Genomic DNA, 57671 nt, shown 5'->3' with positions numbered 1-57671 from the left:
TCTTAGCAGCATTAGTACCAACAATGCCACCGCCGACAATAACGACTTGAGCCGACTCAACACCAGGTACACCGCCTAATAAAATGCCTTTACCGCCAAATGGTTTTTCCAGACAGTGCGCGCCTACCTGCACCGCCATTCTCCCTGCAACCTCGCTCATGGGGGATAATAAAGGCAGTGTGTGATTACGTTCAATTGTTTCGTAAGCAATACCGGTTACCTTTTGCTCAAGCAAAGCCCTGGTTAATTCAGGCTCAGGTGCCAAATGCAGGTATGTAAAAAGAATTTGTCCTTCATGAAACAACTGGTACTCAGGAGGCAAGGGTTCTTTCACTTTAATAATCATTTCAGTCTGGTCAAACAACTCTTTTTTGTCTGCCAAAATCTGCGCCCCGGCTGTTATATAGCTTTCATCCGAAAACCCACTGCCAACACCGGCGCTTTGTTCAACAAGCACCGTATGGCCAGCCTTTTTCAAGGTTTCGGTCCCAGCCGGCGTAAGCCCCACCCTGTTCTCATTGTTTTTGATTTCCTTTACCACACCAATAATCATTCTTTTACCCTCCTTTACTAAACTCTGGACTAACAGCAACACCTTCTTGTCATACTAACCAATTATTATGTAAGGGAAGTTCCGAAGAACCTCCCCATTGTCTAGCCTTTTTTAGTTATATTCCTGGAATATTGCTCAGTGGCTTCACGTTCCAGCCCGCCTTCTTCCCATAAGTATTTTTTGGTATCTGCAACAATTACGCCACTAAGCGCGATAAGTGAAACCAGGTTAGGAATAGCCATTAATGCATTCATAGCATCAGCAAGATCCCATACCAGCGTAAGGGAAGTCACTGAACCCAAAAATACAGCAATAACCCAGACAACACGATAAGGCGTGATTGACTTTTTGCCAAACAAATACTCCATTGCCCGCTCGCCATAGTAGGACCAGCCCAGAATGGTGGAAAATACGAAAGTGAGCAGACCAACACTAAGCACGATAGGCCCAACAACTGGAATCTGGGCAAAGGCAGCTTTTGTCAGAGCTGCACCTGATAATTGGTTGAGAGCTGCCGGATTTTCAATAACGCTGCTCACAAGAACCAGGCCTGTCATAGCACATACCACTACTGTATCCCAAAAAGTACCTGTCATAGATACCAGCCCCTGACGCACCGGGTTCCTGGTCTGAGCTGCAGCGGCCACAATTGGAGCCGAACCTAAGCCTGACTCATTGGAAAATAAACCCCGGGCAATACCATAACGCATCGCCATCATCACACTGGCCCCAACAAAGCCACCGCCCGCAGCCTGGGGCGTAAATGCCGCCTCAACGATTAGCGAAATCGTTGCCGGCAGATAAGAAGCATTCATACCAAGGATGATTGCACAACCAAAGACATAAAAAATTGCCATAAACGGAACCAGCTTTTCACATACGCTGGCAATAGACTTGACGCCACCCAGGATTACCACGGCTGTCAGCACAGCTAAAACACCGCCTGACAAATAAGGACTTACGCCCATAGTCTCTTGCATCATAGCAGAGATTGAATTAGCCTGCACCATGTTGCCAATACCAAATGCAGCAATAGAAGTAAATACACAAAACAGCACAGCCAGCCATTTCATATTTAAGCCATTTTCCAGCGCATACATCGGCCCACCAAGCATAGTGCCGTCCGATGTCTTAACGCGATAACGAACAGAAAGCAAAGCTTCTGCATATTTGGTTGCCATACCGAATACCCCTGTTAACCAACACCACAACACAGCTCCGGGACCGCCAAGACCAACAGCCGTGGCCACACCCACAATATTACCGGTACCAATGGTAGCGGCAAGCGCTGTTGTCAGTGCCCCAAACTGGCTGACATCCCCTTCACCTGACCGGTCTTTACTAACTGACAGCTTAATGGCTTTCCATACGTATTTTTGAATAAATCTAAGCCGGTAAGTTAAGAATAGATGAGTTCCAAATAATAAAATAAGCATCGGTGGTCCCCAAAGATAACCATTAGCCCAGTTAATCAAATCATGAAACCCCTGCATACATAATCCGCCTCCTTTATATTTAACATAATCTGACCCGCAGATACTCTTGCATTTCCCCCCTTTACATTTTATTGCTATAATCCCTTAAAGAATATAATTATTTTCACTGTTAGTCAATCCTTTTTGGCAATCCGGTTTCTATACATTCGTGTATACACGCGGAACCCGCTTACCGACCATACATACCAGCTCGTAATTAATTGTCCCTAAAATACCGGCTACCTCATCTGTCGTTAACGCCGATGTTCCAAACAAAATGGCGGTGTCCCCCGGCTTGACATCAGCAATACCAGTAACATCTGCCATACATTGATCCATACAGATTCTCCCCACTAAGGGCGCACGGTTGCCATTAATTAAGACATCTGTCCGTCCGGATAATAATCTTGTCCAGCCGTCGGCATAACCTATAGGCAAGGTGGCAATTTTACGTTCATCAGCTGCAATATACGCCCGGCCATAGCTAATGCCGGTTCCTGCTGCCACGTTCTTGACATGGGCAATCTTCGCCTTAAGGCACATAGCCATCGCCAAAGCAATATTTTGTTTTACTTCCGGTGAAGGCCACAGTCCATACAAGATAATTCCCGGACGAACCATATCCAGATGCGTCTCCGGCATTTCTAAAGTGGCTGCGCTGTTTGCAATATGCCTGATGGGAATATCAATTCCCTTGGCTTGTATTCGTTCCAGTGCCTGCTGAAATCTGGCATACTGCTCATACGCATACGATTTGTCCTTTGCATCAGCGGTGGCAAAATGCGAAAATACTCCTTCAATCTCGACCCCGCTCATTGCAGCTGCCGCAGCAGCAAAATTGCCGGCCTCCTCAGGCAGGATACCAATCCGCCCCATACCTGTATCAATCTTAATATGCAGTTTTACAGGTTTGCCTGTTTCCATTCCAGCCGCTGCCAGTGCCTGCACGGCATCCATGGAATACACAGTCTGAGCAATACCATAAGCAGCCACTGTCCTGGCCTGATGAGGCGGCGTATAACCGAGCACCTGAATGGGCACCAAAATACCAGCTTCCCTAAGTTCAATAGCCTCACCTAAAATGGCTACTGCCAGCCTGTCAGCACCTGCAGACAACACAGCGTGTGCGACGGCTACTGCCCCGTGACCGTAAGCATCAGCCTTGACCACAGCACAGAATTTCACACCAGATTTTAGGCCTTTTTTTATTTCCCTAACATTGTGTTTAATAGCAGCCAAATCAATTTCTGCCCACACAGGACGTTCCAACATAACCCACTAGCCTCCTAAATGAATCGAATCGCCAATTATCATCACGACTTGCGTGATCGTACAGGGTAGAAGATCATCAAGCCTACTAACCAAACCGGACCAATCCAAAGCGACAGCACCGTATCAGAATCTTGGCTCATAATAAAAACTACCAGTGCCAGCATTACCAAACACAAGATACCTGATAGGGGATATAAAGGCATAGGATAGACCAGTTTGGCTGCCACTGCCGGCGGCAGACTTCGCCGAAACTTTATCTGAACCATAAGAATGATGGCCCACACCCACAAACAGGCAAACGTACCAATACTAGTTACATAGGTAAACACTTTGGCCGGAATAAAATAATTGAGTGCCACACCGACCATTAAAAAAGCAGCTGAAACCAATACCCCCCAGACAGGAACCTGACTGTTATTTAACTTACCCAGAAGCGCAGGCGCTTCCCCTTGCCTTGCCAGAGTATACAGCATCCGGCCTGTGCTAAAAACGCCGCTGTTACAGGAGGACAGAGCTGCTGACAGCACAACAAAATTCATTATGCCGGCGGCGCTGCTTATTCCCAATTTCTCAAATACCGCTACAAACGGACTGCCAACATGACCAAGCTCATTCCAGGGATAAATTGACATAATAACATATAGTGAGCCGATATAAAATAATAGAATTCGCCAAAACACTTTGTTAATAGCGACCGGCAATGTCTTTTCCGGCTCTTTGGCTTCTCCGGCGGTAACGCCAATTACTTCAATACCCACATAAGAAAACAGCACCATCGCAAGGGCCATAATCGTCCCACTTACGCCATGCGGGAAAAAGCCGCCATGCTGCCAGAGGTGCCCTATCCCAACAGGAACACCACCATTGCCAAAGCCAAATAAAATCATCCCCAACCCGCCCATAATTAACGCAATGATGGCAATGATTTTGATTAACGCAAACCAGAATTCAAATTCGCCATAGGCTTCTACCGCAATAAGATTAACCCCTGTCATCAAGATTACCGCCAGCAGCGCAGGAATCCACTGCGGCAATTCAGGCAGCCAGTAATTTACATACACTCCCACGGCTGTAATCTCAGCCATGCCTGTCACAACCCACATAAACCAATACGTCCAGCCTGTCAAATAACCAGTCAGCGGTCCCAAAAACCTGTGGGCATACGCGCTAAATGAACCCGCTATCGGGATAGCAACAGCAACTTCACCCAGCGCCCTCAATAAACAGAAAACCACAATACCACCAATAAAGTACGTAACTAGCAAGGATGGACCTGCTGCCTGAATAGCAGCCGACGATCCTAAAAACAGACCTACACCAATCGAACCGCCAATTGCGATAAGCTGAATATGACGCTCTTTGAGCCCACGACGGAGCTCCTGCTGGTTCTCCTGTCTATGCAAAATTTTCCCTCCGCCGCATTTACTACCAAAGAAAGCGAGTCCCCCTTACTACTATATACTTGCGGTCGTAGGCTTAGAACGTTGTTGTTTCTTTTAAACTGACGCCAGTTTATCTGTTTTTTTCCGGCGGGTATTAGTCATCTCATATTTGACAATAAGCTGATCCAGGTAGCCGCTAAGTTCAGTTACTTCGACGTCAGTAAGATCGCCCAACTTTCGTTCCACCAGTTGATGTAACCGCTCACGTACAACCTCAATTTCCCATTCCATTTCCGCCAGAATTGCCACAATACTCCCCCTAATCACATTTTCTAATTAACTGCACCTGCTGCTTAAGCCATTCTAGCCAGTCGGTTAACCCTGCTCCCGTTCTGCAGGACACCTTCATCAAGACAGCTTGTTGATTTAAACCGGTAATATCTCGTACCGCACAATCAAGAGCAAAATCAGTATAGGGAAGTAAGTCAATTTTATTCAAAATAACAGCTGCAGACTGCCTAAATACAAGGGGATATTTTAGCGGCTTGTCCTCTCCTTCCGTAACGCTGAGGACTACCACTTTGGCATGCTCCCCAACGGCAAACTCGGCTGGACAAACCAGATTGCCAACATTTTCGACGATCAGAATATCAATCTCATTCAAATCCAATTGGTCAAGAGCTGACTTAACCATCGTCGCATCAAGATGACATCCGCCCTGGGTATTGATTTGAACCACCGGCGCTCCATAGGCAGCAATACGATCCGCATCTTTAGATGTATATAAATCACCCTCAATGATGGCTATATTAAATTCACTTTTGAGCAGGCTTACCGTCTGCTCCACAAGAGAGGTTTTGCCACAGCCAGGAGAACCCAACAGATTAACTGTAAAAATCCCCCGTCTAGTCAACATGGCATTTAGCTCGGCAGCCACTTCCTCATTCTTTTCCAGGATATTGCTCATTACAGTAATTTCCAACAATTACTCTACCTCCACACTTTCTACTTTTAGCTCACGCCCGGTTAAAATATCAACTGCATGAGAGCCACAGCTTGCACAAGCAAAACAATATTTATCAATACTGCTTTGAACGCCGCAGTCCCGGCAATGTCCTGTCAGCGGAATTATCTGGATTGATAAACAGGCGTTCTCTGCCATTGTTCCTTTAGCCAACGCCACAAAACCAAATTCCAGCGCCTCCGGTACAGTCCCGGTAAGTTCACCCACAATTACTTTAACGCCCAAAACACTAGTGGCGTTATGATTAACGGCCGTATTTAAAGCAATATCCAGTATCCCTTGCGCAATTGCAAGCTCATGCATGGCAATACCCCTAACACAAAATTGTTGTTTACCATTAGTACATCATTTAAATAAATCATTCTCCACTTATCTGTTAATTCCTTCCAGACAAAATTCGTCATTTCCTGCGGTTTTTCTGTTATTTTTCGTATTAATTCAATAAAAAATTACAGTTTCCTTTATCCTTTGGTATTTTCTTACTTAATTAACATAATATTTATAGAATAACCGGTATTTGCGCCGCAGATACTAGGATTAGAAAAATTTCAGGAGGTGTTTATTCTATGGCTAGAAGTAACAAACCTGTTAACCCAGGTGCAGAAAATGCACTTGACCGCATGAAGCTAGAAATAGCAACCGAACTGGGTATTAGTGATCGCGTACGCAGTCAAGGCTGGTCAACCATGACTTCGGCCGATTGTGGCCGGGTAGGTGGTCACATGGTTCGCCGCATGATCGAACAATATGAATCATCCATGGGGGGACAAACTTCCACTCCAAGTGGAACCACCACAACTTCAGGTACTATGACTTCAGGTACCATGACTTCGGGTACCATGACTTCCCAATACGATATTAACAGCAAATAAGTCATAGTAGTATAAAAGGCGGCCTAGCCGCCTTTTATTGTTGCTATCCAAAATCCCACTTAGGTTGGCAAATTCTTGATTTAGCAATTCTTTGCCGCTGCTTCTATGTATCAGCTTATCCACCCGGCGAATTTGTATTCACTGATTCAAAATATACAATAATCTCCGTGCCCAGCTTGACTGGTGTATTGGGAGCAACACTTTGCTTTGCAACCATTCCGGTACCCACAGGTACAAAGGTGAGCCCAAGTTCATGTAAAGTGTCACCAGCTTCTCTGATGGACTTGCCTGCAAGTGCAGGAACTAATATATGCCCATACGGCACTTCCGGAGGCGGCCCGGGGCTAGTTGGGACATCTGACGGCGCCAGGGACTCTACTGTCTTTACAGGCGGTACTACATAACTGCCCCCATCAGGGTGAATATTTAACACTCGCATAACCTGTGTCATAATATCACTAAATACCGGTGCTGCAATTGTCCCGCCATAATAAATACCACTCGGATCATCAAGCACAATCAATGCCGCTACCTGCGGATCATCAACAGGCCCAAAACCGGCAAAAGAGGCAATATAATGCCCGGCTAAATAGCCGCCGCCGTTGGGATTTAACTTTTCAGCTGTACCTGTTTTCCCAGCAAAACGGTAGCCCTTAACGGTCGCCAGTTTACCGCCGCCTTCATGTACTACCTTCTCTAGTAACGCGGTTAGGGTACGGGCTGTTTCCGGGCTAATAACCTGTCTGACAACAACCGGATCAAAAGTTTCCGCCAGCGTGCCATCCTCGTTACGATATTCTTTAATAATCCGCGGTTTTAGCAGCACCCCATCATTGGCAATAGCGGCAATAGCAGCCGTAAGTTGTAGTGGTGTAACCGCAATACTCTGGCCAATCGACATGGTTGCAGTATCGCTATCGCGCATATCCCGGGGATCAAACAGCAGGCCTTCGGCCTCCCCTGGCAACTCTATACCTGTAATCTTGCCAAACCCAAATGCCCGTGCATAGCTTGTCAGTTTGGCCGCACCAACCCGCAAACCAACTTCAACAAAACCAGTGTTGATAGAATTCTTTATAATTTCAGTAAATGGTATATTGCCATAGCTCTCGCCACTCCAGTTTTTGATCTGCCGCCCGGATACCTCTACATACCCTTTATCGATAAACCGCTCATCCGGTCGTACCTTGCCCTCCTCCAATGCCGCCGCCGCAATAACTGCTTTAAAAGTCGAACCCGGTTCATATACATCAGATACAGCCCGATTTTTCCAGGCTTCTGAGCTATAGCTGCCAAATTGATTAGGGTTATACGTGGGGCGGCTGGCCATAGCGAGAATCTCCCCAGTCTTAGGCTGCACAATGATAACCGTACCCGTCTTTGCACCCGTCTTCGCCATGGCAGCATCAAGTGCCCTTTCGACAATATATTGAATGTTGCTGTCAATCGTCAGGTAAATTGAACGTCCCTTTTTTTCCGGTATAAAAGAAAATATGGATTGGAATATGGGTGTACCATAGCTGTCTGTAGCAATAACCTGTTTACGAATCTGACCCTTAATAACCTTATCCAGTGACATTTCTAGTCCTTCCAGACCAACATCATCTGTACCCACAAAACCCAGCACCTGCGCCGCCAAATTATCATTAGGATAATACCGTTTACTTTCCTCGATAAAACCCAGTCCTGTAAGCTGGTGGTCCTTGATAAGCGCAGAAACTGCCTTAGCTACATCCGGTTCCAGCGTCCGTTTAAGCCAAACAAAACGAGCTCCGTCCGTTAATCGCTCCTTAATATCTGCGGATGTTACACCAAGAACCGGTGCTAATAAAGCCGCTAATCCATCAATATCTTTTACTTCCTGTGGATCAGCATAAAGGGACTTATTTAGACTGCTTACCGCTAATTGCTGCCCGTTCCGGTCATATATCGTGCCCCGAGGCGACTGCATTACCCGGCTTTCGCTAACTTGATCCTTTACCCTGTTACTCAGACGTTGCCCCTCACCGAATTGAATCCAGGCAATTCTCCCTGCTAAACCAAATATCACCAGCATGGTTACCGTCAAAAACCAAGCCAGGCGTTTTTGCATATTTACCGGCGTTGCCATCTATGTCAGCCCTTCCTTGGATAGATATTCTATAGGTTATTCGGCATAGAGCCTTAATACCCTGCAAAAAAGAAGGAAGACATCGCCTCAAAATGCGATGTCCCCCCAACAGTGCCTTTGCACTGCAACATACATTATTGCACCGAATTTCCCTCTTTTGCACAGGCTTCGGTACCCTTTTCTTTATGTGTGCTCTTCCACCAGAGTCCAATCGCTACTACCCCTGCCGTAACTGCCGCCGGCAACAGCCATTCGGGTATCACGGCATGAATAACCGGACCAATTTTTTCATCAGCCACCATCATTTCGCCGGCCGTCCAGGCAATAAGCGCGGCTCCGAGATACACAACTATCGGGAACTTGTCCATAATTTTAATAATAATTTGACTGCCAAAAACAATCAATGGGATACTAAACGCAAGTCCTATGCCAAGCAAAACATAATCGCCTTTGGCTACTGCAGCAATTGCCAGGGTATTATCAAGACTCATAACTAAATCTGCGATAATAATGGTCTTTACAGCCCCTACGAACGAAGTGTTGGCTTCAATATTTTCACCGCCATCATCCTCCATAAGTAATTTAGCCGCAATCCAAATAAGAAGTAAACCGCCAAAAAACTGAACATAAGGAATTTGCAAAAGTACAACAGCTACAATTGTAAGAATAACGCGCAGGACTATCGCCCCGCCACTACCCCATAGGATCGCTTGCTTTTGTTGCTTCGGGGGTAAAGAGCGGCTCGCCAAAGCAATGACCACTGCATTGTCGCCGCTAAGTACGATGTTAACCATCATAATACTAGCTAGTGCTACCAAAAACTCCACTTTTTCGCACCCCTTTTATTATTATCACTTTGTAGCACTGGTGATAAAGGACACTATATCTTATTATCAGATTTTAATATCATCTATCAAGAGGTACTACCACAAATTATTTTACTCCCCCGTATCCGAATGTGCAAGTCTCTAAATGACTTGTTACTTCACTAACCAGATTCAATGTAATGTATCTTTTATCACTCTGAGGGCGTTTTTCCAGCATATCTTATCAATTTTCGCCTGACTAAATCCTGCTTTTTCCAAAGCATCTACCAGTTTACTCATTTCGCCGGCATGAGCCAATTCCAGTTCTGGGCTAATGCCGTCAAAGTCTGACCCAATCGCAATGACCTCTATCCCACCCACGTTATAGATATGTTGGATATGAAGAACCATATCTTCAACCCGGCTGACCGGTGCACTGCCCAAAAAGGATTTTTCAAAATTAATCCCCATGACACCACCCTTTGTGGCTAACAGCTTAATCATCTCATCAGTCAGGTTGCGATGATGAGCGGTTACAGACCAGGCATTAGAATGGGAAGCCACAAACGGTTTTTGTGTCAGTGCAGCCACCTCATAAAAACCCTGATTTGATAAATGGGATACATCAATCATCATCCCCAGCCGGTTCATCTCTGCCACTACTTCCCGGCCAAAGGGCGTAAGACCCTGCTTACGGCATTCGGGCAAGGCGCTCGGATAGCCAATCTCATTAGGATAGTTCCATGTGAGCGTAATCAGCCTAACACCAAGACGGTAGAAATTACGCAAATTAGTCAACTCACCCTTAAACGCCCCGCCTTCCTCAATCGTCAAAAAAGCAGATAATTTGCCATCTGCTTGATTTTGCTGGAATTCACCATAATTTCTTGCCAACGCAATATATTGTTTATTTTCCTCTATTTCCTGGTAAAAGCGATCAATCATTCTAAGTGCTCTCACTAACGGATCACCATCTGTTTGCAGATTAATAAACATAGCAAAAAATTGAGCCTGAGCCTTACCGGCCTGCAGTTTTTCGATATCCACACTAAGCGAGTTACGATAAAGGCCCTCTGACTTATCTCCCTCCATTAAGCACATTATCGTATCACAATGCAAATCAATACTATTCAATTACTGTTCCCCTCTCCTGAGTCCCTTTTACGGAACTTTCTACCAGGGTTCACTATGACTTATACCACTGGCATATATAATACTATGAAACGCATTTGTTTTTATTCGCCTTGCTCTTCCACTACCTCGACACCAGCGGCAAGCTGATGGCTAAACTCATCAAACTCCGCACTGTTCATTATACCAGCCGTACTCAGTTCCTCCCGAAGTTCGTCCTGGCTAAGACCTCGCCATGCTTCATACTGATGACTATCAATCAAAAAGTTATTAATTAGATATCCTAACAAGATGTCTGTCATTAGTTGCTCCTCCTATCAATTATCTTTAGCTACAGCTATACTATAATTAGTATAACCCAAAATAATATCCTTAACTTTAAATAGATGGGGTATCCTGATGAACAATATTCTACTACCTGCGGGTAATACTCAACTACCGGGTGTTTTCCATCCCGCACGCCATCCCTCAGATAAAACGCTAATTATCTCTCATGGCTTCCGGGGCAGTAAGGACGGCGGCGGTCGGGCAATCCGCCTGGCAGAAACCATTGCTGCAACAGATGTTAATGTACTCCGCTATGACTTTACTCCCCTCCAAAACCTATCTTGCCAGATTGCCGAGCTTACAGCCGTTGTTGCCTATTCCCGGCAGACAATCGGCGGACAACTATTTTTGCTGGGGCGCAGCCTGGGCGGCACCACCTCACTGGCAGTAGCCGCCATTGACCCAATGATAAGGGGACTCATCCTCTGGGCTACACCCTGGAACCTTCCCGCTACCTTCCGGTTGGCACTGGGGGCTCATTATGAACAACTGGCGACCGGCACCCCCCTGCAACTAACAGATGAGTATGGTGACCTGTTGCTTACACCAGAATTCATCCAGGATTTTGCCCGCCATAACATCCTAGCCTATGTCCAACAAATAAAACAACGGCCCCTCCTTATTCTCCACGGAACAGCCGATAACATCGTGCCGGCCAGCCAGGCTCAAACTATTTATGAGTTAGCGGCAGAACCAAAAAAGCTAATCCTCTATCCAGACGGCGATCACCACCTGGCCGCACAAAGCAGCCAAGTTAGTGAAGAAATTGCCAGTTGGCTCAGCAATTTCTAGTTCGCTAATGCGACATATAGGGAGAGGGGTTTTACTTTTGGCATTGCCCCTCCTCCGCAATTCCCAAAACTTACAAATTCTGATACACATAAAAAAACGGCTGTTTACCTCTCGGTAAACAGCCGTTTTTTTATGGCGGAGTGGCAGGGATTTGAACCCTGGCAGGCCTCACGACCTCTAACGATTTAGCAAACCGTCCTCTTCAGCCACTTGAGTACCACTCCGTGTCATAAGCTGGTTAGATTATAGCAGATACTCTGCCTCAAGTCAATTGACTTATATGGCGGAGGGGGTGGGATTCGAACCCACGGTCCCTTGCGGGATCACTGGTTTTCAAGACCAGCTCCATAAACCGCTCGGACACCCCTCCGTAGCAAGCACAGTTAGTATTATAACAAATGACAAGATGGCTTGTCAACAAAACAACCCCCGGTAATTTATGTCTGTTTTGCCTTACCTGTTCTTGACCGTGTGCACATTGGCTAGCACAAGTAATACAATAATACACAGAATTGATGATCTAGTAGTAAGAATACTTGCCTCATGCTATAGCCGGGTTAAATCTAGGTTATTTTTTTTATAAAAGGGTTGACTATTAAGGTAAACAGAATTATATTCATTATAGAGATATTTTAAGATAATCATTAATATTTCAAAGGCAGGTGAGATAGATGGATGTAGGCCGACCTAGTTGGCGTCTTTTGTTCAATTTAATAAAAATTAGGGGAATATTCCATTTTTTTCGCCGAATTTATCTGAGTACACCACTTAGCAACACCTTAGCTAAGGGTTATCCGATTGACTAGGTAAAGGTAACTATTTGCATTCCCCTAAAAAGAAAAAAGGGGGGGGAGCATTATGCTTAAAATTTATCGCAGCAATTGCACAGATCTATATGAGCTTACTCTTCAGACGTTGGAACGAGGTGCCTGGTTTAACCTGATTAATCCCACATCCGCGGAACTGGAGCAAGTGGCAGTCACCACTGGCAGCCCACTTGATTTCCTTAAAGCAGCCTTGGACGAAGAAGAACGTTCCCGTATCGAAGTGGAAGAAAATCATATGCTTGTTATCACCAATATTCCTGTTACGCGTGGTCATGATAGTTATGACGCGTTGCCATTAGGCATCGTACTTACTACCGACTACATCATTACGATTTGCCTGGAATCCAACGAAGTCTTAGCTGATTTTAAACCTGAAAATCACCGGTTGTTCAGTACCTTTAAAAAGACCAGATTTCTTTTTCAGATATTATATAAATCGGCTACTTTATATTTGAAATACTTAAAGCAGATTAACCGCCGCACAGACGAGATCGAATGTTATCTGCGCCGATCTATGCAAAATGAGGAAATATTCCAGCTCTTAGAGCTGCAGAAAGGCTTAACCTATTTTGCCGCTTCCCTGCGTTCTAACGGCATCGTCTTGGAAAAGCTCTTGCGACTCCGTTCTACCAGCCAAGTACAACACCTGATTAAAATGTATGAAGAAGATGAAGATCTGTTAGAAGATGTTATTATTGAAAATAAACAGGCTATTGAAATGGTCGAAATGTATAGCCGCATTATGAATGGTATGATGGATACGTTTACTTCCATCATCTCAAACAACCTCAATCGCGTGATGAAATTCCTGGCCTCTATGACCATTATTTTGGCAATACCAACTATGGTTTCAAGCTTTATGGGAATGAATGTTGATGTACCCTTTGGCGGCAACGGTGGCTTTGTTATTACGCTATTATTTGCTGTGGCTGTTACCGCACTTAGTGCCTTTGGTTTATGGCGTAAAGGCATGTTCTAGTAAAAATATGAGCAAGGCAGCTTCCTCCCCTAAGCTATGATTTGTATAAAACAATATTAATAAGCATCCTAAGTGGCTGTACTGGAACTCGATTTCCAGTACAGCCACTTTTTCCTTTACCCTAAACCATCTAATTTAATCTCACGCCCCAACCGGAATGCATAAATATACTGTTCCTTGACCGGTCGACCAAGTATCCGCTCAATTGCCAGCGCATACATACTAAGCTGAACTGCATATTTGCTAACCAATTCATCGACCGCGACGACGCTATCGGTCTTATAATCAATCAAAACTAAACCGTCATCTTCGGCAAACAGGCAGTCAATAATCCCTTGCACGAAAATTTGTTCCCCACAGTTTTGCAGATCTGGATAAAACTTTTCGGCCGGCAGCAGCAGGCTAAATGGCATTTCCCGCCACACCTCGCTCGCCTTCGTCAAACGCTGGCCAAGCTGAGAGGTAAAAAAGGCCTTGATTAAACCAGCATCAACCTCTGCCGCCTGACCAGTCGGCAAAATCTGACAAACTTCCAAGGCACTGGCCTGCTCAGTAATGGCTTGGTTAGAAAACTCGCCAGCTAAATCAATATGTTGCATAACCGTATGCAGCATCATCCCATACTCTACCGGTGTCAGTTGCGAGGTGGCTTGCAGGAAGCGTGGACGGACATGCACGGTCGACGGTTTTGGTGCAAATACAACCTCGGCCTCTTCCCTTTCCACAAATTCAAGACGGCGTTTAATTTCCGACACTGACAGTTTGGCTGGTTTGCTAACTGCGTTCATACATGGATATTGCCAGTTTAAAAGCGTATCCACCCACCGGGTATCAGTATCACAGTCAACCGGTTCCAGCCGCCGGACAGCCGCCAATAATGCGTCATCCGCCTGACCGGCCTGCGTTAACGGTTTATTATCTTCCAGCTTAACTATTTTGATGTTCCAGGCTGAAAGCTGGCCTGCTAACGCTGTCACCGGCTGATCAGGGCACTCACCATACTGGCGAATAGCCTCACCATCGGTATGCCGGGCAACTGCCATACCAACCCAATCCAGATAACTTTTAGCTCTTATGACTTGGCTGACTGGCAGTTTTGCCTGCGGCTCGCCCACTGCCCGGCACCATGTAGCACACTTTTGGGACAACTTTTTGGCCGAACCAACTAAAATGAGTTTTTCCCTGGCCCGGGTCAGGGCCACATACAAAATCCGCTGTTCCTCGGCCTTAGTTTCCAACTCAAGCTTATGGGCAATACCCCATCGAGCCGGTGTCGGATAGCGAAATCTAAGCTCAGGTAACGTAACATACGGCCCAACACCCAGCTCCTTATGACATAATACCAACCCAGTCGTATCCATAAGGTTAAAGTTTTTTCCCATATCAGCCACTATAACTACTGGAAACTCAAGCCCTTTACTTTTATGAATACTCATGACCCTGACAACATCCTCGCTCTCGCCTAACGCCCGGGCTACCGACAAATCAGAATCCTTATTCTTTAGCCGCTCAACAAACCGTAAAAAGCGAAACAGTCCCCTAAAGTTAGTGGTCTCATACTGCCGGGCCCGATCATACAGCGCCCGCAGATTAGCTTGCCGTAAAACTCCACCAGGCATCCCACCCACATAGTCATAGTAACCGGTATCCTGGTAAATACGCCAGATAAGCTCGGCCACACCCTTACGCCGCGCCAAATTACGCCAAGTCGTTAGCTTAGCCAAAAAGCCCTGAACCTTGTGGGAAACAGCCTGAGTATGGCTATAGGCCTGCAATGCGGTCCACAGGCTGCCTTGCGCCAAACACAGTCGAATTTCAGCCAGTTCATCGCCAGTCAGACCAACCAGTGGCGAGCGCAGCACCGCTGCTATTGGAATATCCTGGTGGGGATTATCAATAACTTGCAACAGGGCTAACATAATAGATATCTCGGTTTCTGAAAAATAACCGGAATCCAGTTCTGCATAACAGGGAATCCCGTTTTGCCGCAGCCTATCCTGCAGCGCCTGAGCCTTACCCCGTACCGAACGCAGCAAAATAACAATATCACGGTACAATAAGGGACGATAGCCGCCCGCCTGTTTATCAAACGCCACACAGCAACTGTTGATCAATTCCTGAATACGCTTGGCTATGAGGACAGCCTCCTGCTCAAAAGCAGATAGTTCTTCTTCCGGTATACCATTATCCAGTTGGCTACACTCCTCAATTCCGGACTCTGAACTACTAATCGCCTCGCCCTCGTCAGCGATGCTCTCATCCCCAGCTTTCTCCCTGTCAATCATAATGATTTCTACCGGTCCCTCCAGGCTGTTTCCTACCGTGACCGGATAATCAGGGCCAGGATTAAGCTGCTCTGCCGGTCCGTAATCAAGCTCAGCCGTACGCTCTGTCATAAGCTGGGCAAACAGGAAGTTGACAGCATGAAGAACCCCGGCACGGCTGCGGAAGTTTTTACTCAAATCAATGCGTTTACACCCGACCCGCGTGCCGCTCTGATAACCATGATATTTGTCCATAAACAGAGCCGGCTCAGCCAGGCGGAATCGGTAAATGCTTTGTTTGACATCGCCCACCAGGAAGAGATTGGGCTGCTCAACACTTGCAACAAGCCGGATAATTTCTTCCTGTACTCTGTTGGTATCCTGGTACTCATCGACCATAATTTCGCTAAACCTGGCTTTAAGCTGGAGAGCTACCGGCGAAGGCTTGGTTTCACCTTGCCCTGAATCTGCCGCTCGTAATACCTCCAGGCACAAATGCTCTAAATCATTAAAATCAACAATGCCTTTTTCTTGTTTCGCCAGGGAAAATTTTAATGCAAAGTTCTTAACTAGTTGGACCAAGGCAGCCATGAGCGGCTCAACCTGACGCAAATCAGCCACAAGTTCCGAGCCGCTGCGTTCAAAATAAAATACCCTGGCATCGGTTATCCGCTTTTTGGCTTTATTGCGCTGGTTTTGAAAATAGTCCTTAATTTCCTTAGGCACTTCCTTACCAACTGAGGCAATCCGGGGGAAACTAACCTCTGCCAACGCCTTAGACAACGCTGCCCAGGATGACTGCGCAGCTACCAGCAATTTATCAATAATTTTAATATCTTCGGCATAGGTCTGGGCATAGGCTGTTGGCCTACCCGGTTTGCTAACCTCTGCCATTAGTGCCAGCAGCTGCTGGCGAGCCTCCTCCCAGTCCAGTACTATTTTATCCCGGACCAGGGATGACCAGGGAGTCTCATCAAAAGTTGCTGCTGGCGGCAAAAGAAAAGCGTCAGGTAAACCAGTTAGCCAATTCTCCGGCCAGGGATGACTGCGGGAAAACTCATATAACTTCAGCACCAGTCCAGCAAGAGAATTATCATTGACTTCGTCTCCATAATAGTCAATCAGCATCAAAAAATCTGTATCTGCCTGCAGGTAGCTTTCCTCAAACACAGCCTCAAGCACATCACTCTTGATTAATGTCACCTCGGCATCATTAGCCACCCGGAAATTAGGTTCAATGGCCAGCAGATAAAAATACTGCCGCACAATGCCCTGACAGAAGGCATGTAAGGTAGAAATATTGGCTGCATTTAGCAGCACCAACTGTCGCTCGACATGGCGCCTAAGCTCAACATCAGTGAGCTCAGGCTGCCTAAGTACAGTATTTAAGGCTTCACCAATGCGACCGCGCATCTCGTTAGCCGCCGCATTGGTAAAGGTCACCACCAGCAGACTATCCACACTCAGCCGTTCGTCAGGGTCAATGATCCGGCTAATAATCCGTTCCACCAGCACCCAGGTCTTACCCGACCCGGCAGCTGCCGCCACCAACAGATTATGATTACGGGTTTCAATCGCCGCTTGTTGCTCAGGAGAGCATTGCATTACTCACCGCCTCCTTTCCGTTGACGCAATTCCCTCATAATAGCCTCATCAGCCAGCTTAGGAAGCGCCAAATAGTCATTTTCCGGCAAATTACCGTCAAACTGGCATACTGGCAGGAAGGCACAATAGCCACAGGGTGTACTTTTCTCCAAGCGATACGGCCTAATGGCTGTTTCGCCATCAAGAATGGCGGCCGCTACAGCCAGCAGCTCCTGTTCAACATGGGTTAATAATATCTTGAATTCTTCCTCTGTTTTGAGCTTATCCCTACAACTTTCGTAAAAACCGTTTTTACCCAACGCAATCTTAAAAAACTCAGACCAACCGTTAATCGCTGCATCCAATAAGCCGACAATATCTGTATCAGCCAGTAACCAGCCTGGCATTTTGAGCCGGCTGTTAATATCTTTTTCAATTTGCTCTGGTGTTTTCAGAGTTGTCCCCGAAATAACAGGATTTTTTAAAAAATAATATAATACCCCTGCCGGCAGACAAGCATTAGGACCGTTCCGGGCGCTCACCGCCACTAATAAATAAGTTAGCAATTGCAGCTTAAGACCATAGTAAACCTCAGTCAAACTGAGCCAAGCCCCGCCTGATTTATAGTCAATAACCAGCACATAGTTTTGGTTGTCATACTCACCCATGTCCAGGCGGTCAATCTGCCCGGCTACTTCCACAATAGCATCCGGCAGAGTAAGCTTAAGCGGCGGCAGCGCGTCTAACCCCCGGCCAAAAGCCTGCTCAAATGCCACCGGCCGAAACTGAGTGACCTCGCCCCAGGCTGCCAGACGGCTGACAGCCCGGATAGCCCGCCGCGTCAGCCTGGTGACCAAATGCTCATGCTGCTTGCTGCTTAGCAGTATTTCATTCTGCAGCTTAGGGGCTAACTGGGTGACAATATCCCCACATAATTCACTAATTTGATTGCCGGTAAGCTCTCCCCAGCTTTGATTGCGTGCAGCCAGCCTGTCACCAAATGATTTCAGCACAGCATGCAAAAACTGTCCCAAATCAGGTGCCGCAAGTTGATAGACAGCCCGCTCCTTAAGGTTCAGTCCATACTGGGCAAAATGCTTAAACGGACAGGCGCGAAACGCTTCAAACCGGGTCACACTACCTCGCAGTACACCATTTTTCATATATAGGCGGCCAGGAAGTCCAGGCTGTAACGGCTCTAGCTGGTTATGATGAAATAACCCGGCTAAACTTACCCTAAGCGGTTCACGCCACTGAGGCTGCATCAGCGCCCAGTTATAAACATCCCACCAGGCCGGGCTGATATTTCCAGTCTCCCGATATAGCCTAAGCACCCCGGCCAATGCTGCCAGCGCCCGCTCAGGCCTGGCAAGATACTCGGCTTCCCGCCCCGCCGGCGGTTCAATTGGCAGCGCCACAGGCAAAACACCAGTAATTTCTTTTAAGCGTCTGATAATGGCTGAAGGTGCCAGCGCTTTTCCTTCCGCATCGGCCAGCGGATAGCTAACCCATAGGTGCTGGCTAGCCCGCGTCAAAGCTGTGTATACCAAAAACTGCTCCGCAAAGACATCGGCCACTGCCCCGCTGCCAAGTTCCAGCCCCAGCGTTCGCAGCAACGCTCGTTCACCATCATTCAACAGCCCCTCGTCCCTGCGCCGGCGCGGCAATATGCCATCACTCACCCCCGGGACAAAGGCGGCCTTTATTCGCAATCGCCGCGTCCGTTCGAGGGCGGCAATTGTAACATAATCAAGCCCAGGCGGAATTAAACTAAGATTGGTACCCTCCAGCCCTTCACTGACAATAGCAGCAAACTCCGCTAGGCTCAACGGCTGCTCTGCAAACGTATCCACAATCTGATCTAACAGTTCCACCAGTTTAGGCCACATCTGCTGATGTTCCCTCGCCTGTTCAAGATCCCCGGCAGCTTCAGCAGAAACCGCCCAGGCCGCCAGCGTATCAGCCACATGTAAGCTTTGTAAAAATTCATAGACAGCTTGTACCAATTCTACCGGTGTCAAACCCTTCTTTATCGCCGGTGTTATTTTCCCGGCTAAGAGTACCAGCGCGGCTGTACTATCATGGCGGATAGTATTAATCTGGCACAAATATTCCTGCTCAGCAGCATCAGGCTCATCACCAGCCCACTCGTCCTCAGCCAATGAGTACCGACGCCGGAACGCCCACTCGTCCGGTTTTGTCCACCTTGATCCGCGAATACCAAATTCCAGACAGTAGTTTTCCAATAGGTCCACCTGGTCACGGGTCACTGGCAGTAAATCTGTTTTTAAACAACGAAAAACCGGCTCATAAGTCCATCTTTCCAGCACAACATCAAGTGCAGAACGCAGCAATTCGGCCAGCGGATGATGTACCGCCGGACGGCTATTATCACTGAAAAAAGGAATATTATAAGCAGTCAGCACAGTTGTCATTAACTCGGCATAGCTATCCATGTCCCGAATAAGGATAGCCATATCCCGCCATCGTAAGCCTTCTTCCCGGCTCAGCCTAATTATTTCACGAGCTATGGCCTCAGCCTCTGTCCGGCGATTAGCCGCTTCTGCCAACATAAAGCTGTTATCCGGCGTAACCGTTTTAGCCGGATTCCAGCCGCTATAAAACTGCTGTTCAATAGCTGCCAGTGCTGGTCTGACAAAACGATGCGGCAGTATGAGTTCCTGCTGCTCAGTTTTAATCTGCAGCTCGGCCGCCAGTTTTTTTAATTTCTGATACGTTTCCCATTGACGGTGAAACAACGCTTCTTCGCGGGAATGCAACTCACTTTCCGGCTGGTTCAGACATAGAGTTACCGTCACAGACTGTGTCGCTTCTAACATAGCTGTTATTACGGCATATTCCTGTGGGGTAAAAAAGGTAAAGCCATCCACCCACACTTCAGCCTGCCTCAGCAGAGAAGACCCGGGAATTTTCTCTGCCAACAAGGTAAGATAATCCTCCGGGTCAATATACCGTCCGGCTAAAAAGTCCTCAAATCCCTGGTACAATAACGCCAGATCCTGCATTTTAGCCGTTAACGCCTGATTACATTCTTGCTCGTTGGCTATCGCGGTAAGTACGTCCGGCCCTACGCCATAGGTTTTAAACTCCTTCACTAAGCCCGCAACCGTAGCGGCAAAACTTTTTTCTGCAGCCGCCCGTGAGAGTAGTTTGAAATTACTTTTATTCTCCATTAATAACCGGCTAAAGACCATGCGTTTTCCCAATTCCGATATATGCGGTCTGGCTGCACCGCCGGTTTCATTGAGTACCCGGTGCGCCAGCCGGCGAAAGCCCAGCACATGAGCCCGCATAAAGCCCTGAGACGGACAGGCGGCAGCCAGCGCCTGCTCAATTTCATAAGTAGCCTGTTCAGGCACAATAAAAAGAAGCGGCCGGCCATCAGGCGATTCGGCCAGCCGGGCGACTATCTCATGAAAACACTGCCAGGTCTTGCCGTAACCAGCCTGGCCTAGGATAAATTTAAGTTTCAAACGCCGTCCCCTCCTAAAATTTAGCCTTGAAAAAATTTCGTGAGAACAAATATGTGTTATCTATATTTAATCATAGTAAAGAATGGCGTAAACTGCAATACATATTCCGCACATCAATATGCGTCTTTGTGAATATCTGTAATTTTTTCGGTTCACCAAAATAAAAGACCCATCCAAAGATGAGTCTTTTATTTTGGCACCTGATCACTTATTGCGGCTTTTTTCCAAACCACTGTTCATATATTCTGGCATATTCGCCATTTTGTTTGATTTCATCCAACGCCTTATTGATTTTACCTGCTAGTTCAGTGTTTTTCTTAGCGACTGCAATGCCATACTCCTCAGCATTAAGAACCTCACCAACCAACTTGGCATCTTTGCTGCCACCTTTGGCCAGGTAGTATTCGTTTACCGGCAAGTCATTGACAACTGCATCCGCCCCGTCAGCCTTGAGCTCAAGATAGGCTTCGGACGCACTGTTATACTCGCGGACTTTGGCATCTTTAATCTTCTTAACGGCTTCCGCACCGGTAGTGCCTATTTGTACAGCAATCCGCTTGCCCTCTAATTCTTTGAAATTATTAATTGTTACATTGTCTGACTTAACAACAATTGATAAACCAGATTTATAATACGGCTTGGAAAAGTTAACCTTTTTAGCGCGTTCATCAGTAATAGTCATAGCTGATGCAATGGCGTCTATCTGACTGCCTTCCAGCGCCGGAATCAAGCCATCAAAACCTGTATTGACAATTTGAACTTCCATCCCCATCTGTTTGCCAATAGCCTTCATAATATCCACATCAAAACCAACATATTCCTTGCTTTTTTCGTCTTGGAACTCAAATGGCGGAAATGTAGCTTCAGCACCCACCTTGAGAACTTTGGCAGTTGGTGACTGATTACCACCGCAGCCAGCAAGACCTAAAGTCAAAACCAACAAGATTAGACCAGCAAAGGCCATCCCTCTTTTGAACATACTATATGCACCTCTTTTAATGAATAATCTTCTATAATTATACACCGTTTTGTATTGGCCGCAACCTAAGCTACCAAGCAAATTAGAAAGAAAAACAGGTGCTTGCTTACGCAAGCGCCTGTCTTATCCGCTTTTCTAACCTTTGCAACAAAACCCTGACACCTTACCTGTACCACATTGGTATCAGACTACATACTCTTTTAGTTCCTGATAATACGTCAATTGCTCGGCAAACAATATCCGCGTCAAACCACTAGGTGACGGCACAACAAAATCAGCCACCCCTGATACCACACTGGCAGCTTGCCAGCCACAGGTAACACGCGCCTGCTGCGTAAACTCCCGATACACCCCCACACCGGCAAAGCAGGCAACCTGCGGTTTATATAGCAGTAGCTTCTCCTGTAAAATTATTCGCCCGGCCTGATACTCCGCTTTTGTTATTTCTGAGGCTGTCCGACTGGGACGAGCCACGATGTTGGTAATACCCAGACCAAAAGCCAATAACTTGCCATCTTCCTCTGATTTAAACTGATAGGGCGTAAGAACGGCTGCCGCTAGCAACTTCCAAAATTTATTCGAATAACCGGCAAAATGATGCCCTGTTTCCGCCGATCTGGTTCCTGGATTAAAGCCGATAAACAAAATTTTTAGATTAGCAGCAATGATATCAGGTACTTGCTTCATGATATCCCCCGCGTTAGCTTAAAAAAGCTAACTTCTGCCGGACAGCCAATACGCAGCGGCAGCCAGTGCCCTGCTCCGGCGCTGACATACCCATAAGAACCGTTTTGCCGGAACATACCCTTCATATACTTATATTGTATCGGCAGCACTGATGTGCCAAAAATCGCCACCTGTCCACCATGCGTATGTCCGGCTAGTGACAAGGGCACTCCCGCCATAAAGGCATTGTCCAAAAAGTCAGGGTGATGGGTTAAAAGAACAGTAAAACCGTTGGCCGGTATTTTGCTGACTGATTGAGCAAAATACTCCTGTCGCTTTGTTTCCTGTTCAGTCTTGTTTTTTCCCCATGGATAATCGACTCCGGCTAAATACAGGCCATCTTTCACTGCCTGATGGCTATTTTCCAACACTGCTATCGGACTGCTATAAAGCGCCCTGCGAATGCGTCTAATATCCCGAAAATATTCATGATTACCCCAACAATAAAAAATACCGTACGGCAACTCAGCCTGAAAGGCTGTCAACCGCTCGATCGTTGGCACCAATAAGTCTAAATCATCCACCAAATCACCTGTAACGGCAAGCAGGTGCGGCTCCTTCTGTCTAACCATGTCAAGCACCCGTTCCAGCTTATCCATCCCGAAAAAGGGCCCGATATGAGTATCACTTATTTGTGCAATGGTAAAACCATCCAAAGCAACTGGCAACTGCGCAAAAGACAGTGTATACCGATTAGCAACAATCTTGGTATCCCCGCCAATTACGCCATAAGCACTCATAGCAAATGGCACTGCCGGAACTACCGTTATCGCCCGCTGTAAAAATTCGCGGCGTGTAAAGCCCCCTGGCATCATCCTTTCAGCTTGCACAGGTTTGGATTGTGATTGTTCTTTTTCTGTCCGACCGATGAACTGTTGACCAAACTTCCTCACCAAAAGTCTTACACCATGACCTGCCAATAACACTACCAGCATGAATACCAATCCAACCATCCATACATAGGCAGCATAAATAAAATACCTGAACCATTCCCCTGGGAACCCACTTAGCGGCCGCAGCCAGCGGCTAAAAATAAGAATAACCACTGCCAAAGCCGTAACTAACCAATAACCAGCGCGAGCCCTTTTTCCGGTATAGACCGGATGCCATTTGGCTAAAATCCGCCCACCCAGCCACATTATTCCCGATAAAATCAAAAAAACAATTAGCATTGCAACAATTGACGGACTGTGCTGCATGTGTACCTCCCGCTTTCAACCTATACTATTTGTCATTATACCCCAAAGTATTTTTAGTATAGTTGATAGAGAAAAAAAGAATAGTCTAGTAAAATTAAATTGCCTCACTGCCTTTTTTATCATATAGACGTGTTACAGTTTTTTGCGGTTATATTTAGCCACCAGCATACATACGGCATATAGTATAAGTATCTATAATTGGAGGTTTCTGTATGGCCGACAGTACACAAACTATTATTGATACGATATTAGGTGATATTACCGGCGTTATTCCTAATTTCTCTTCATTAGTTAGCTCCTACCGGCTGCTGGTTGGCTCAGCTGAAGAAATACGTCGCACGCCCGGCATACCTTTTGAGATCTTTGAACGGGCTGTTATCCGCTTTGACCGGGCGGGGACACTGATTGATATTTTGCTTGAGCTGTTATGTTGTAAAATAGCGTTTAGCAGCCAGTTTTTGGCCGTAACCTGTGCTCCTGTTGATATCATCCGTCTCCTAGCTAACTGCGGCACACTGGAGGATGACTCGTGCCGTACGGCAGAACAAATTGTTATCCTTGAATTACTACGCCAGGTACTGGACCACCATTGCCATGACTATTCCTGCTTTGGTCCGCCGCCAGAAGGAATAACACCATCAACACCGCCCCCAGCACCAGTACAGAAAAAGACTGAGCCATCCATTGATAGTGATCTTGAGTCAACAAACGAGTTAGAAACAGAAGTTACTCCCGTTGCCAACTCGTTTTATAAATATACTAGCCCGTTAAGTCGCAGGCATATATAATACATCCTGCCGGCTGACTATTGATCAAACAGTCCCGCTTTTTTATATAAAGTATAAAAATGGTGGGTTGGCCCTACCCCTTTACCAATAGTCAACGAGTGTTCAATAGCAATGGTTATGTACTCCTTAGCCCTTGCTACCGCGTCTGTTACCGGTAATCCCCGGCTCAGATTGGACGCAATAGCCGAAGACAAGGTACAGCCTGTGCCATGCGTATTTTTAGTCTCAATCCGGCGGGATTTAAAGTGAACAAACTCTTGGCCGTCAAAGAGAATATCTGTTGAATCACCATCCAAATGGCCGCCCTTTATTAACACATTTTTCGGGCCCAGCGCAAAAATAGTGCGGGCTGCTGCCTCCATATCTGCTAACGTAGCAATGGTTTGTCCAGTAATAACCTCAGCCTCTGGGATATTCGGTGTCACGATAGTTGCCTGCGGCAACAGCTCTGACACCAGTGTGGCCTCAGCAGCGGGATTTAAAAGATGATAACCACTTTTTGACACCATAACCGGGTCAATCACGATATTTATCGCACCATACTCCTTTAATTTGGCAGCAATGGTTTTAATAGTTTCAATTTGCGATACCATGCCAATTTTAACAGCGGCAACCGCAATGTCGCAAAAAATAGCATCCATCTGCTTTGCAATTACCTCAGGCGTAATATCCTGGACAGCAAACACACCTTGCGTATTTTGCGCCGTAACGGCGGTGATAACACTCATCCCAAACACGCCATGTGCCGCAAATGTTTTCAGATCTGCCTGGATGCCGGCACCACCGCTTGAATCAGAGCCAGCAATTGTTAACACACTTTTCATTATTCTCACCCCTGAAGTTTTGCAATGAATTCTTCCGGTGGCAACGGTTGGCTAATAAGGTATCCCTGAATAGTATCGCAGCCTTTTTGCTTAAGATAAGCAAATTGCTCCTCGGTTTCAACGCCTTCCGCAACCACAACCAAACCCATTTCATGCGCTAATTCAATAATACTGCCAGTAATAGCAATATTATGATCCCCAACTGCAATATCGTCAATAAAGGCTTTATCTATTTTCAGAGCCGTAATCGGTAGTTTTTTCAGATAGGTCAGCGATGAATAACCACTGCCAAAATCATCAAGCGCAATCCGCACTCCCATGCTCCTGAGCTCTCCCAACTTGCGAACATTGTCCTCAAACCGCTCCATTAATACACTCTCAGTAATCTCTAACTCCAGCAGCTCTGGTGGTAACCCGATTTCAGACAGTGCCGCAGCAACTACTTGAACAAAATCTGCTTGCATAAGCTGCACCACCGAAATATTTACCGCTGTACATAACCGTCCCTGACCACGTGCATATAGTTCCTGGCTAAAACTACAGGCTTCTCTTAGCACCCAATTACCTATACCAAGGATAAGCCCTGTTTCTTCCGCCAGCGCGATAAACTTTAACGGTGACACCATGCCATAGTCAGGGCTTTTCCATCTGAGTAAAGCCTCAAACCCGCCTATCTGACCAGAATTCATGTTGTACTGTGGCTGATAGTGGAGTTTAAGTTCGTTATTGTAAACGGTCTGACGCAACCGAGCTTCCATTAGGGTTTTTTCTACAACTGCATCCTGCATTGATTTATCAAAAAACCGATAGGTATGTTTCCCTGACGTTTTGGCCGAATACATAGCCATATCTGCCGTACGTAAAAAATCTTCCACATTATCGCCATGCTCAGGATAAATAGCAATACCAGCACTGGCCGTAATGTGAAAAACATGTCCGTTCACGGTGATTGGCCGTTCAAGCACGTGCATCATCTTGTCTGCATATGCAGTTACGTCTTCACTTCTAGCTATGACCGGTAAAAATATAACAAATTCGTCCCCACCCAGGCGGGCGGCCATACCTGTTTCAACCACCAGCGCTTCCAGCCGCTTGCTAAGACAAATAAGCAGCTTATCACCCCATGAGTGGCCATAGGTGTCATTAATTCGTTTAAAGTTATCAATATCAATAAAAACCAAAGCCGCTCTCCCGTCGCTTGAGGCAGCTGAATATAATGCTTCCTTGACAACCTCTACCAGCCGTTCCCTGTTAGCAAGACCGGTAAGAGCGTCATAATAAGCCATATGTTTAATTCTTTCTTCTTTATATTTGCGGTCGGTAATATCTGTATACGAGCCAGCCATTCGCAACGGTTGCCCATTACTGTCAAACAAGGCTTTTCCCCGTGATAGAATCCAACGGTAGCCGCCCTGTGCTGATTTTGCACGATACTCAGCTTGATAAAAAGGGGTCTGACCACTAAAATGACGCTCCAATTCAGCCACCATGCGCGGTAAATCGTCAGGATGAACAATCGTCTGCTTCCATTTCGCTTTCGTAGTTACTGCATTCTCAGGCAATTTCAGCATATTCCAGCCGCGCTCAGACATCGTCTTGGCATCAGTAACAATATCCCATATCCACAGCCCATCATTTGAGCCTTCGGTAACAAGCTGGTATATTTCATCATTTTGTCTAATGGTTTCCTCTCTTAGATACAATTCATTGAAATTCTGTCTGAGCTCTTCCTCCTGGGCGGATAATTCTTCATGGACTGTCATAAATTCTTCATTCTGCTGCTGTAATAACTTTATAGTCTGCTTATACTTTTGAACATTTGCCAGTAAATAAGTAACAATGCCGCCAAGCACAATAATTGCAGCATAAATATAGTTGTTTGATACTAGCCCGTTAACAGCGATATTGGCAAAGATTGTATCCACTGTTTACACCTGCTTCTTCCAAAATCACCGAAGGAGAAACATGACATAATTAGCCTTATAAATATTATACACTAAAAACATTATTTTTTTTGCGATATTTTTCTGATCTATAACAAAATTATTTGTGAAATATGTATAGGTAAAGTCAATAAAGGTCAAAAAGTCAGAAAAAGTTAGAAAACTTGCGTCCGGCTATATTTTTGGCTTCAAATCACTCCACTATGCCTAAAATCGCCTGCTATGCCTCATTATTCAACTCCAATTAATACCACTTTTCTGGTAATATTTAATTGTAAACATTACCTATGAATATCTCTGCTGAAAGTATGACATAATTTTTTTAGGAGGTATAGTCATGAACAGCGAAAAATATACCCAAAAAGCAGCTGCAGCCTTGCAGGAAGCGCAACAGCTGGCAGCCTTGCACTACCACCAGGAACTGACGGCCAAACACCTCGCTCTCGCCCTCATTAAAGATGCTGATGGCATCATGGCCTATCTGTTAAGCAAGCTAACTATTGATGTACGGTTACTAACCACAAAACTGGAACAACTTTTGAAAAACCTGCCTTCGGTGCGTGGTCAGGAAAGCGGCTTACGCATGAATACAGCCATGTTGCGGGTATTGGCCTTAGCCGCAAAGCATGCAGAAAGTATGAAAGACGAGTATATTAGTGTCGAACATTTGCTGATGGCCATTGCCGAGGATGGGGACAGTGACTTAGTGACCACCTGCCGTGATTTTGGCTTGACGCGCAGCCGGATTCAGGAAATAGTAAACCAGTTTAGACGCGGTCAGCCCATTACCAACGACAATCCTGACGAAAATCTTGCAGCACTAAACAAGTATGGTCGCGATTTGACTGAACTGGCTAAACAGGGCAAACTAGACCCGGTAATTGGCCGGGATGAAGAAATCCGCCGGACTATTGAGATTCTGTCCCGGCGCACCAAAAACAACCCTGTACTTATCGGTGAACCCGGTGTTGGTAAAACAGCCATTGTTGAGGGACTAGCTAGGCGTATTGTTGCTGGTGATGTACCTGAAACCTTGAAAAATAAGATCGTATATTCACTGGACCTCGGAGCCCTGGTTGCCGGTGCCAAATTCCGTGGTGAATTTGAGGAGCGCCTCAAAACAGTATTAGCCGAAATCACCAAAGCCGAAGGAAAGATTATTTTATTCATCGATGAGTTGCATACTGTCGTCGGGGCAGGTGCTGCTGAAGGCGCTATGGATGCGGGCAACATCCTAAAACCCATGCTGGCCAGAGGTGAACTCAAATGTATCGGCGCCACCACATTAAACGAATACCGCAAACATATTGAAAAAGATACCGCTTTAGAACGGCGCTTCCAACCCGTCCTGGTAGACCAACCCAACACCGAAGACACTATTTCCATTCTCCGGGGCTTACGCGAACGTTATGAAGTACACCATGGCGTTAAGATCAAGGATGCTGCCTTAGTAGCCGCCGCCGTGCTGTCTGACCGCTACATTGCTGATCGGTTTTTGCCCGACAAGGCCATTGATCTGATGGACGAAGCAGCAGCCAAACTGCGTACTGAAATTGACTCCATGCCCAGTGAGTTGGATGAACTCCTCCGCCGGGTCATGCAGCTTGAGATTGAGGAACAGGCACTCAAAAAGGAAACTGATTCTTCTTCCAAAGACAAGCTAGAGCGCATCCATCACGAATTGGTTGGCCTTAAAGAGCAGGCAGACGTGCTAAAAGCTCAATGGCAACTGGAAAAACAGGCTATTATTGAGCAGCGAAAGGTCAAAGAAGAAATTGAAACCGTTCGTACCCAAATGGAAGCAGCTGAACGGGCCTATGACTTAAACAAACTGGCTGAACTTAAATATGGCCGTCTGCCAGAATTAGAGAAAAAGCTTACAGCCCAGGAAGGACAGCTTACCCAGAATCGCTCGCACAAAACCATGCTCAAAGAAGAAGTGGATGAAGACGATATTGCCAAAGTAGTCAGCCGTTGGACAGGCGTACCAGTAACCAAGCTCCTGACAGGCGAACGGGAAAAACTGGTCAACCTGGAAACTTACCTGCATCAGCGGGTAGTAGGCCAAGAAACAGCCGTAACAGCCATTAGTGAAGCCATTATCCGGGCCCGGGCCGGCATCAAGGATCCCAGCAAGCCAATCGGTTCCTTCATCTTTTTGGGACCGACTGGTGTCGGTAAAACCGAGTTGGCCAAAACTCTCGCTGAGGTACTTTTTGATGACGAACGCAGCATGATTCGCCTGGATATGAGCGAATATATGGAAAAGCACACCGTAGCCCGCCTCATTGGCGCACCTCCCGGCTATGTTGGTTATGATGAAGGGGGACAATTAACCGAAGCCGTACGCCGCCGTCCGTATAGCGTTATTTTGCTGGACGAAGTGGAAAAAGCCCACAGTGACGTGTTTAATGTATTGCTGCAGATTCTGGATGATGGCCGATTGACGGACAGCAAAGGACGTACTGTTGACTTCAAAAACGCCATCATTATTATGACCTCCAACCTGGGATCACATGAAATTTTGAACAGTGATTTTGCAACTGCGGAGAAACGGGTGTTGGAACTTTTAAAACAACACTTCCGGCCCGAATTTTTAAACAGGATTGACGATATTATCGTATTTAATGCGCTCACTACCAAACAAGTAGCTGATATTGCGGCCATTATGCTGGAAAATTTAAATAAACGGCTGCAAAAGCAGCTAACCATCACCCTAAATTGGGATGACAAGGCGCTTGCCCTGCTCGCTCAAACTGGCTATGATCCTCAATTTGGCGCCCGCCCCCTAAAACGGCTTATCAGCCGCATGATAGAAACCGAACTGAGCAAAATGATTATCCGTGGTGAAGTGCCTGAAGGCAGCACTGTACACCTAAGTGCTGCCACTGATAAAATAGTCTTATCAGTAAAAAACCGTTAATCTTCCTGATAATAGAAAAAAATCCCAGTCTTATTCTGGGATTTTTTTCTTTACCCTTAGCATTAATACATCAATCCTCTAGGACTTTAGTACTAAGCACCATGACTTTTGACTGATTGTCTCCCATTATAATCTAATTTATACTTATGTTACCATTATATTTTTTTCATTTAAAAGGAGCTGGTATTGTGTCCACCAGGATGATCGCCGTCAAAGAATTGGTTCCCGGCATGGCTATCGGCGAACCAGTCCTGTCAGTCAGCGGCAAGGTGCTGCTTGGGAAAGATGTCATTATTGCGCCTCGTACTATTTCGTTGTTAACTATGTGGAATGTTAGTCATGTGTTTGTGTCCAGCGAAACTACTAGTTCACCGGAAAGTAACGCACCAGGAGAAACATCAGCAAAAAAAGATGGGCTGACAGAAAATTTTACTGACTTTTTTAAAGAATATGACAACTTACTAACAAACTCTGTTAACTCCTTTGATTTTATTCGTAATACCAAGCAAATTCCCATACAGGAACTAAAAGAAACCTCTTTTAGTATCTATTCTACTGTACTGTCAACCGGCCCTGCCATAATGGATTACCTCTTAGTCAGCGACTATAATTTAGCAGATAAGGTTACCCGCCACTCGGTCATGGTAGCTTTTATTAGTACCATCATTGGTCATAAACTCAAACTCTCAGACGATAAAATACATGTGCTCTGTTTGGCAGGACTCTTGCACGATATCGGCAAACTGGTAGTTTCAAAAGAGACCGGCTTAGAGCCCAAAGCTCATGTAATAAAGGGTGCTAAACTACTGCAGCATGTACCTTCTTTGCCCCAGGAAGTATTGCTGTCAGTTCTCCAGCATCATGAATTGATGGATGGCAGCGGAGTTCCCATGGGCTCTGCCAATAATAAAATTCACCTTTTCGCCCGCATCATTGCGGTTGCTGATCTGTTTCATCAACATGCATACTCAGGCGAAGAAGCCAATCCCTTGCCGGTTTTAGAATATATGTCCAAGCAATTATTTGATAAACTAGATCAAGGCATCTGCCAACCCTTTATTCGCTATATACGCGATTGTCTCATCAATTCTCCTGTTCTGCTAAGTGATGGTCGTACTGGACAGATTATTTTCTTCAACACCGATCACTTAGATAAACCGGTAGTTAAAACCCATAGCGGCACAATCATTGATCTTGCCACTACCAAAACCCTGTTTATCAAACGTCTCGTTAATCCGGAATATTGGGCAAATGTTAATTGAAATTATTGCCGGGCAAAAGAAAACACCTGTTTTGAGAAAGAACTCAAAACAGGTGTTTTCTTTACTTGTTAACCCTGTTGTCTTCCTTATGCTTGGCAACAAAGCCGCCTAACAGCGCCGTTACCGGATAGAACAATGCCTGCGCAACAACCGTATTGGCAATTGTCATTGTCACTACTACGGGTAGCATGCCATACAAATAAACCTTAAGCGGCAAACCCAACAGGAGCTTTGCTAACGTTGTAAACGTCAGACCGCTGGCCAAGGTACCACATAACGCGCCAATGGCTGGTCTGAGATCCAGTCGCCCCAATTTCATACTAAGCGGCAACCCCACTACCAGCGCACATACCAAAGCCCCGATAGGTTCGCTAATCAGGTTACCATACGGAAAAACCGATTTGGAAGTTGCCAGGCAAAGCGCACCTGCCACTAAGCCGATACCCATAGCCCGGCTGGCAGGCAGACGAAATAGCACAATCGCCAAACAATACATGGCTATAATCCAGTTAGGTGAAATTCCGGCAATACTCGGACTTACCAACCTAAGGATGGCACCAATCGCCAGCAACATGGCGGAAACAGCCGCCCAGCGAAACCGTCCCTCTTGCCCGGTAGTCACAGTTACTAACTCTCGCTCTTTGTTTTCCATTACTCAACAACCTCCTCTAATAATTAATAATGAATTGCCGGAATTGCAGAGAAGTTGTCAGCTGCTAGGCGCCCCGAGGACTGGAACGCAAGCGTACTGGGGTTGTACGCTGGAGTGAAGCCCGCAGGAGCAACAACGCAGATGGCAGCTTATCTGCAATTCTAAAGTATCAGCCACAAAACAAACAAAACCCCGTCTCTTGGATAGTATATATCCAAGGGACGGGGAATAACCCGCGGTGCCACCCTTATTGACCACAACAAAACTGCTCTGGTCCGGCTCATCAAAGTACGGGACACTTGTCCGATACCTGCTTCCTGATAACGGCGGAAAAATCCCGTCAGCACCTACCCCGCTTACCGGCTCAGACTGCATCTCCCAGGCCCATTCAACATACCGGTCGGCGCCAAACTCTCACTACCATTGGCTCGCTGCAGCTTCCACTGAATGTTTACTCTCCCTGGTCATTGACATTCACAATATACAACTATGATGTATATAGCATACCAAGGGACACGTACATTTGTCAATACTCAGATTACTTGGCAGGTATTTTTATTTTAATGACGAACCATTTTTATTATCTATCTCTATTATAGTGAGGTGTAACTATGCCTGTCTTTATATCCTATGTCATCATGTTTATCGCCATTATTTTTTTATTTTCCCCGATGCCTGCGGCGGCTGACCTGGCAGAAACATTCCCCGCCAGCGTAGTCGCGGTAAAAACATTTCAGCTTGATCACAAAGATGTTGTCGCCGTAGCAGTGGAAACCCGTTTGCCTGCAGCCAGTGTACCTGACCCCCTGGCTTACACCTTTGAGCCGCACTATCATATAACAGAAAGAAACCACATACTTACACTCACAGTAGCTGCACAATCAACCTTGCCTGCCGACTCCAATGCAGTTACTCTTATAAACTTCTCCCCGCGTTTAACAAAGCTAGCAATAAATCCTGACAGCCAAAATGATTTTATACTAACTGCTGCCTATTCTTCACAAAATACCACAGCCACAGTAACGACAGTAAAACGTAAACAGGTAATGCAGCCTGACGACACCATTATCTTTCGCACCTATCTTGTCTTGACTTTTTCTGATATTCTCACCTCTCCTCCGCCTAAAACCATAGTACTTGACCCCGGGCACGGTGGTACAGCCTTAGGCGCAACCAGTAACTATCTGCTGGAAAAAGAGCTAAACCTTGATATCTCCCTGTTAAGCCGTGATATCTTCCGACAGCATGGTTATGATGTGTATATGACCAGAACAGATGACAGCAATCCCAGTCTGTTAGACCGGGCCGATGCCGCCAACATTTTACAGGCTGACGTTTTCCTTGCTATTCATAATAATTCTATGCCTGCTGATATGCCTGATGCTGCCAGAAAGCTATACCGGGGAACTACCGCCCTCTACAACTCAGCAGCTCCCAAACCGGCTAAAGAATTAGCCACTCTGTTGGCAAATGAGCTGGCAAACACGCTCCATCTTCATCAATATCCACTGCAAGACCGTCCCAGCCTGGTCGTCCTAAACTCCAGCTGGGTTCCGGCAGTTATTGTCGAAGTTGCCATGATGCCTCATCCGCAGGATGCCAAAATGCTATCCCAGCGAATTTATCGCCAGCAAGCTGCCCAGGCAATTTCCCAGGCTACAGAAAAATACTTTTTGGTTTCCGCACTGACAGTAAGGAGGAACTAAGCATGGCACCAACCGCCTTATGCAAGCAGATAGTAATCGTTCTGCTTATCCTGTGGCTAGTTATTATCCCAGCCTATATTTTTGCCGTTCCCGTTACTAACCCTCCGGCAAATACCGCCAATAATGGCCTGGCTGTTGCTGATAACGACGGTACTTTGTATTACCTTGACCTTACCGGCGATATTTACGCTGGCGGTCAAGAGAATATCTACCGGCTTAGGCCGGGTGAAGCAAGACCTGTCACTATCAGCACCGACGAAGCCTGGAGCCTAACTATTTCCGGGAAATATCTATATTATTCCAATTGGTCAGACCAGCATCATATTTACCGGATGCAATTTGACGGCACCGAAAAAACCAAAATTGGCAACCAGCCTGCCAGCCAATTAACCGTAGTTGGCAATTGGTTGGTCTATATTAACTGGAGCAATGACAATTCTACGCCGTCTAATACCATCTACAAATTGGCCTTAGACGGTCAGTCTGAGCCGCAAAAATTATGTGACAACCAGGCTGAAAATCTTACCGTCGCCGGTAATTGGATTTATTACCTCAACGCTTCTGACGATTACAAGCTGTACAAAATTAAGCTTGACGGCACTAGTCGCAGCAAGATTGCCGACGATCAGGTTCTTTTCATGGCCGTAGCTGACGATACTATTTACTATAGCAATTATAGCGACAACCAAAAGCTCTACGCCATCAGCACCAACGGTCAGGGGCGCACCAAGCTGACAGATGATCAGGCCGGTTTTATTAATGTTGCTAATGGCTTTGTCTATTTTACCAATACATCAGCCAATCACGCCTTATACCGAATTAATCTTAACAACCACAACCAGCAGCTGATTTGCGATTTAGGCATTGGACCGCAGCCAATCATCCTTATCGGCAATTCGGTATATTATAATCGCTTATTTTTCACACCCTAGAACCTATTCCTCAGCCATGGAATGCGCTCCGGGTAGAGCTCATTCCAGTCATCAACGCTAAGGAGGTCCTATGTTCTCTAACCATTTTGGAAAATATCTATCCACCGCCTTGACAGGCATTATTCTTATCCTTATCCTAAGCCTGCCGACATCCTCTGCCCAGGCAAACCAACTTGAACCGCCGCCAGGCTATTATGTCTTACCGCCTTATAAGCTGCCCGCCAAACCAACGGTTCTTGATAAGCAATTGCTGACCACCATGGAAAAATACAAGGTTGTCGGCCTATCAGCGGCTGTCTTCAACGAACGCAAGCTCATCTGGAATGGCAGTTACGGCTGGGCTGACCTGGCCACCAACCGCACCGTAACCGCTGAAACAGTGTTTCGCGTTGCCTCCCTGTCCAAGATGATCACAGCCACGGCGCTAATGCAGCTTTATGAGCAGGGCAAGTTTGGTCTTGATGACGATATCAGTCAATACCTAGGCTACCAAATAAGAAATCCCCTCTATTCTGATGTCAAAATCACTTTTCGCCAGTTGCTGACTCATACCTCCAGTATTGTTGACAGTGGCGCCTATAATACCATTTTGGAAGGGACACCTGCCTTGTTGCAGGAAATGGATATCCAAGATATGCTGGTTCCTGATGGTCAGTATTATGATCCGGACACCTTTGGCAATTATGCCCCAGGCACACAATTTAGCTATTCCAATTTTGGCACAGGCATTGTTGGAACGCTTGTTGAAAAAATTTCCGGCCTTCCTTTTGATAAATACTGTACCAAATATATCTTCCAGCCACTCGACATGAGTGCCAGCTTCGAACCGTCCGATATTATAAACTGGCAAAACATAGCCGTATTATATCGCCCGGATGCGTCCCTAACCAGCTTTCGGCCAACAAAGGATAATTATAACGGCACTAAACCCACGCCAGCAATAAGTGCTGGTGCACTTGCTCATTCTCCGGCCGGCGGATTACGCACCAATTCTACTGATTTAGCCAAATTTCTCCAGGTTCATATGAACGGCGGCATGGTTAAACAGCACACCCGTATCCTTAAACCAGACACAGCAGACCTGATGCATAGCATGCAGTGGTTTGGCTATAGTATGAGTGGCTTTTACAAACAAAAAGGTCTGAACTTCCATATTACCGATGACCTGGTGCCAGGAAAACGTCTTGTTGGCCACTCTGGCGAAGCCTATGGACTGTCCGGTGATGCTTACTATGACCCTGACAGCAAATTGGGTATAGTCTTCCTAATGAACGGGGCTAACCTCATAGATGCCAATCCCTATTACAGTGTGGAAAACGCCATTGCCAAAACATTATTTACTACCTTTGCTCCCAAAGCCAGCAATAAACCCAAACAGTTAAAAGCCAAAGCCGGAGCCAGCTTTATTACTGTCAATAATCGCAAAATTTTCCTGCAAACCCCTGTCTCCATAATTAAAACTAGAAAAAAACAACTTCTCTTTCTACCAGCGATAACAGCAGCTGATACCCTTTCTACCGGTCTTGAGCAAACAGATGATACCGTTACCTTTACTATTGCCGAAAGTAAAGCTACCTTAACTGCCGGGCAAGCAAGTATGACTGTTAATAGCAAAACTCTGGCCTTGCCGCAAGCTCCTTATATACAAAACGGCCAGTTGCTGGTTCCTGTTCGCGAATTAGCTGCTGCCCTCAAAATCAAGATAATTTTTAACTTATCGTTATCTGGCTATACACCCCACTAGCAAACGTCATTCCTGCGATATATCAACGGTCCGTCGACTTGAACCCCGGCAAACCTGTTTATTTCAATAGCATAATTTTTCTTTTCAAAACACAAAGGTCTGTCCTCAACAATTCTCTGCTGGCAGCGGACCCACACCAAATCGACTGCCTGTATAACTATATTCAGGCGAGCACTCAGTTGCTAAGCCGGGAGTACTATCAGACACAAGGCAACCAGCCTGTTGGTTATGCTTAGCCAATAGTTGACCGGCAAGCAAAGAATCCGTTTGATCAGTGTATGGGCTAAGGTCAGATTGACAGTCAGCCGCCTCAACATACGAAATGCGTTCATTGCATCTAAGCTCCAAACCTAAGTCCAGTATAGCAGTTTCAACCGCCGCCACAATATAAAACAGACATAACAGATTGTTTGTCGGCAGCTGGAGTGCTACATGCACGTGATTTTCATGCACTCGCCGCACAGAAGGCTTTTGTCCGCCATGCAAACTGCCGGTTATTCGCCCACCGCCGGTAGCTGTCTGAATATCCACAAGATCAGGGTTAAGCACTCCGGTACCCATCATTGTTGACTGCTGTACAGCGATGGTACGATACCGTTCAAGGGCTGAACAAACATAGTAGGCTGCTACTTGATGATTGATCGCACCACACTCGTGAAAAATATCTAAATGACCAATCCTACCACTGTCTGATCGATAATAAAAAACTTGACCAGCATCAGTATTCACCATGATTTTCACATGCTCAGGGCTGTGTGAATTAAAAGCATGCACTTTGCTGCTGAAAACAGTACTTTGTCCAAGGCGTATCCCCTGCCCGAGTCCTAGAGCCTCATCAATGGCTGCCGCTGCCACCCCTAAACGGGATAGGGATAATTGCGCAAGGCTGGTATTGAGACTATCAACCATGTGACTTGATTTCCTTCGTGACCAGCTGCTCGTCAGGTAAGCGGCTAAGCGGTATGGCTGGTTTAGGTGGTGCAATAATCCTGGTATGTAATGGATCAATAAATTGCGCTCTCCCCTGTCCGCCCCGGTTGTCACTGCTGCCCTTGCCGCTGCTAGGTAACAGAAAATGGCTTTGTAGCAAAGCCGCCAAACGTATTTTAAGTGCCGCCTTTATCGCCGCCAAGCCATCAGCCTGAATATGAAATGGGTGCCCGCTTACAAGAGCTGCCACCGACATCTCAACCACGCGAAACAAATCTTTGTTACCACTATGGCGAATGAGTCGGTAATATTCGCTCATACTACTTCACCCCCTGGATTGTTTTTCTTGTTAGGTATTGTTCCCCAGGTTAGGTTATGCATACAGAAAAATAGAATGCAGGCGAGTATTCTGCTTCATTCTAACCCGACGCAGAAATTCCAGCCTGCTTTTCAGCGCTGAATCTATATGATATTATTATGAAAAACACAGGATGCGGAGGTATTGATGCTAGCCTATATTCATCACTCTAATACAGTCATTATCGTTTTACACGAAATTTACGGTATAAATAAACACATAATTGAAGTTTGTGAGAAGTTTTCAGAATATGAATTTGACAGTATTGCGCCTAACTTACTTAATGGTAGAGAGTCATTTTATTATGACCAAGAAGCAATAGCTTATAATTATTTTATGAATAGTGTTGGTTTTGAGAGTGCGTTCAATCAAATAAAAGAAGTTCTACATAATGTGCGCGCAAATTATAAAAAAGTTTACGTGTTGGGCTATAGCGTGGGGGCTACACTTGCGTGGTTGTGTAGCGACACAGGTTTGTGCGATTTAGCTATTGGCTTTTATGGTTCAAGAATACGAGATTACCTCGAAATAAAGCCTACATGTCCTGTCTTGTTGTTTTTTCCGACTGAAGAAAAAGCATTTGATGTGGACAACTTGCTTTCTCGTTTAAGTAACTTCGATAATATCCAAGTTAAAAAAATATCAGGTCAGCACGGATTTGCTAATCCATTTTCGCGAAGTTATAATAAGAGATCCTCAATTAAAACCTGTATGGAAATACTGTCCTTTATTAAAAAGTATAACGTGTGACTAATTTATCTAGGCCAGTACATTATCACTAGCACTCCCAGCAGAGATATGTCGGGATTACGCCGTACAAGGTCAGAATAATCGCACCAACAATCGCATAGATACTTCCTTTGCCCTAACAGACTTGCAAGAATAAAATAACCCATAGATTTTTACAGTACGAGACGGTTTTTGACTAGAATAGTTATTCAAGTCAAAAACCGTCCCGCTGCTATTCGAATTATTTCTTTTACCTAAGTTTAAGGAAGCTTCCGCAAAACCTTTTTTGTCGAACAACAACTGCCGCCACTATTCTGACAAGAGCCGGCATTTTCACAACTGCAACCAGGTTTTCCGCTAATGCTTTGCCAAACCATATATCCTGCGTATCCAATCGCCGCTATTCCTATGAGACTTACTAACAGAGTTTCCATATCACGACCTCCTTTAAAATCACTTCTTTATCTGATGACTAAGTTGCTCTAAGATTCGCTTTATGCAGTAGCTACTAGACTGCGAATTTCTCCGCCGCCACTGCTAATAAGTTTATTCTTCGTAGACAAATCAACCAATATCGCTACTATATCCGAATCAAATTGAGTACCCTGACAGCGCTGTGCTTCCGCTATCGCCTGACTAAGAGTGAATGCCGTACGGTAAGCCCTGGCGCTGGTCATCGCGTCAAAAGCATCAGCAACAGCCACAATCCTCGCTCCTAACGAAATATCATGCCCTCGTAAGCCATCAGGGTAACCTTTGCCATCAAAGCGTTCATGGTGATGGCGAACAATATCAGCGACTGAGTGGAACAGCCTGAGTTTACCCACAATGTTATCGCCTATTGCCGGGTGCTGACGGATGATGTTGAATTCATCATCTGTCAGCTTTCCTTGTTTATTAAGGATTACGTCAGGAATACCTATTTTGCCAATATCATGTAAATGTGCCCCAATATGAATCCGCGTCTGCTCTGCCGGCGATAACCCCATAGTAGTAGCCAATAACAGCGATAGCTTCGCCACACGTTCAGAATGTCCGCACATATATGAGTTTTTGGCATCAAGCGCGGTGGTCAGCGCATCCACCATTTCGTGCAGATCGTCAACTGTAATTTGATGCAACAATTTATCATGCCCTTTCTCAACTCAACATCATACCCACCTGATAAACAACCAGGGTAATGATCCAGGCCAAAACGGTGGAATAGCAAAAACTAAAGGCCGGCCATTTCCATGAATTGGTTTCACGCCGCAAGACGGCGAGTGCAGCCAGGCAGGGAGAATAAATGAGCGTAAATATCATCAGGCAATAGGCCACCAGCGGACTAAAAGCCGGGTCGGCAGCTAGTGCCTCTTGCAGACTGCTTGAATCCTCCTCATCGACCTCGCCTACATCGTAGATAGTGCCAAGAGTGCTTACCAGGACTTCTTTGGCAGCCATCGCTGATACTAAACCGACACCAATTTTCCAATCAAAGCCTAATGGCCGAATTACTGGCTCAATTGTTTTCCCAAATTGTCCGGCATAACTTTTGTCCAATTTCTCGCCAGCCTGATCTTTATCAATTTTTTCAGTTTCAGATTGTTTCTCCTGTTCAAATTCATAGTACTGCATAGCATAAGGATACAATAAAGACTGGTCTTGCTGGAGTTCATCCAGCTTATCAGCTATCGCCGCAGCTGATAAAGCTTGTTCCTCTTTATCTTTCGCATCATTAATTGCCGCGATCTCACCCACAAGTGCACCCAAGGCTTCATTATCTTCCGGGTTCTCAATTTGTAGCGGAATTAAAATATTTTGCGTGACTTGAGCGCTAAAATTTTCTTCGACTTGCGTTTTCTCCTGATCATAGTCCTTACTATATTCAACATTTGTAGGGTAATTGGTGGCAAACCAAACCAGGATGGAAGCGACTAGAATCAGCGTACCCGCTTTCTTCAAATACAGTACACTGCGCTCCCACATATGCGTAAAAATACTGCGTATTGTCGGCAAATGATAAGGTGGCATCTCCATCACAAAAGCTTCGGCCGCTCCGGGGAATAGGAATTTACGGAAGATTAGTGCCATAAATATAGCCAATACAATGCCTACGACATAGACAGAAAATAGGACTGTGCCAGCAAGTTGCGGAGAAAAGAAGGCAGCGATGAGCAAGGTATAGACCGGCAATCGAGCACTGCAGCTCATCAACGGAGCAACAAGGATGGTAACCATCCGGTCCCGGGGATTTTCCAGGGTACGAGTTCCCATGATGGCGGGAACACTGCAACCAAAACCCAAAAGAAGTGGAATGAAAGATTTACCGTGCAAACCAACAGCGCGCATTACCCGGTCAACAACAAAAGCGGCTCTGGCCATATAGCCGGTATCTTCAAGCAATGCTATTCCTAAAAAGAGCAATAAAATGTTTGGCAGAAAAGAAATGACGCTTCCCACTCCGCCAATAATACCATCGACCACCAGTGATTTGAGAGCGCCATCTGCCAAATTCTGGCCAAGAAATGCCCCGCCCCATGTAATTCCTTGTTCCAACCAGTCTTGCGGATAGGCCCCAACAGTAAAAACAATATTAAATAATAACCACATAATGCCAAAAAATATTGGTAAGCCAAGTACACGATGAGTCAAAACATTGTCAAATTTGTCCGATGTGGTCTTGCCAAGATCATTATTAGTAGGTGCAGCTTGCCGGTATACTTCGCCGACAAAACGGTAACGGCTTTCAGCTATTACAAGTTCCGGCTCATCGTTAAAATTAGCTTTCAGTTCGCCTCTGGCTTGTTCAACCAACGTCAGAATCTTTGACCCGCCCACTACCAGTTTGATTGCCTTGCTAACATCTTGGTCATTTTCAAGCAGCTTGATCGCAAGCCACCGTAGTGGATATTTAACCTCGGTCAAGGCTTCGAGAGACTCGATTACCAGCTTAATTTTGGCCTCAATCTCCTGACCATAGTCCAAATTGAAGGGCTGGTGCTCATTTGCCTCTGCAGCGTCTGACACCATTTGAAGGAGATCGTCCGTGCCCCGGTTACGGTTGCCTACCATACGAACCACTGAAATACCCAGTTTACGGCTTAACAACTCATCATTGATTTTTAGGCCTCTCTCTTCCGCCACATCAGTCATATTTAAAGCCAATACCACTGGACGTTCAAGCTCCAGTAGTTGGACCGCCAAATACAAATTACGTTCCAGGTTGGATGCATCCAGAATATTCACTATGATATCCGGTTTTTCGTTGACTATCACGTTACGTGCCACCAACTCATCCAGCGAATGGGCTGTCAGACTATATGTTCCTGGCAAGTCTACCAGCAATAGTTCCTTGCCTTGGTAACGACGAAAACCCTCCCTTCGCTCTACTGTTACCCCCGGATAATTGCCCACATGCTGGCGCGCTCCGGTAATATTGTTGAAAATAGTGGTCTTGCCGGAATTAGGATTGCCCGCCAAAGCCACTGTCAAATTTTTCATTGAAATTATTAAGCCTCCTTCTAAATCATCAGCATGCCTTCCAGCTCATTGCGTCTGAACTTCAATTAGCGCTGCCTCCGACTTACGTAGAGAAAGATTGAAGTTTTTTACCTTAATCTCCATTGGGTCACCAAGAGGGGCCAACTTTTGTACTTGAATAAGAGTTTCGGCAACAATGCCCATATCTATAATCCGTCGTTTCACCGGCCCGCTTCCGTACACCTTTATCACCACGCCTGTTTCACCGGAACCTAACTGGTTGAGTGTTTTAATCATCGTATCCTCCTTATATTTAAAGTCATAATTACTTACCCCCTGTATATTCGCAGCCTTACTAAATAATCTTACTTTCGCGAAGTTTTTCTTCAACTGCACTCCATGATCTTTTTGCAAAAACTAACGGTATTGATTGTGCTTTAGCTACAAGTTTTGCATTCTTGGCTGCACAGTGATTAACATAGTCAGTCAATACTAAAACAAAAGCAGTATCTCTTGGTACATTTATTTTGTTTTTACCAAAAGACTTTCTCCCGGAAATATGTAGTAATTCAGTAACCCCCATAGAGTACAAATTCTTTTCAATACTGCCTAGATAATCACCCCCAACAACTACAACTGACATACAAATTCCCCTCCTTATCAAATTGCATTTTTAGCTAACTTTTACTACTGACCGAATAGTAGGATCAAAAATAGAGATACTGTTTCGCCCGTTGTTTTTAGAATGGTACAATGCCTGATCAGCATACTTATATAAATTATTTCTGGCAAAACATGGGGTTTGGGACAATGTACAAATACCGATAGATACTGTTATGGAAATTCGTTGCTCATCACCCAGCTCAAAAATGCGACTCGAAACAGCAGTTTTAATTCTACGGGCAACAACAACCGCCTCTCGTAAACCGGCTCCAGGTAACAAAACAGTAAATTCTTCGCCGCCGATGCGAGCGACTAAATCATTTTCCCGACTATATTTTTGGATAATCCCGGCAAGTTCCCGCAAAACCTTATCGCCAGCCTCATGCCCAAATGTATCGTTTATTGTTTTAAACCGGTCAACATCAATCATAACCAATGAAATAGGCCGACAATTACATACCAAAGCAGCCAATTGTTGCTCCAATGTATCGAAAAAACATCGTCGATTAGCTATCGTTGTAAGCGGGTCTGTCAACGCCATCACTTTCATTTTTTGGAAAGCATTCTCCAGTTCAGTTGTTCTTTCATTTAACCGCCCTTGAATTACCATTAATTCCGCATTTGTTTCAGCCAACGATTGATTTTGCTTCTCAATGTGTTGGCGAGATTTCCTTACGGTTTCTACTGCCTGCTTTAATTCCTGTTCTCTCAATTCAATCTGCCGTGCCATCCAGTTCATATCGCGCATGAGGATAGTTATAGATTCCTCATCGTCCCTATCTCTGGATTCGTTAGGCAAAGCTAATCTCTCCCGGTAATCCCCCTGCTTTACCTTAGAACAAAAGAACCGCATTTTTTCTAAAGGCTTACCAATCAACCACTCATTTATCATACTCGGGGTCACAAGCGCTAAAAGTAGAGCACTCACCAATGATACAGCTTCTATTTGACTAAACCATTTATCATTTACTAACGTAGTACCCTTGGCTAACCCGAACATAATCCCTTGTGGGATGAGCATCATCACAAGAAATAAAAACCGAAGCTTACTCTTCAGCTCGATACCTCCTTAAACTTGGTACATTATATACAGCTTACCTGATAGAAAGTAATAAGTATCGGCTTTTGTTTACGCGGTCATCGATAACAAGTTCTTTCGCTGACAAATACTTTGCATAACATTACACCTGGCCATATCATATCTATGAAACAATTTATTCGCCTCCTGGGGTTTATAATAGACTTTCCAATAACCGCAAAACAGGAACTCTGATCCCCCATTTTCTATAAAGCCATTAACATCTTCCTTGGATATACCAAGAATTAAACCTATTTTATGGGGAAATCCATGCTTAAATCGTTCCCTAAGAATCTGTAAAATTTGTTTCAATGATAGTTCTTCTTCATATCCTATGCCTAATAAAAAATCTTTGTTTTCAGTGTTTAGTACAATTTCTGACAATAAAACAGGATTATAGAATAACACTAATACATACTTTTCGGTTTTTCTCATCTCAAAATATTGCAACTTCAGCTCCTCACAACACTTATCCTTAAATGTTTCCCAAATTTGATAATGATTACGTGAATCTTTGCTGAAAGTCATTAGTGAGGATGGTTTTAATCCTACAAGTACTGGTGCAACTTCTAATTCAACTTTGGCCATAAGATATTCGCTATCACTAAAAGTATTTAATATAGCAATAAATTTGTGCAATAAAACGTTTTTCAAAACTTCACCCCAAACGCTCATATATTTTTAAAACCGCTTAATCGATATCGGGAATCATTCTCAATTAAATATTATTACTTTACTGCCCTTTTGTCAATCTTTTTTTCACAGCCCCAAGGCAAATAATAGGTGTTCTTTTTCTTGCAGCCGCCTAGTTATATTATTAAAATTGCCCGACAAAAAACAGGCTTAAGTGATAACATATTAGTTACTACACTCGCCTGTTATTGTATCCCATCTAGCTCTGACCCCGAGCAGGAAGAATATTCTTCTACTTCGCCAAACGAAGCACAAAAATGATCCCCCTGCTTTAGGTCTTATAAACTTAACTTAGTTTTAATACGTTCAATAGCTTCCTGGGTACTTTCTTGACTACCGAAGGCGGTAAGCCGGAAGTAACCCTCGCCAGCCGGGCCAAAACCAGCTCCCGGGGTGCCGACAATGTTAGCTTCATTCAGGAGCTTATCAAAAAATGACCAGGAATCGTGGCCTTGCGGCGTTTTGAGCCAAATGTAGGGTGCATTAACACCACCAAAAACATCTAGCCCGATACTTTTTAACCCTTCCCGGATGGTTTTTGCATTATCCATATAGTAGTTAATAAGCGCTTTAATCTGCTGCTGCCCTGCTGGCGTATATACAGCCTCCGCTCCCCGTTGGATGATGTATGGCACGCCGTTAAACTTAGTAGTCTGACGGCGATTCCATAGCTTATTCAACGGATATTGACCACCATCTTTAGTGGCTGCCAAAACACTCTTAGGTACTACAGTAAAAGCACAACGCGTGCCGGTAAAACCGGCGTTTTTGGAGAAGGTTCTAAATTCAATAGCCACCTCTTTTGCGCCTTCAATTTCATAAATACTATGGGGAATGCCTGGTTCCTGGATGTAGGCTTCATAAGCGGCATCATAGAGAATAATAGCCCCATTAGCTTTAGCATAGTCCACCCATTTTTTTAGTTCTTCCTTAGGCAGCGTCGTGCCTGTGGGATTATTGGGGAAACAAAGATAAATAATGTCTACCTTCTCCTCCGGTAACGCTGGGGTAAAATTGTTTTCGGCATTACAAGTCAAGTAGGTCACACCGGCGAATTTACCATTGACCAAGTCACCCGTGCGTCCAGCCATAACATTAGTATCCAGGTAAACCGGATATACGGGATCAGTAATAGCTACTCTGTTGTTCACGCCGAAGATTTCCTGAATATTACCGACATCACTTTTGGAACCGTCACTGACAAATAGCTCATCCACATCCAGGCTGACGCCCAGTGATTGATAATCAGTAGCAATGATTTTCTCAATAAGAAACTGATAGCCTTGCTCAGGGCCATAGCCGCGGAAGGTCTTAACATCAGCCATTTCATCAACGGCCGTGTGCAGCCCCCTAATTACAGCCTCAGGCAGCGGTCGGGTAACATCGCCAATTCCGAGTCTGATAACATCGGCACTGGGATTATCTTCCTTGAATTTGGTTATACGTCGTGCTATTTCAGCAAATAAATAGCTTCCTTGCAATTTAAGATAATTTTCGTTAATCAGGGCCATTGCTGAAAACTCCTCTCCTGTTTGAATAAATTAGCAGTTTTAAAATTATTCCCCAAAATAACGGGGTCAATGCAATCATTAATGATTGATATTTGGTATTATATTCTGCTACATGTACATTTTTCCTTCATGTCCTTACAAAAAATAGTTGCTGCCGCTTGTGGCAACAACTATCTCAATTTATCGTACAATCATCAAACCAATCGTCAGCAGCAGCATAAACAACATAGCGGCATAATCAGGGCGGCTGAGGGCTACATCGGCAGTAAACTGCCGTCGTCCCTTGCGGCCAAACCCCCGCAGTTCCAGGCTCATGGCCATAGTTTCCGACCGGGAAATGGCCCGTAAAACCAATGGCTCAACAATGGCTATATAATCCATGAGCCGTTTTACCGGATTACCGCGAAAAACATAACCGCGACAAGCCTGCGCTTCGCGCACGGCCTTGCTCTCTTCAAGGAAATCAGGCACAAAACGTAATGCTGAAGTAAACATAAAAGCATATTCATAAGGTATCCGGCACTGACTAACCAGCGCAGCCGTCAAATCCTGCAACCGGGTGGTAGCTAACATAAAAACAAAGACTAGCGACATCGCAAGCATCTTGAAGCCGGACATCATTGAAAACTCCAGGCTACTGCCAAACACATACTGAATAGCTACCAACAGGCCGGCAAATAGAGCCAATCCACTAACTGCCTGCCAATGCTTACCTAAGGGGCGATAAAGGCCCAGTAGCAGCAATTGACCAACAACCAATGTAATTTGGCCTGTTAGCGTAGGAATGAGTAACGCCCATACTGATACGACAGCTGTAAAAATCAGTTTGGTGAGCGGCGCAAGTTTAGGCATAGTCTTCACCCCTCTCTTTAATTGTTGACATAACCTGATTGACTAACTCAGCCGCATTTTGTGCATTTACGCCAGCCAACTGCTGACCAAGCCCAACAGCAGTTGGCGGCAGTAAACCCCAGGCAGCGATATCGCGACCACCAGAAAACAATTCTAACGGCGTACCATCAAATACTTTATGCCCTCGATCAAGCACCACAACCCTAGTCGCATATTTGGCAATAAGCTCCATGTCATGGGTAACCAGAATTATGGTAATACCTTGTTGATTTAAGCTGCCTAACAGCTCCATCAAGTTATGTCCCTCCCAAGGGTCCTGCCCGCTGGTAGGCTCATCCAGAATGAGCATTTTAGGCTGCATAGCAATGGCTGACGCAATGGCTACTTTTTGCTTTTGTCCCCGGCTGAGCAAACGAGGAAAACTACCGGCCAATTCAGTCAGACCGGTCATCCTAAGCGCCCATGCCACCGATTGGCTCAGTTCCTCAGGAGCAAGGCCAAGCTGCTGCGGACCATAAGCTACTTCCTTGGCAACAGTATCATGAAAAATTTGCCTATCAGGGTTTTGAAAAACATAACCAATACTGCGGGCCATATCAGCAGGTGTCAAGGCTGCCGTGTTTTGCCCCTGAAAGGTAATTTTACCACTGGCCGGCTTTATCAATGACATCGCCAAACGGGTAAGTGTTGTCTTGCCACTGCCGTTGCGCCCAACTACTGCTACAAATTCACCGACTTTGACGGCAAAGTCCACCTCAGCCAGCGTTTGTTCGGCATTTTTATAGGTAAAAACTAATTTTTGTATCTCTAAAAGTGTTTCAGGCACTTTTGGCCACTCCTTCTGCACACGTTCGCATCAGTTTGTTCAGTTCTACGGCTGCTTCGTCTTCACTTTTCCAAGCAGTTAAGGTTAGTCCGGTCTGTTCTTCAAGGGTCAGTTTAATGGCCCACAATGGCGGTACGCCCAACCTAAGCGCAGGTTGCTCCCACATAAATGCTAGCGTCTGTCCCAGGTCACCTGCGAATTGCAGGTGACCTGCCTGCAAAACAACAACCTGGCTGGCATAAGGTAATACGCGCGCCAGTTGATGTTCCACAACAATTATTGTTTTCCCCTGGCAATTAAGCTTATATAATAGTTCATAAATCCCGGCTGCTCCTTCCGGGTCAAGCGCCGAAGCTGGTTCATCAAGAACCAGTATCTCTGGAGCGGTAACAAGCACAGCGGCAATCGCCAACCGCTGCTTCTGACCGCCTGACAACCCGGCCACTTCGCGATCCTCTAACCCAGCCAACCCCACCAGCGCCAGCGCCTGATTAACCCGCTCGGCAATCTCACTCCGGCCGAAGCAGGAAGTCTCCAGACCAAATGCTACTTCTTCTGCTACCGTTAATGCCACCAACTGACTTTCGTAATCAGCCAATACAGTGCCTACTTGCTTAGCCAGCTCGCCCATACTGCTTTGCGCGGCGATAACGCCACCAACCTGCACAGAGCCTCCCTGCCGCCCGCCAAAATAATGGGGCACCACACCGGCAACCGCCAGTGCCAAACTAGTTTTGCCTGCCCCGCTGGGCCCGGTAATAACGGTAAAAGAACCCCGGGGAATATCCAGAGTAATATCATCAAGAACCACATCACTGTTCGGATAAGCGTAAGAAAAATGTTCAAAATTCACAGCCATCATAACGTACTCCTTCTTGGTTATATTGTTTTTTTATAATAATGAACTGCCGGAATTGCCGAGAAGTCGTCAGTTGCTAAGCTTCTCCGAGGACTGGAACGCAAGCGTACCGGGCGTACGCTGGAGTGAAGCCCGCAGGAGCAACAACGCAGATGGCGGCTTATCTGCATTTCTAGAATATACGCCACAAAATATAGCAAAAAACCCCATCCCTCAAATCATACCTACTTAATTGTATGACTTAAGGGACGGGGTATCATTAAACCCGTGGTGCCACCCTAATTGGCCTGATAAACCGGCCCGGCTTACTAGGTACGAGAAAAAAATCTGATACCTGCTTCCTGGTAACGGCGGAAAAATCCCGACAGCGCCTACCCCGGCTATGCCGGCTCAGACTGTATCTCCCAGGCCCATTCGATATGCTGAGCAGCGCCAAACTCCCACTAGTGTTGGCTCTCTGTGGCTCTCTGACATATGTACTCTTTCTGGTCATCGACAATATCATTATATATTTATAGCAAAGTATAGCAAACCCTCATACTGTCTGTCAATTACTTTTTGCTATATAGCTATTCGGTGCGGATGGTAATACCATCCACAGCCTCATTATTATCAGAAAAAACCACCTTGCCATTAACTTTTTTTCCTTTAAGCACAGCTGGTAACCAGTAGCAGTCATCTGCCCACATCTCAGCATAAGGTATCTCAGCAACATCAAACCACACTGGCTTCATTTCTTGCATTTCCTGTGGCTCACCCTGCCACTTATGCAGTACATACAAATGCACATCATGATTAAGATCCGGATTGGCAGGAAAAATAAACAGCAACTCTCCCGCTGGCCTGAGATCAGCCTCCTCAGCAACAATACCGCACTCTTCGGCCAACTCGCGCACCACACAGCCCAGCGGCGTCTCGCCAGCTTCCAGTTTACCGCCAAAACCATTGTATTTACCCCGGCCAAACCCCGTCTTTTTCATTCCAAGCAAGATTTGCTGGGCCGGATTACCTTGAATGGGAAAGCACAATGTTGTTGAACGCATAGTAGTCCCCCTTTTAGTATATAGCCTAACTCTTGATGATAAAGCGTACACCTTTCGTTCAGGACAGTTGAAATACCTTCAGTTTTTTCGTAACCGTAGAAATAGTCAAGGGCAGCAGCGGCCCTTGTTCACCATCCAGGTCGCTTTCTACAGGTTCATCACATTCAATATACAACTCTTTGGCCTGTAATTTCCGGATATGCTTGCTTAATATATGCCGTCCGGAAAACATACTGACAAACAAACCCATAAGCTCTGAAATACTACATTTATTAATAATCAATAAGTCCAGTTTACCATCATCAATTCTGGCCTCCGGAGCCAACGAGGGAAAGCTGCCCACTATGCCACTATTCATCACTAAAAATAGTAAAATATTACCATCAATTACCCGGCCATCTGCCGTTATTTTCACATGCAGTGACTGGAAGTTAGGCAATTGTCCTAAGCCTTTAAAATAATATGCCAGCCGCCCAACAGTATTTTTAAGAGAAGCGTCCACACTATGGGCTACCGAAGTAAGCAGTCCCGCACTGGCAACATTTAGAAAATATTCTTGATTTACTTTGCCCACATCAACCATTCGCCACTGCCCGCCGGTGACAGCACTAAGACACTTGGATAAATTCTTATCACAGCTTATATGGCTGGAAAAATCATTACAAGTTCCGCTGGGAATAATGCCAACAGGCATATCAACATTTTCTATCAACATAGCATTAATTACCTGATGCACTGTGCCATCACCACCAGATACAATTAAGCCGTCAGCGCCGATCTCTTTGATCTGTCTGATAAATGGCCGGATATCTTCCTTATATCTGGTGCGAAAAGGCAACACTATCCCATCAGATACTTGTAAGTATTCCACAACTTCATCCAGTCTAGACTTAAACTTAGCATCACCTGCTACTGGATTGTATATTAATACATATTTTTTCATATATAGCCTCTCCAGTATTATGTAAAATCTACCCACTACATTCGGCACCTACACCGGTGCCAAATCTCCTTTTCCCTTGCTCCCATTCAACACTATTCGTATTTTTTATCAAAATTATAACACAATGCTTGCTATCCTGGACAGCCACTGTGTAGATATTCTTAACGAAAAATTTATCCTACATAGAAAAAGTTATTACGCCTCCTCTATACTAACCCGACTGCCGCGACCAGCCGGTTCTGCCGGCTCAACTAACAAACGGCGCGGCATTCGCTGCTTCAATTCCGCCACATGGCTGATAATACCAATGGTTAAGCTCTCAATGTGCAGTTTTTCCAGTGTTGCCATAGCAACATCCAGCGCCTGTTGATCAAGCGAACCAAATCCTTCATCTAAAAAAAAGAATTCCAACGGATATTTGCCTTTAAGCTGAATCTGGGCAGACAGTGCCAACGCCAACGCCAGGGAAGCCTGGAAAGTTTCTCCGCCTGACAGTGTACTAACCGGACGCTTTACCCCACCGTTAGTATCATCACGAATAAGAAAACCGCCATCAGAACTCATTTCCAGTGCATATCGATTTTGCGTAATCTCTTTTAATCGTTCAGATGCCTGCCAGGCCACAAGTCCCATCTGCTCCTGTGCCAAGAACTCAATAAATACATTACCCCGCAGCAACGTTTTAAGTGCCTGCAAGCCGTCTTTGCGTACCTTAATTGCCAGCCGCTTGTTCTCAAGCTGTGACCACCGCTGATATTTTTCTGTGAGATCGCGGTACTCCTTATCTGCCTCCACCCGGCGCTCAATAGCTGCACTTTTGTTCGTTTCAGCCTGGATTAACTCCTGTTTGCTCTGCTCCCACCCAACCGAAGTTACACTCCGCCCCCTAAGCGTTTCTACCAGTTGTTCGCACTGGGCGCTTAGCCGCTGCTCAGTTTCTGCGTACTCCTTAAGCAATTGGCGATATTCCTCCTGACGTTCTAAGGGCAACAGGGCGCCCTTAACGGCTTCGCTATCGACAAACCCCTCTTCGCTAAGCTTGACCATTAGACGTACTTGCAGCTTCTCTCGCCGCAGGACGGCTTCTTGCCAACTAGTTTCCGCACTAACACGCGCCTGTTCGGCTTCAGCAAACGCCTCAGCCGCTTGCTCATAGGCAGCTTGTGCCTCCTGTTCCTCACGACGAACAGTTTCAAGGGCCTGAGCTGTACGGGCTAGCAGTTGGCTTGCTGGTATTTGCCCTGTAACCACAAAAAGTTCTTGCCGCTTGGTTGCTACCAGATCAGTAAGACTCTCTAATCTGGCAGTCAATGCCGCCAATTCCGCTTCACCTGTTTGAATAGTGCGCTGAATAGAAGTAATTTCCATTTGACAAGCTGCCTGTTCCTGACGGTAGTTTGTCAGTTGCCTGGCTAAGCTTTCAGCCAATTGATCTTGCTTACTAATATGTTGCTGCAGCTCAACTACCTGTGTAAGAGCGGTCTCATTAGACAAAAAAGCAACAATACTTTGAGCCTGTAGTGCGGCAATAAGCTGGTTATCTGCGTCGGCAACTGCCGCCTGCGCCTCAACATATTCTTCTCTTATTTTATCCAGTTCAATCAGAGCACTAGCTGCCTGCTGGGTAAGTGCAACTGCTGCCGTACGAGCCTCATTGAGGCTTTGACGTTCAATAACTGCTTTTTTACTTGCTTCAGACAACGTTAAGGTTAGTCTAGCAATGTGCTCTTTGGTAGCCGCAATCTCCTGATCAAAATTAACCTGATCCCGCATCTCCCCGCCATGTTGTCCAACACCTGCCGGTTGAGGGTGACTTACTGAACCACATACCGGGCAAGGACTGCCTGCGGTTAGCTCACCTGCTAACCGCATAGCAGCAGCCTGCTTTTCACCTGCAAACAATTGGTTAAGCTGAGCCACCGCAGCAGTTAACTGTTCTTCTGTCAGTTTGGCTTCAGCTGTTTCCCGCTCACTAAGCCTTATTTCAGCTTGACGTAATTGTTCTTCCGCCTTGTAGGCAGCGCTCCGCGTAACTTCATACTGTTGTTTGCGCACAGCGCCCGCCTTTTTTATCTTATCAGCTGCTAACCTATTTTGCTTTGCCATCTGCGCCAGCGCCATACAGACTTGCACCTGACTCCGCTGTTTGGTGCTGATTGTGGCTGACAGTAACTGCTGCTCCAGCTTTTGAATGCTATCTGTTAACTTATGGCTATGGAAGCCCTTTTCAGCGGCTGCTTGGCTGGCGGCTTGACAGGCCTGCTGGCACACCTGCTGTTGTTCTGATAATCCAGCTGTCTCTGTAGCTAATTTATTTACTTCAGCTTCAAGGTTAACCGCTGCTTCTAATTTTGTCCGCCGTTCAATCAGTTCCGGTTCTTTTCTTATCCTGGTCTGCTGCGCCGCTATATAGCCAGCACTTAGCCGCTTGCAATCTTCAGATAGCTCATTAACCCGCCCCAGCACTTGCCTTTTATTTTTATCAGCTGCCCGCTCAGCCATTTGACTGGCTAAAAACTCCTCCAGTGCCGGGGCGATCCGCGCTGCCCTTTCAGCGGCGGCCAGCACTGCTGCCTGCTGCTTCACCGCATCTTCACGCTGGCCGTGAACTGCCTTCTCAGTCTCTTTTTTCTTTAATTCGCTTTGCAGGTTGTAGACTTCATTGGCTTCCTTATAGCCTTGTTCTGCCTCCTGGTATTGTTTTAAGACAGCTGTTTCCTCTTGCTTAGTAACTGTCAACACCGCCTGAGCTGTAGCAACAGCTGCCGGAGATGCATCCCCCAGGCCTTTTTGTTCACTTTCTATTTCAATATAGCTTATTTCCACCATTCTATATTGCTCATTGATCTTATTTAGCAGTACATTGCCGTATTGTTCCAGCGAAAATAACCGCTGCAGCATCTCACGCCGTTCCTTGCCACCTAAATTAAGAAATTCGGCAAACTTTCCCTGTGGCAACACCACAGCCCTAGTAAAATCTTCTTCACGCAATCCAAGCAGGGTTGTAACCTGGTCTGTAACTTCACGGTCCTTGTCGGCAAGAACCTCTTCCTGCTCATTCATTATTGACACCAGACGGCTGTAGGTGTTGGACACCGCAACCTGATCTTTACGGGTATATCGGCGTTCGACCCGATAAAGGCGCCGCTCGCCGCCCTGCCCTAAGGCAAAGGTAAAGGCTACTTTAACCTGCTTTTCTGCGTGATTTAATATACCCTGCGTCCGCCGTCCAGCTCTAACTACAGCTCCATATAATGCCAAGGTCATGGCATCAAGTATCGACGATTTACCACTGCCTGTCGGTCCAAAAATCCCAAATACACCAAGCTCACATAGCTGTTCAAAAGGAATCTCCTGCTCCTCGCGGAAGCTGTGGAGACCAGCAATTTTGAGAGTTATCGGTTTCATGCTTGCCCCTCCCCAGCTAACCCCGACTCAGCCGTCTGTTCCTCCTGTATAAGACTCTGGCTTATGTCCAGAAATAGCTCCACAAGGTTATCATCAGGCAAAAGCCCACCATTTTGCTGCTTATAAAACCGGATAAACAATTCATTGAGCGGCAGGCTGTTAAGCCGTACCGGCTTTTTGTCAGATTCTCCCTCGGGGGAATTAAATACCGGCCTGATAGTAACAAAGCCAGAGTGCAAGCCCCTAAGCTCATGAATCTCCTCCAAAGTCAAGGCCTTGTTCATCTCCAATTCAACTTCTATCCAGGCATCTTTATCCCGCCCGGCTGCTACCCATTCTCGCACCTGAGCCAGACCACCGGTTGCCCGCCATCTAGCTAGTGGCTTACCTGAGGTCACATGCACCTCGCGAATAACTGCCATCTTACCTGGTTTAATATCAGCAAGAGTTACTGACTTGGCATATCCAATCTCGGAAAAACTGTAAACTAGTGGCGAACCGGCATAACGGCAAGGAGCTGCTGTAGAGCCTACATATTGCGGTCGATGAAGATGACCAAGTGCAATATACTGGGCATCAGCCGGAAATACCAATGGGTCAACAGCATAAGCCCCCCCGATTTGAATCTGTTGTTCCGAATCAGACTCAAGCCCACCGCGCACATATAAATGACTTACAACCAAATTTACAGTATCTGACCGATACTTAGTATTTAGTTGGCTAAACAAGCCCGCCAACCGGTCATTATATCCTTGACGTAAATCTTTATCCTCCATCGACTGCGATAAAACCTCTTTGAGCCGTCCCTCTGACGGATATGCCAAAGCCGCAATAATAGCCGTATGATCAACTCCCGGCACAGCCAATTCCAACCAGGCCGGTCCACCATTTACCCGATGCACCCTTCCAGCCACCGGAATAGTGGGACCAAGCCCATCTTTAGGGAGACCAGCTAACGTAATACCTAATCGTCCAGCCAGCGGCGACACAGCACACAATCTGTCAGGATTATCATGGTTGCCAGCCACAATGACTACACCACGTTTGCCATTATTGGCTAACTTGTCCACGGCATAGTAAAAAAGCTCCTCCGCAGCGGCACTAGGATTAGAACTTTGAAATACATCACCAGCCACCAACACCAAGTCAACTTGTTCCTCTGTACAAATAGTGCACAGCTCTTCCACAAATGCCACTTGTTCAGGCATTCTGTCTCGCCCCTCAATAGACTTGCCAAAATGCCAGTCGGCTGTATGTAAAATTCGCATGGTATTGCTACTCCTTTTACGTATCATATGTATTACCTTTTATTAAGCTTGTGAGCAAAATAATCACCACTAGACTGCACGATCTGCACCATTGCAATTAGAATGATTACTGTAGTCAACATAACATCAACGCGGAAGCGTTGATAGCCATAGCGGATGGCCAAATCACCTAATCCACCGCCACCTATAGCACCTGCCATGGCAGAGTAGCCGATGAGACTAATTACTGTCAGCGTTATTCCAAGCACAATAGAAGGCATAGATTCTGGAATAAGTACTTTTAAAATAATCTGGCTAGGTGATGCTCCCATCGACTGTGCAGCCTCAATTAAACCGGCATCCACTTCCTTAATTGCCGACTCAACAACCCGGGCGAGAAACGGAATAGCAGCAATAGTAAGCGGCACAATGGCGGCATTTGTGCCGATAGATGTACCCACAATAATGCGGGTAAAAGGAATTATAGCTACCATCAGAATAATAAAGGGGGTTGACCTAGCAGCATTCACAATGGCGCCCAACGTTTGATTAAATAAAAGATTTTCCTTGATATGACCTTTACCGGTTGTCACTAGGATAACTCCTAAGGGAATCCCAAAAAGTGCTGAAACCAGCGATGAAACAGCTACCATATAAAAAGTTTCTCCTAGTCCCTCAACCAGCAACATGAGCATGTCTTGCGACATAACCAATCACCTCTGTTCTTAAATCTAGATCCTGCAAGTAAATTAGTGCATTTTGGATATCTTCATCCTTACCAGATAGCTCAATCAAGAGCGTGCCATAAGGAGTGTTCTGCAGATGATCAATATTTCCCGAAATAATATTTACATCTACAGCAAACCGACGAATAAGTCCAGCTATAACTGGCTCATTGGTTGCGTGCCCGAAGAAAGATAACCTCACAACGAGATTTCCACCAGCCACTGGGATATCTGACAATAAGGCTACTAATGTATCTGGAACTTTGTTATTTACTACTGCTTTAATGAAATCCTGTGCAGTTGCTGATTGCGGATTAGTAAATACATCAAATACTTTACCAGTCTCAACCAACTGTCCACCTTCAATAACAGCAACTCTGTCACAAATTGCCTTAATAACATGCATCTCGTGTGTTATTAAAACAATAGTCAGACCCAACTTTATATTTATATCTTTCAAAAGCGCCAAAATGGATTCCGTAGTCTGCGGATCAAGCGCCGAAGTTGCCTCATCACATAAGAGAACTTTAGGTTGACTGGCTAATGCCCTGGCAATACCCACTCGCTGTTTCTGTCCACCACTAAGTTGAGCCGGATAAACATCTTTCTTGTCTGTCAGGCCAACCAATTCTAATAAGGGTAATGCTTTCTCCTCTCTTTCAGCACGGCTGATACCAGCTATCTCCAGCGGGAAAGCAACATTTTCAAGTACAGTACGAGATGAAAGCAAATTAAAGTGCTGAAAAATCATACCCATGCTTTTACGTGCCTCTCGTAACTCAGCTTCAGATAAACTAGTCATATCTTGACCATCAACCAATACCCGGCCAGCAGTAGGGCGTTCCAGCAGATTGATACAGCGAATTAGCGTGCTTTTCCCTGCACCGCTCTTACCAATTATGCCAAAAATTTCACCCTGTTCGATTTCAAGAAATACATTGTCAAGTGCCTTTACAGTACCTGTTCCTCCATGATATATTTTTTGTAATCCAGTTAATATAATCATTTTTATATAAGTTCCTCCTTTAATTTCAGACAATAAAAAAACCTCTTCACAGAAGAAGAGGCATAATTAACTAACTATGCTATTCTTCATCTGCCAGTCCCTTGCGGGCTTCTGCAGGAATTGGCACCGTTCCGCCAATGCAAATGCATATGCGATGGTTGCCGCGGCTTCATAGGGCCAGTCCCTCAGCCAACTCTTGATGAAAAATACGGTATTCAATTCATGGACTATATTAGCATAGTAGCACAGGGCCTAAATGCTGTCAAGCAAAAAATGTAAGTTATTATGCTTACAGCTCTCCCTCGCTTGGTTATCACTTATCCCATAGTCATACTTCTATTTTGACTATGGCGACCTCACTCCACCTGGCATCCACTCTGAGCAGCAGTCCAATCTTTTCGGAAAAACAAAAAACACCTACAACAGTTAGTAGGTGTTTTTTCAACCAGCAACTTCCTAATCTCCCAGGCCGTTTCCAACCAAGTACCTTTGGCGTTTGTGGGCTTAACTACTGTGTTCGGTATGGGAACAGGTGGAGCCCCACAGCTATCGTCACTGGATATGTTACGACTGTTGATAACGCACCATCTGCGTCGTTGTCGCTCCGGGCGTTCCCTCCGACGTACTTTCCAGTACGACTCCGGGTACGTCCTCACTCCGCCTAGCATATGTCACGTTCTGAACAGTCTAAGGCAATACATTATTTTTATTCCCTGAAAACTTCACAGAAGAAAGACTGCGCATTAGGATTAATCTATTAGTTCGTTATCT

At 45.7% G+C, this 57671-nt stretch carries 48 protein-coding genes, 2 tRNA genes, 1 rRNA gene, 1 riboswitch and 1 other annotated feature (1 of these 53 only partly in view); of the genes, 10 read left to right on the top strand and 41 right to left on the bottom strand.

Annotated features, from left to right (window positions below; translation table 11 throughout):
• The 7 genes from ald to AC1ECB_RS24235 form a co-directional block, all read right to left on the bottom strand.
• Window positions 1-553, bottom strand: the beginning of a protein-coding gene (gene ald / locus AC1ECB_RS24265) for an alanine dehydrogenase (protein ID WP_485666191.1). The gene continues 563 nt to the left of window position 1, outside the view; 553 of the gene's 1116 nt are visible here — the first part of the coding sequence; it begins with the start codon at window positions 551-553; the stop codon falls past the left edge of the window.
• 101 nt (window positions 554-654) lie between these two features.
• Window positions 655-2046, bottom strand: coding sequence for an alanine/glycine:cation symporter family protein (locus AC1ECB_RS24260; RefSeq protein ID WP_485666190.1), 1392 nt, complete (start codon window positions 2044-2046; stop codon window positions 655-657).
• A 141-nt stretch (window positions 2047-2187) separates the two neighbouring features.
• The gene (gene alr, locus AC1ECB_RS24255; RefSeq protein WP_485666189.1) at window positions 2188-3300 is read right to left on the bottom strand and encodes an alanine racemase; all 1113 of its coding nucleotides are present in this window, start codon (window positions 3298-3300) and stop codon (window positions 2188-2190) included.
• 41 nt (window positions 3301-3341) lie between these two features.
• Window positions 3342-4703: an amino acid permease gene (locus tag AC1ECB_RS24250; RefSeq protein ID WP_485666188.1), complete on the bottom strand. Its 1362-nt coding sequence runs from the start codon at window positions 4701-4703 to the stop codon at window positions 3342-3344.
• Between the two features lie 93 nt (window positions 4704-4796).
• Window positions 4797-4991 (bottom strand): aspartyl-phosphate phosphatase Spo0E family protein, encoded by a 195-nt coding sequence (locus AC1ECB_RS24245; RefSeq protein WP_021168371.1) that lies wholly within the window; start codon window positions 4989-4991, stop codon window positions 4797-4799.
• Window positions 4992-5001: 10 nt separating this feature from the next.
• Window positions 5002-5664: a hydrogenase nickel incorporation protein HypB gene (gene hypB / locus AC1ECB_RS24240; RefSeq protein WP_485669399.1), complete on the bottom strand. Its 663-nt coding sequence runs from the start codon at window positions 5662-5664 to the stop codon at window positions 5002-5004.
• A 3-nt stretch (window positions 5665-5667) separates the two neighbouring features.
• Window positions 5668-6009 (bottom strand): hydrogenase maturation nickel metallochaperone HypA/HybF, encoded by a 342-nt coding sequence (locus tag AC1ECB_RS24235; protein WP_485666187.1) that lies wholly within the window; start codon window positions 6007-6009, stop codon window positions 5668-5670.
• Between the two features lie 263 nt (window positions 6010-6272).
• Between AC1ECB_RS24235 and AC1ECB_RS24230 the strand changes: the two genes are divergently transcribed.
• A complete protein-coding gene (locus AC1ECB_RS24230; protein ID WP_485666186.1) occupies window positions 6273-6578 on the top strand; it encodes an alpha/beta-type small acid-soluble spore protein in 306 nt (101 codons plus the stop codon).
• A gap of 115 nt (window positions 6579-6693) precedes the next feature.
• Here AC1ECB_RS24230 and AC1ECB_RS24225 read toward each other — a convergent pair whose 3' ends face one another.
• The 4 genes from AC1ECB_RS24225 to AC1ECB_RS24210 all read right to left on the bottom strand — a co-directional run bounded on the left by AC1ECB_RS24225 (window position 6694) and on the right by AC1ECB_RS24210 (window position 10927).
• The gene (locus AC1ECB_RS24225) at window positions 6694-8688 is read right to left on the bottom strand and encodes a penicillin-binding protein (protein WP_485666185.1); all 1995 of its coding nucleotides are present in this window, start codon (window positions 8686-8688) and stop codon (window positions 6694-6696) included.
• Window positions 8689-8822: 134 nt separating this feature from the next.
• Window positions 8823-9515 (bottom strand): TerC family protein, encoded by a 693-nt coding sequence (locus AC1ECB_RS24220; RefSeq protein ID WP_485666184.1) that lies wholly within the window; start codon window positions 9513-9515, stop codon window positions 8823-8825.
• A gap of 171 nt (window positions 9516-9686) precedes the next feature.
• Window positions 9687-10628 (bottom strand): dipeptidase, encoded by a 942-nt coding sequence (locus tag AC1ECB_RS24215; RefSeq protein WP_485666183.1) that lies wholly within the window; start codon window positions 10626-10628, stop codon window positions 9687-9689.
• Window positions 10629-10729: 101 nt separating this feature from the next.
• The gene (locus tag AC1ECB_RS24210) at window positions 10730-10927 is read right to left on the bottom strand and encodes a hypothetical protein (protein WP_485666182.1); all 198 of its coding nucleotides are present in this window, start codon (window positions 10925-10927) and stop codon (window positions 10730-10732) included.
• A gap of 97 nt (window positions 10928-11024) precedes the next feature.
• Between AC1ECB_RS24210 and AC1ECB_RS24205 the strand changes: the two genes are divergently transcribed.
• Window positions 11025-11744, top strand: a complete 720-nt coding sequence (locus tag AC1ECB_RS24205; protein ID WP_485666181.1) for an alpha/beta hydrolase — start codon at window positions 11025-11027, stop codon at window positions 11742-11744.
• 133 nt (window positions 11745-11877) lie between these two features.
• On the opposite strand, the gene AC1ECB_RS24200 is transcribed toward AC1ECB_RS24205, so the two are convergent.
• Both AC1ECB_RS24200 and AC1ECB_RS24195 read right to left on the bottom strand, forming a co-directional pair.
• Window positions 11878-11968: transfer RNA gene (locus tag AC1ECB_RS24200), tRNA-Ser, on the bottom strand.
• A 57-nt stretch (window positions 11969-12025) separates the two neighbouring features.
• Window positions 12026-12114 (bottom strand) — tRNA-Ser (locus AC1ECB_RS24195).
• A 488-nt stretch (window positions 12115-12602) separates the two neighbouring features.
• On the opposite strand from AC1ECB_RS24195, the gene AC1ECB_RS24190 reads away from it, so the two are divergent.
• Complete coding sequence (locus tag AC1ECB_RS24190) at window positions 12603-13550, top strand: magnesium transporter CorA family protein (protein ID WP_485666180.1); 948 nt, start codon at window positions 12603-12605, stop codon at window positions 13548-13550.
• A gap of 116 nt (window positions 13551-13666) precedes the next feature.
• Here the strand turns inward: AC1ECB_RS24190 and addA are convergent, their stop codons facing one another.
• The 5 genes from addA to AC1ECB_RS24165 form a co-directional block, all read right to left on the bottom strand.
• On the bottom strand, window positions 13667-17419 hold the full coding sequence (addA, locus tag AC1ECB_RS24185) for a helicase-exonuclease AddAB subunit AddA (protein WP_485666179.1): 3753 nt from the start codon (window positions 17417-17419) through the stop codon (window positions 13667-13669).
• Window positions 17419-20892 (bottom strand): helicase-exonuclease AddAB subunit AddB, encoded by a 3474-nt coding sequence (gene addB / locus AC1ECB_RS24180; RefSeq protein WP_485666178.1) that lies wholly within the window; start codon window positions 20890-20892, stop codon window positions 17419-17421. Before addB ends, addA begins: the two co-directional genes overlap by 1 nt.
• A gap of 208 nt (window positions 20893-21100) precedes the next feature.
• Window positions 21101-21871 carry a basic amino acid ABC transporter substrate-binding protein gene (locus AC1ECB_RS24175; RefSeq protein WP_485666177.1) on the bottom strand — a complete coding sequence of 257 codons (771 nt, stop codon included), beginning with the start codon at window positions 21869-21871 and terminating at the stop codon, window positions 21101-21103.
• 183 nt (window positions 21872-22054) lie between these two features.
• The gene (locus AC1ECB_RS24170; protein ID WP_485666176.1) at window positions 22055-22558 is read right to left on the bottom strand and encodes a mismatch-specific DNA-glycosylase; all 504 of its coding nucleotides are present in this window, start codon (window positions 22556-22558) and stop codon (window positions 22055-22057) included.
• The gene (locus tag AC1ECB_RS24165; RefSeq protein ID WP_485666175.1) at window positions 22555-23796 is read right to left on the bottom strand and encodes a metallophosphoesterase; all 1242 of its coding nucleotides are present in this window, start codon (window positions 23794-23796) and stop codon (window positions 22555-22557) included. Before AC1ECB_RS24165 ends, AC1ECB_RS24170 begins: the two co-directional genes overlap by 4 nt.
• A 212-nt stretch (window positions 23797-24008) precedes the next feature.
• Between AC1ECB_RS24165 and AC1ECB_RS24160 the strand changes: the two genes are divergently transcribed.
• A complete protein-coding gene (locus tag AC1ECB_RS24160; RefSeq protein ID WP_485666174.1) occupies window positions 24009-24584 on the top strand; it encodes a hypothetical protein in 576 nt (191 codons plus the stop codon).
• Between the two features lie 17 nt (window positions 24585-24601).
• Here AC1ECB_RS24160 and thiD read toward each other — a convergent pair whose 3' ends face one another.
• Together thiD and AC1ECB_RS24150 are read right to left on the bottom strand one after the other, a co-directional pair.
• A complete protein-coding gene (gene thiD, locus AC1ECB_RS24155; protein WP_485666173.1) occupies window positions 24602-25408 on the bottom strand; it encodes a bifunctional hydroxymethylpyrimidine kinase/phosphomethylpyrimidine kinase in 807 nt (268 codons plus the stop codon).
• Between the two features lie 5 nt (window positions 25409-25413).
• Window positions 25414-27333, bottom strand: coding sequence for a putative bifunctional diguanylate cyclase/phosphodiesterase (locus tag AC1ECB_RS24150; protein ID WP_485666172.1), 1920 nt, complete (start codon window positions 27331-27333; stop codon window positions 25414-25416).
• A gap of 355 nt (window positions 27334-27688) precedes the next feature.
• Here AC1ECB_RS24150 and clpB point away from each other — a divergent pair, with 355 nt between their 5' ends.
• Window positions 27689-30274: an ATP-dependent chaperone ClpB gene (gene clpB / locus AC1ECB_RS24145; RefSeq protein ID WP_485666171.1), complete on the top strand. Its 2586-nt coding sequence runs from the start codon at window positions 27689-27691 to the stop codon at window positions 30272-30274.
• A 188-nt stretch (window positions 30275-30462) separates the two neighbouring features.
• Window positions 30463-31536, top strand: a complete 1074-nt coding sequence (locus tag AC1ECB_RS24140; protein ID WP_485666170.1) for an HD-GYP domain-containing protein — start codon at window positions 30463-30465, stop codon at window positions 31534-31536.
• 61 nt (window positions 31537-31597) lie between these two features.
• Here the strand turns inward: AC1ECB_RS24140 and AC1ECB_RS24135 are convergent, their stop codons facing one another.
• The gene (locus AC1ECB_RS24135) at window positions 31598-32188 is read right to left on the bottom strand and encodes a tryptophan transporter (RefSeq protein WP_485666169.1); all 591 of its coding nucleotides are present in this window, start codon (window positions 32186-32188) and stop codon (window positions 31598-31600) included.
• A 214-nt stretch (window positions 32189-32402) separates the two neighbouring features.
• Window positions 32403-32665: a binding site (T-box leader), on the bottom strand.
• A 134-nt stretch (window positions 32666-32799) separates the two neighbouring features.
• Between AC1ECB_RS24135 and AC1ECB_RS24130 the strand changes: the two genes are divergently transcribed.
• The 3 genes from AC1ECB_RS24130 (at window position 32800) to AC1ECB_RS24120 (ending at window position 36570) form a co-directional block, all read left to right on the top strand.
• A complete protein-coding gene (locus tag AC1ECB_RS24130; protein ID WP_485666168.1) occupies window positions 32800-33894 on the top strand; it encodes an N-acetylmuramoyl-L-alanine amidase in 1095 nt (364 codons plus the stop codon).
• Between the two features lie 2 nt (window positions 33895-33896).
• Window positions 33897-34826 carry a DUF5050 domain-containing protein gene (locus AC1ECB_RS24125; protein WP_485666167.1) on the top strand — a complete coding sequence of 310 codons (930 nt, stop codon included), beginning with the start codon at window positions 33897-33899 and terminating at the stop codon, window positions 34824-34826.
• Window positions 34827-34896: 70 nt separating this feature from the next.
• Entirely contained in the window at window positions 34897-36570 is a 1674-nt protein-coding gene (locus AC1ECB_RS24120) for a serine hydrolase (protein WP_485666166.1), read from the top strand.
• Between the two features lie 105 nt (window positions 36571-36675).
• Here the strand turns inward: AC1ECB_RS24120 and AC1ECB_RS24115 are convergent, their stop codons facing one another.
• Window positions 36676-37479: a hypothetical protein gene (locus AC1ECB_RS24115; RefSeq protein WP_485666165.1), complete on the bottom strand. Its 804-nt coding sequence runs from the start codon at window positions 37477-37479 to the stop codon at window positions 36676-36678.
• Window positions 37472-37819, bottom strand: a complete 348-nt coding sequence (locus AC1ECB_RS24110; RefSeq protein WP_485666164.1) for a hypothetical protein — start codon at window positions 37817-37819, stop codon at window positions 37472-37474. Before AC1ECB_RS24110 ends, AC1ECB_RS24115 begins: the two co-directional genes overlap by 8 nt.
• Before the next feature lie 186 nt (window positions 37820-38005).
• On the opposite strand from AC1ECB_RS24110, the gene AC1ECB_RS24105 reads away from it, so the two are divergent.
• Window positions 38006-38608, top strand: a complete 603-nt coding sequence (locus AC1ECB_RS24105; RefSeq protein WP_485666163.1) for a dienelactone hydrolase family protein — start codon at window positions 38006-38008, stop codon at window positions 38606-38608.
• Window positions 38609-38847: 239 nt separating this feature from the next.
• Here AC1ECB_RS24105 and AC1ECB_RS24100 read toward each other — a convergent pair whose 3' ends face one another.
• The 18 genes from AC1ECB_RS24100 to rrf all read right to left on the bottom strand — a co-directional run bounded on the left by AC1ECB_RS24100 (window position 38848) and on the right by rrf (window position 57460).
• Window positions 38848-39021 (bottom strand): hypothetical protein, encoded by a 174-nt coding sequence (locus AC1ECB_RS24100; RefSeq protein ID WP_485666162.1) that lies wholly within the window; start codon window positions 39019-39021, stop codon window positions 38848-38850.
• Between the two features lie 60 nt (window positions 39022-39081).
• Window positions 39082-39708: an HD-GYP domain-containing protein gene (locus AC1ECB_RS24095; RefSeq protein ID WP_485666161.1), complete on the bottom strand. Its 627-nt coding sequence runs from the start codon at window positions 39706-39708 to the stop codon at window positions 39082-39084.
• 19 nt (window positions 39709-39727) lie between these two features.
• Window positions 39728-42067 (bottom strand): ferrous iron transport protein B, encoded by a 2340-nt coding sequence (feoB, locus tag AC1ECB_RS24090; protein ID WP_485666160.1) that lies wholly within the window; start codon window positions 42065-42067, stop codon window positions 39728-39730.
• Between the two features lie 45 nt (window positions 42068-42112).
• Window positions 42113-42343: a FeoA family protein gene (locus AC1ECB_RS24085; protein WP_485666159.1), complete on the bottom strand. Its 231-nt coding sequence runs from the start codon at window positions 42341-42343 to the stop codon at window positions 42113-42115.
• A 58-nt stretch (window positions 42344-42401) separates the two neighbouring features.
• Window positions 42402-42689 carry a DUF2325 domain-containing protein gene (locus tag AC1ECB_RS24080; protein WP_021168341.1) on the bottom strand — a complete coding sequence of 96 codons (288 nt, stop codon included), beginning with the start codon at window positions 42687-42689 and terminating at the stop codon, window positions 42402-42404.
• Between the two features lie 30 nt (window positions 42690-42719).
• The gene (locus tag AC1ECB_RS24075) at window positions 42720-43733 is read right to left on the bottom strand and encodes a GGDEF domain-containing protein (RefSeq protein WP_485669398.1); all 1014 of its coding nucleotides are present in this window, start codon (window positions 43731-43733) and stop codon (window positions 42720-42722) included.
• 105 nt (window positions 43734-43838) lie between these two features.
• On the bottom strand, window positions 43839-44462 hold the full coding sequence (locus AC1ECB_RS24070) for a DUF3793 family protein (RefSeq protein WP_485666158.1): 624 nt from the start codon (window positions 44460-44462) through the stop codon (window positions 43839-43841).
• A 296-nt stretch (window positions 44463-44758) separates the two neighbouring features.
• A complete protein-coding gene (locus AC1ECB_RS24065) occupies window positions 44759-45991 on the bottom strand; it encodes an LL-diaminopimelate aminotransferase (protein WP_485666157.1) in 1233 nt (410 codons plus the stop codon).
• Between the two features lie 180 nt (window positions 45992-46171).
• The gene (locus AC1ECB_RS24060; protein WP_485666156.1) at window positions 46172-46843 is read right to left on the bottom strand and encodes an energy-coupling factor transporter transmembrane component T family protein; all 672 of its coding nucleotides are present in this window, start codon (window positions 46841-46843) and stop codon (window positions 46172-46174) included.
• Window positions 46836-47669: an energy-coupling factor ABC transporter ATP-binding protein gene (locus tag AC1ECB_RS24055; RefSeq protein ID WP_485666155.1), complete on the bottom strand. Its 834-nt coding sequence runs from the start codon at window positions 47667-47669 to the stop codon at window positions 46836-46838. The genes AC1ECB_RS24060 and AC1ECB_RS24055 overlap by 8 nt, the downstream gene beginning before the upstream one ends.
• Window positions 47662-48531 carry an energy-coupling factor ABC transporter ATP-binding protein gene (locus AC1ECB_RS24050; protein WP_485666154.1) on the bottom strand — a complete coding sequence of 290 codons (870 nt, stop codon included), beginning with the start codon at window positions 48529-48531 and terminating at the stop codon, window positions 47662-47664. The genes AC1ECB_RS24055 and AC1ECB_RS24050 overlap by 8 nt, the downstream gene beginning before the upstream one ends.
• 566 nt (window positions 48532-49097) lie before the next feature.
• On the bottom strand, window positions 49098-49571 hold the full coding sequence (locus AC1ECB_RS24045) for an 8-oxo-dGTP diphosphatase (RefSeq protein ID WP_485666153.1): 474 nt from the start codon (window positions 49569-49571) through the stop codon (window positions 49098-49100).
• A gap of 58 nt (window positions 49572-49629) precedes the next feature.
• Window positions 49630-50514, bottom strand: coding sequence for a diacylglycerol/lipid kinase family protein (locus tag AC1ECB_RS24040; protein ID WP_485666152.1), 885 nt, complete (start codon window positions 50512-50514; stop codon window positions 49630-49632).
• Window positions 50515-50709: 195 nt separating this feature from the next.
• On the bottom strand, window positions 50710-53922 hold the full coding sequence (locus AC1ECB_RS24035; RefSeq protein ID WP_485666151.1) for an AAA family ATPase: 3213 nt from the start codon (window positions 53920-53922) through the stop codon (window positions 50710-50712).
• A complete protein-coding gene (locus AC1ECB_RS24030; RefSeq protein ID WP_485666150.1) occupies window positions 53919-55190 on the bottom strand; it encodes an exonuclease SbcCD subunit D in 1272 nt (423 codons plus the stop codon). The genes AC1ECB_RS24035 and AC1ECB_RS24030 overlap by 4 nt, the downstream gene beginning before the upstream one ends.
• Before the next feature lie 32 nt (window positions 55191-55222).
• Window positions 55223-55876, bottom strand: a complete 654-nt coding sequence (locus AC1ECB_RS24025) for a methionine ABC transporter permease (protein WP_485666149.1) — start codon at window positions 55874-55876, stop codon at window positions 55223-55225.
• Window positions 55845-56900, bottom strand: coding sequence for a methionine ABC transporter ATP-binding protein (locus tag AC1ECB_RS24020; RefSeq protein ID WP_485666148.1), 1056 nt, complete (start codon window positions 56898-56900; stop codon window positions 55845-55847). The genes AC1ECB_RS24025 and AC1ECB_RS24020 overlap by 32 nt, the downstream gene beginning before the upstream one ends.
• A gap of 83 nt (window positions 56901-56983) precedes the next feature.
• Window positions 56984-57106: riboswitch (SAM riboswitch) on the bottom strand.
• A gap of 237 nt (window positions 57107-57343) precedes the next feature.
• Window positions 57344-57460, bottom strand: a 5S ribosomal RNA gene (gene rrf / locus AC1ECB_RS24015).
• Window positions 57461-57671: the final 211 nt, after the last annotated feature.

It is taken from the genome of Sporomusa sp. 246TCP1 (genome assembly GCF_057319775.1).
This window is presented reverse-complemented; position numbering and strand designations above follow the sequence as displayed.

Coding starts and splice junctions, on each gene's coding strand:
- AC1ECB_RS24060 (WP_485666156.1), bottom strand. CDS start 46,843: ATGCCTAAACTTGCGCCGCTCACCAAACTGATTTTTACAGCTGTCGTA.
- AC1ECB_RS24075 (WP_485669398.1), bottom strand. CDS start 43,733: ATGATGCTCATCCCACAAGGGATTATGTTCGGGTTAGCCAAGGGTACT.
- thiD (WP_485666173.1), bottom strand. CDS start 25,408: ATGAAAAGTGTGTTAACAATTGCTGGCTCTGATTCAAGCGGTGGTGCC.
- AC1ECB_RS24045 (WP_485666153.1), bottom strand. CDS start 49,571: ATGCGTTCAACAACATTGTGCTTTCCCATTCAAGGTAATCCGGCCCAG.
- feoB (WP_485666160.1), bottom strand. CDS start 42,067: ATGAAAAATTTGACAGTGGCTTTGGCGGGCAATCCTAATTCCGGCAAG.
- addA (WP_485666179.1), bottom strand. CDS start 17,419: ATGCAATGCTCTCCTGAGCAACAAGCGGCGATTGAAACCCGTAATCAT.
- AC1ECB_RS24030 (WP_485666150.1), bottom strand. CDS start 55,190: ATGCGAATTTTACATACAGCCGACTGGCATTTTGGCAAGTCTATTGAG.
- alr (WP_485666189.1), bottom strand. CDS start 3,300: ATGTTGGAACGTCCTGTGTGGGCAGAAATTGATTTGGCTGCTATTAAA.
- AC1ECB_RS24080 (WP_021168341.1), bottom strand. CDS start 42,689: ATGTCAGTTGTAGTTGTTGGGGGTGATTATCTAGGCAGTATTGAAAAG.
- AC1ECB_RS24050 (WP_485666154.1), bottom strand. CDS start 48,531: ATGATGGCTGTGAATTTTGAACATTTTTCTTACGCTTATCCGAACAGT.
- AC1ECB_RS24130 (WP_485666168.1), top strand. CDS start 32,800: ATGCCTGTCTTTATATCCTATGTCATCATGTTTATCGCCATTATTTTT.
- AC1ECB_RS24165 (WP_485666175.1), bottom strand. CDS start 23,796: ATGCAGCACAGTCCGTCAATTGTTGCAATGCTAATTGTTTTTTTGATT.
- AC1ECB_RS24190 (WP_485666180.1), top strand. CDS start 12,603: ATGCTTAAAATTTATCGCAGCAATTGCACAGATCTATATGAGCTTACT.
- AC1ECB_RS24020 (WP_485666148.1), bottom strand. CDS start 56,900: ATGATTATATTAACTGGATTACAAAAAATATATCATGGAGGAACAGGT.
- AC1ECB_RS24175 (WP_485666177.1), bottom strand. CDS start 21,871: ATGTTCAAAAGAGGGATGGCCTTTGCTGGTCTAATCTTGTTGGTTTTG.
- AC1ECB_RS24260 (WP_485666190.1), bottom strand. CDS start 2,046: ATGCAGGGGTTTCATGATTTGATTAACTGGGCTAATGGTTATCTTTGG.
- AC1ECB_RS24225 (WP_485666185.1), bottom strand. CDS start 8,688: ATGGCAACGCCGGTAAATATGCAAAAACGCCTGGCTTGGTTTTTGACG.
- AC1ECB_RS24110 (WP_485666164.1), bottom strand. CDS start 37,819: ATGAGCGAATATTACCGACTCATTCGCCATAGTGGTAACAAAGATTTG.
- AC1ECB_RS24205 (WP_485666181.1), top strand. CDS start 11,025: ATGAACAATATTCTACTACCTGCGGGTAATACTCAACTACCGGGTGTT.
- AC1ECB_RS24025 (WP_485666149.1), bottom strand. CDS start 55,876: ATGTCGCAAGACATGCTCATGTTGCTGGTTGAGGGACTAGGAGAAACT.
- AC1ECB_RS24065 (WP_485666157.1), bottom strand. CDS start 45,991: ATGGCCCTGATTAACGAAAATTATCTTAAATTGCAAGGAAGCTATTTA.
- AC1ECB_RS24115 (WP_485666165.1), bottom strand. CDS start 37,479: ATGGTTGATAGTCTCAATACCAGCCTTGCGCAATTATCCCTATCCCGT.
- AC1ECB_RS24085 (WP_485666159.1), bottom strand. CDS start 42,343: ATGATTAAAACACTCAACCAGTTAGGTTCCGGTGAAACAGGCGTGGTG.
- AC1ECB_RS24210 (WP_485666182.1), bottom strand. CDS start 10,927: ATGACAGACATCTTGTTAGGATATCTAATTAATAACTTTTTGATTGAT.
- AC1ECB_RS24170 (WP_485666176.1), bottom strand. CDS start 22,558: ATGAAGCAAGTACCTGATATCATTGCTGCTAATCTAAAAATTTTGTTT.
- AC1ECB_RS24125 (WP_485666167.1), top strand. CDS start 33,897: ATGGCACCAACCGCCTTATGCAAGCAGATAGTAATCGTTCTGCTTATC.
- AC1ECB_RS24105 (WP_485666163.1), top strand. CDS start 38,006: ATGCTAGCCTATATTCATCACTCTAATACAGTCATTATCGTTTTACAC.
- AC1ECB_RS24160 (WP_485666174.1), top strand. CDS start 24,009: ATGGCCGACAGTACACAAACTATTATTGATACGATATTAGGTGATATT.
- clpB (WP_485666171.1), top strand. CDS start 27,689: ATGAACAGCGAAAAATATACCCAAAAAGCAGCTGCAGCCTTGCAGGAA.
- AC1ECB_RS24230 (WP_485666186.1), top strand. CDS start 6,273: ATGGCTAGAAGTAACAAACCTGTTAACCCAGGTGCAGAAAATGCACTT.
- AC1ECB_RS24100 (WP_485666162.1), bottom strand. CDS start 39,021: ATGGAAACTCTGTTAGTAAGTCTCATAGGAATAGCGGCGATTGGATAC.
- AC1ECB_RS24035 (WP_485666151.1), bottom strand. CDS start 53,922: ATGAAACCGATAACTCTCAAAATTGCTGGTCTCCACAGCTTCCGCGAG.
- AC1ECB_RS24235 (WP_485666187.1), bottom strand. CDS start 6,009: ATGCATGAGCTTGCAATTGCGCAAGGGATACTGGATATTGCTTTAAAT.
- AC1ECB_RS24040 (WP_485666152.1), bottom strand. CDS start 50,514: ATGAAAAAATATGTATTAATATACAATCCAGTAGCAGGTGATGCTAAG.
- AC1ECB_RS24120 (WP_485666166.1), top strand. CDS start 34,897: ATGTTCTCTAACCATTTTGGAAAATATCTATCCACCGCCTTGACAGGC.
- AC1ECB_RS24070 (WP_485666158.1), bottom strand. CDS start 44,462: ATGAGCGTTTGGGGTGAAGTTTTGAAAAACGTTTTATTGCACAAATTT.
- AC1ECB_RS24135 (WP_485666169.1), bottom strand. CDS start 32,188: ATGGAAAACAAAGAGCGAGAGTTAGTAACTGTGACTACCGGGCAAGAG.